This is a genomic window from Lancefieldella parvula DSM 20469 (assembly GCF_000024225.1).
GTDB lineage: Bacteria > Actinomycetota > Coriobacteriia > Coriobacteriales > Atopobiaceae > Lancefieldella > Lancefieldella parvula.
Window position 1 is genome coordinate 1 of sequence record NC_013203.1, and the last position, 57,671, is coordinate 57,671.

A 57,671-nucleotide genomic window follows, 5' to 3' on the forward strand; every position below is an offset into this window, starting at 1 on the left:
TTACTTAAAGACCTAGCAATAAACCTTTCACTTTGAAAATTTCACTTGTGATAAATGAAGAAATTTGTTGAAAGGAATATTTCTGTGAGGTGAAATATATCCGTTAAATGCTACTATCATTCAATACATCTTTCACAAAGATATAAAGTTATCTACAGATGTTTAACACTTGTTGAAAACTTTCATTCATCGTGAAAGAAAAAGAAAAGTTTTCTTCATTCGTTTAACAATTGTTGAAAAGGAGGTGTCATGGCAAGAGATTTTTTTCCTTTTGTTGAGGAAAATACCAACCAGGATGAAAAAAACACTGATTCTAACAACTCTCTAACAGTTCGTTATGCTGCACGTATTGCAGTGTATGATGATAAATCCGCAGCACCTCGCGTTGTTCTTGTTGAACCTAAAGATGTTCGCTCTTATCTTGATGAAATCGCAGCTACAGTTAATCAGCTTGCCCACGAGCAAGGTGGAAAAATTCCTTTTATGGTTATGCGTGAGATTGTGGAAAATTTCATTCATGCTCGCTTTGTAGCGCCCACAATCTCAATTATGGACAACGGAAATACCATTAGGTTTTCTGACCAAGGTCCTGGTATTAAAGAGAAAAACCGTGCTCTTGAATTTGGTACCTCTTCTGCAACAGAAGAAATGAAATCATTTATTAGAGGTGTTGGTTTTGGTCTTCCATACGCTCAACAATACATGGTTGAAAAGGGTGGAAGTCTTACTCTCGAAGACAATATCTCTGGCGGAACGATTGTTACCTTATCAACACGTCGTTCCAAAGATGCTCACATTCAGACACTTCCAACTCAAGAAGATGCTGAAGAAATGACTGTTAGCCAAGAGGAACAATCAATTTCAAGAGCCTTACATACTGTTCCTCAGCAGCCAGTTACACAGCTTCCTAATTTAGTTCTTACAGATCGAGCAAAACTTGTTCTCCAATATCTCTCTGAACATGAATGGGTTGGAGCAACAGAATTAACAAGTGCTTATGGTCTCTCAACACCAACGTGGTCAAGAGAGTTAAAGTCACTGGTAAATATAGGAATAATTGGAAAAATTGGTCAAAAATATAAGCTCACAACCATTGGAGAAACACTCCTTTCATAGAGTTTCTCAACATTATTCGCTAAAAGTTATCAACATTCCTCTATACTAGATGTCCCAATTTTCAACATTTTGATTGGACACGTATGGATGCATCAATTGATTCAGACGCAATAGCTCTATGGCAAGATGCAATAGACCTCTTGGTTGAAGAGAATCAACCAGAGGCTTTTATCGCTATGTTGAGAACATGCACGCCAATTAAAGTTGAAGATGATACTTTGTACGCTGAGACTTCAATGCGCTTGGCATATAACCGTATTCTTAAAAACTTACCTATTGTCGAAAGATGTCTCTCGGCAGCTGCTTTTGAAGATGTTATTTTGAGTCTTACTCTTACAAAGTCTTCTACTCCTGTTACAACTACTTCCACAATGACTCCTCAAGAGTTCAATGCCTGGAAGCAAAAAACTACTCCTATACAAGCAGTTGTTCCTGAACAGATTCAAGATTTTGAATCCCAAGAACAGAGCCTTGAAGAATTAAAACAACAGACGTTAAAACGCCGTAAGAGTAATCCTCTCTATGAAGAAACATCCTTCAATTCAAATCTTACGTTTGATCGCTTTGTTGTTGGTGATGAGAATGAGCTTGCCCATCAACATGCATTAAATGTTGCAAACGACGCAAAAGGTAAAGCAAATCCACTTTTTATTTATGGTGCAAGTGGTCTTGGAAAAACCCACCTTCTGCGTGCGGTTCAAAACTACATTAATTCTGAAGACATCGAGCGCGTTTGCGTTTATAAGGACGCTGATGCTTTTGTTGATGACTACGTAAATGCTGTTCGTAAAAATGCATCAGGTAATGCTGCAACTGAACTCAATAATAACTACCAAAATATCGATGTACTTATTATCGACGACGTTCAAAAACTTGCTGGTAAGGCAGGTACTATTAATTTCTTCTTCAATATTTTTAATTCTTTAATTGATAGAGGTAAACAGATTATCCTTGCAGCTGATAGAACTCCAGCGCAGCTTGGTATGGGTTCTGATGGCTTTGATGACCGCATTACTTCACGTATGAGTGGTGGCATTGTTATTGGTATTGAATCTCCAAGTTATGAGATGAAACTCAATCTTATTCATGTCTTCTGCGACCGAGCTTTTAAAGAAAGAAATTCTTCTCTTTCTGTAGATGATATGCCAGAAGAAATTAGTCGTTACATGGCTGATAAGGCAGGTCAAAGTATCAGAACGCTTGAGGGTTTCTGTAATCGTTGTGTCACCGGACAAATCAAAGCAAAAGAATCTGGTAAAAATATTAAACAGGAAGAAATAGATAAGATTGCAGATACGCTCTGGCGTCGTGTTTCAAAAACCGTAAATATCGAAAAGGTCCAAGAAGTTGTAGAGAATATCTACGGTATTAACCATCGTGATATTGTTGGTAATAAAAGAAATAAAGAAATTGCAGAACCACGCCATGTTGCAATTTATCTTGCACATGATCTTTGCCAATATACGCTGGTAAATATTGGTAAGCATTTTGGTGGAAGGAAACACGCAACAATTTTGCACAGTATTGAGGTAATCGAAGAAAAAATCAAAGAAGATAAAAGCTTCTATGATCAGATTTCTCAACTCAAGAAGACTATCCTTGAACAAAGTTAGCGTTTAAAACATGTTAGTAAGATGTCAATTAATGAAGAGAAGTAATGGTTTGTTGTTGAGAATTTAAGAGAGTGAGTTTTACTTTGTTTATGAATGTTAAAAATAAGAAAACAAATCCGACCTTTGGAAACATATTTCTACCTCTAGAAATGTAAAGCTTTCTTCTTTTCAACATGGCTTATTATTACTACGATATTTTTTATTCTTATTTAAGAAATAATAGAAAGGGTCGTCATGAAATTTACTGTAAGTCAATCCGCTCTCCAGACGGCACTTGATATTGTTTCTAAGGGTATTGGTTCTAATACAACACTTCCAATTCTTTCTGGTATTTATCTCAAAGCTTTTAATGGCATGCTTGAATTACAGTCAAGCGACTTAACTATTTCAATTAAGCATCAAATTGCAGCAAATGTTGAAGAAGAGGGTGAAACAGTTGTTTCTGGAAAGGTTATCCAAAACATTGTTAAAAATCTTCCTGATGCTGCAATCACCTTTGAAGGTGGAGAACGTACACTTTCTGTAATTTGTCAGCGCTCATCCTTTAGACTCAATACTCTTTCTGCTCATGATTGGGCACAATTCCCAGAATTTAATCTCGAGAAAACTTGTGAACTTCCAAGTCAGCTTCTATCAACTATGGTTGATAAAGTTTATCGAGTAACTTCAAAGGAAGTATCTCGTCCTATTCTTCAGGGAATTTCTCTAACTGTTGAAGACAACACTATTCGTCTTGTGGCTACTGACTCATTCCGTCTTGCTGTTTGTGATTCCAATACAGATACTCCAGCTGGCGAATCTTTTAGCATAATTATTTCTGGCGAGGTTTTCCACGACGTTCTCTCAATGCGTAGCATGACAGAGAAAGTTTTGATTGGCACTACAGATAATCAAGTAATCTTCCAGTTTGGAAATACCACTCATATTTCTCGTAAGATTGAAGGTCATTTCCCAGATTATAAACAACTGCTTCCAACGTCTTGCACTGCATCTGTTGATATTAATGTTGAAGATTTCTCCGCAGCTCTGAAGCGCGTTTCTGTTATTGCTCTAGCAAACCCATCAGTACGCTTTGATGTTGATGCTGACGGAAAAGAAGTTAAGCTTTCTGCTTCTTCACCAGACCAAGGTGAATCCTCTGAACACATTGAAGCTCAAATTGAGGGAGACTCTCTTTCGATTGCTTTGAATTATCACTACGTTTTTGATTGTGTGAATGCTGCTCCTTCTAAGGATCTTTTACGTCTTGAACTTCAAGGTCCTTCTCAACCAGCTATTTTCAAATCAAATGGTAAGGTCAACTATTTGTATCTTCTGATGCCTGTTCGCCTCTAATTTGATAGGGGTTGTGTGGGACTTAAAGTTGAACATGTTTCGCTGTATAACTTTCGTTGTTTTGCTTCGAAAGAGATAGATTTATCTGCTCAAACTACTATTTTTGTAGGAAAAAATGCTGCAGGTAAGACAAATACTGTTGAAGCATTACAACTTCTTACGGCTGGATATTCTTTTAGAAAACCAACACCTTCACAACTTTTACTGACAGATACCTCTGAAGCAAAGATAGAGATTTCTCTTACAGGAGACGGACGAAAGCTAGAAAATACCTGCATCATCACAGAGCGTCGTCGTCAATTTTCAAAAAATGGTAAGAAATGCCAGGCAGCAGACATTTCTGGCACACTGATGTCAATACTTTTTAATCCTGATGACCTTTCAATGATTAAAGGTGGTGCTTCATACCGCCGCGAAGAATTTGATGACTTTGGTCGCCAAGCAAATAAAAGTTACTTTAAGGTTTTCTCGACATATATCAAAACAGTTGAGCAAAGAAATAAGCTGCTGAAATCTGATTGGCCAGACGAAAATTTGCTTGATGCATGGGATCTCTCACTTGCAAGGGGAGGAGCCATTCTTCTTCATGCGCGCATTCATTTGTTTGAACGTCTGGCAAAGAAAACTTGTGAAATTTATCAGGAGCTTTCTGGTGGTGAACACTTGGAAATGAATTATATTTCTTCAATTGGAGAGATATCTCTTGAAGCCTCTAGAGAAGAAATATCTGATCAATTCTTACAGGCTTTGAACGAAATTCGTATAGATGATATTCGCCGTCAGCAAAGTACTAAAGGTCCTCATCGAGATGATGTAGAGTTTTTAATTGAGGGTAAAGAGGCTAGAAATTTTGGTTCTCAAGGTCAAATTAGAACTGTTGTCTTAGCGCTTAAAATGGCAGAAGTTTTACTTTCAGAAGAAATACTTGGTGAGAAACCCTTACTACTTCTAGATGATGTTATGAGTGAGCTCGATGAAGATCGCAGAAAAGCTATTATGGAATTTGCGTTTCATGATATCCAAACAGTAATTACAACCACCAACCTTGGCTATTTCTCTGAGGAGATTCTAGAGAAAGCGCAAATAGTTAGGTTTAGCGATGAATAATCAAAATGAAAAACCTGTACGTGGTGGAAACGAAACTGCAAAAGATTTAATGAGCTCTTTGCTTGGAACTTTTAAAGATTCTAAGAGTATGTCTAAAAACCGTCGCGCTTATCTTGCATGGGTTGAGGCAAATGGTGAAAGAGAAGTAAAACACACAACCGGTGTATTTGTCAGAGAAATTGCAGGTAGAGAATATCCTGTACTTACAGTCTATGTAGATAATCGTATGTGCATGATTGATTTTCTTGCACAAAGAGAAGTCTATAGAGCTAGGCTTTCAGAGCAAGGTCTAGAATTTTCAGACCTTGAATTTAAGCTGGATAAATACAATAGACATGCTGGTAAAGGAGCCAGTTCTTCAAAAATACAAAAGCAAGGCAAGAAAATAGAAAAAAAGGCTCTTCCAGAACTTACTACAGAAGAAAAATCACAAATTTCTGAGTTGGTTTCTAGTCTTTCTGAGCCACTTAAGTCAACGGCTTATAAAGCGATTGAAGCAAGTTTTAGACAAAAAAAGAGTCTTTAGTCTAATCTTTCACTAATCTGTCCTCAAATCTCTTTACAGAGCCTCTCAGATACTAAATATTACTGTTTAAACAATGAAATTTCTCTGTGCCGAGTTGATTTTGGTGTTTTCATAGTAAAATATTTATATCATTCCGCTCACAATTGAAGAGAGGACTTACGTGGCAAAAGAAAATAAGTATAACGGTACAGAGATTAAGATTCTTGAAGGCCTTGAGGCGGTTCGTAAGCGCCCAGGTATGTATATTGGTACAACTTCAGCTTCTGGCTTGCATCACCTTGTTTGGGAGATCGTAGATAACTCGGTCGATGAGGCAATGGCTGGTTATTGCTCAAAAATTAAAGTAACCATTCATCCAGATAACTCCATTTCTGTTGAAGATAATGGCCGTGGTATTCCTGTAGACCTTCATCCTCAGAAAAAAATTCCAACCCTTGAGGTTGTTCTTACCATCCTGCATGCAGGAGGTAAGTTTGATAACAACGCGTATAAAGTCTCCGGTGGTCTTCATGGCGTTGGCGTTTCTGTTGTAAATGCACTTTCAAAGAAACTTGTTGCGCAGGTTAAGCGTGACGGAAAAATTTATGAGATGGTCTTTGAGCGCGGTAAAACTGTTCAAAAGATGAAGGAAATTGGTACTTCAAAATCTAATGGAACTACCATTACCTTCTGGCCAGACGATATGATTTTTGAGACCACTACATATAACTTTGATACGCTCCGTGATCGTCTACAGGAGACTGCCTTCCTCAACAAGAACCTTAAGATTACCCTTGTCGATGAGCGCGAGCTTACCCCTCGTCAGGTTGACTTCCAGTATGCTGGCGGCATCATTGATTTTGTTAAGTATCTTAATGACGAGAAGACCGTTTTACCAGGACTTTCTCGCCCTATCTATATTGAAGGTAAGTCCGACCCTGACGCTCCAATGTCTCAGATGGGCGAGGTAGAGGTTGCTATTCAGTGGAATACCGACTTCAGCGATAGAACTCTTTCTTTTGCTAATGATATTTTTACTGAGGAAGGCGGAATGCACCTCGAGGGTTTCCGTACTGCTCTTACAAAGGTAGTAAATGATTACGGTACCAGACAGGGAATTCTTAAAGAGAAAGACCCTAAGCTTGAGGGTGGCGATATTCGCGAGGGTTTAACTGCAGTTATTTCAGTTAAATTGCCAGATCCTCAGTTTGAAGGTCAGACAAAGGCAAAACTTGGTAGTTCTTACATGAGAACTCTTACTAACAAGATTGTTACTCAGGGTCTCTCAGAGTACCTTGAAGAGCATCCAAACCAGGCAAAAGAGATTCTTAAAAAAGCATCTCAGGCTGCAAAAGGACGCCTTGCTGCTCGTAAAGCTCGTGAAGCAACACGTCGTAAAGGCCTTCTTGAGTCTGCAGCTCTTCCTGGAAAGCTTGCAGATTGCTCCGTCCGTGATGCAGAGATGACTGAGCTCTTCATCGTCGAGGGTGACTCCGCAGGTGGTTCTGCAAAGATGGCACGTGACCGCTCTATTCAGGCAGTTCTTCCACTTCGAGGAAAGATTTTAAATGTTGAGCGCGTGCAAGCTCACCGTGCACTTTCTTCTGACACTATTACTTCGCTGATTACCGCTATTGGTACTGGTGTTGGAGATGAATTTAGTCTTGAGAAGGCCCGCTATCACAAAATTGTCATCATGACCGATGCTGATGTTGACGGTTCTCACATTAGAATTCTTCTTCTTACCTTCTTCTATCGTTACATGAAGCCAATGATTGATGCAGGTTATATCTACGTTGCTCAGCCTCCTCTGTATCAGATCAAACCAAAGGGCAAGAAGAACGGCAAATACATCTATACCGATGAAGAGCTTGCTCTTGAGACAAAGAAGTTTGAGGACAACACCAAGTACACCATTCAGCGCTATAAGGGTCTTGGTGAAATGGATCCAGAGCAGCTGTGGGCAACTACTATGGAGCCAAAGAATCGTATTCTTCTCAAGGTAACCATCGATGATGCTCTTGCAGCTGACCGCGCAGTTTCTGACCTTATGGGTAATCAGGTTGAGAAGCGCAAAGACTTCATTCAAACACACGCAAAAGACGTCCGCTTCCTGGACATTTAATGGTTTCTCGATAAACCGTTATAAAGAAAATGAAAGGGTAACTTGTGGCAGACGATAAAGATTTGAACAACGACCTTTTTGGTGCAGATGAGGATAAAGACCTCGATGCACAAAATGATATGGATGAAGAATACGAAGACGACGAGGTAGAAGAAGACTCTGATGAGTTTGATCCAGAAACCGGAGTTAATTTGGTAACTGGAGAGAATTCACACATTATCTCTGATGAGGCTGGTACTCGTCTTGATCTTTCTGACATTCACGGAGGCACACTCAAGCCGACCGATTTGTCTTCAGAAATGAAAACTTCCTTCCTTGAGTATTCCATGTCCGTTATTGTTGCTCGTGCACTTCCTGATGTTCGAGACGGCCTTAAGCCTGTTCACCGCCGTATTCTGTACGCAATGAGTGAGGCTGGCATTACGCCAAACCGTCCACATAAGAAGTCTGCGTGGGCAGTCGGTGAAGTCATGGGTAAGTACCACCCACATGGTGACTCCGCTATTTACGACTCCATGGTCCGTATGTCTCAGGACTTCTCGATGAGACTTCCTCTGATTGACGGTCACGGAAATTTTGGTTCTATCGACGGCGATCCACCAGCAGCAATGCGTTATACCGAGGCACGTCTTACGAGAAGTGCAATGGAGATGCTGGCGGAGCTCAACAAGAACACTGTTGATCTTCAACCAAACTATGATGAATCGCTGACAGAGCCAGCAGTTCTTCCTGCTCGTTTCCCAAACCTCTTGGTAAACGGCTCTTCAGGTATTGCGGTTGGTATGGCTACCAACATTCCTCCTCACAACCTTGGTGAGGTAACTGACGCAGTCTGCATGATGATTGATAACCCTGAGGTTACCACTGAGGAACTCATGACCGTTCTACCTGGTCCTGATTTTCCAACAGGCGGCATCATCATGGGCACTCAGGGCATCAAAGATGCTTATGAGACAGGTCGTGGTTCTATTACCGTCCGCGCTAAGGTTCACGTTGAACAGGTAAAAAGCGGCCGTCAGCGCCTTGTTGTTACCGAAATTCCTTACCAGGTCAACAAAGGTCTTCTTCAGGAGAAGATTGCTCAGGCAGTTAATGAGAAGAAAATTGAAGGCATTTCTGACATGCGCGATGAGTCCAACCGTAAGGGTATGCGCATTGTCATTGACCTTAAACGCGATGCTGTTCCACAGGTTGTTCTGAATAATCTCTACAAGAAGACTCAGCTTCAATCTAACTTTGGCATCATTGATCTAGCACTGGTTGACGGTGTTCCTCGCACACTTTCTCTTCGTGAGATTTTGCGCCACTACATTGATCACCAGATTGATGTTGTACGTCGTCGTACTGAGTTTGATCTTGATAAAGCACAAAAGCGTGTCCACATTCTGGAAGGTCTTTTAACTGCAGTTGATAACATTGACGAGATCGTTCATATTATCCGCAGTTCTCAGGATGATGCTGAAGCAAAGAAGCGTATGAATGAGCGCTTTGGCCTGGATGAAATTCAGGGTGAAGCAATTCTTCAAATGCGCCTACGTCGTCTTACTGGTCTGGCACGCCAGGATCTTGTTGATGAAATTTCCCAGCTCAGACTTGATATTGCTTATTATGAGGATCTTCTCGCCCATGAGGAAAAGATTCTGGCAGTTATTGCTGATGAGCTCCGTGAGATTTCCAACCGCTATGCCGATAAGCGTCGTACTCAAATTTCTGAGCAGGATATTCAGAACTTGGATGTTGAGGATCTTATCGCTGAAGAGGATATGGTTGTCACCGTCACTCATGCTGGCTACGTAAAGCGTGTTCCTGTTGAGATTTATCGCTCTCAGAAGCGTGGAGGCAAGGGCGTTCAAGGTGTCTCTCTCAAAGAGAACGATTTTGTTGAGAACCTCTTTGTCGCGTCTACCCATGATTATGTGCTGTTCTTTACCAACCTTGGAAAGGTGTATCGTCTCAAGGTACATGAGCTCCCTGTTGGTAGTAGAACCACCAAGGGTAGCGCCATCATCAATGTTATCGAGACGCTTGCAGAGGGTGAGAAAGTCAAGGCAGTTATTACTACTCGTGACTTCCCAGAAGACAATTATCTGATGTTTGCTACTAAGCAAGGCATGGTTAAGAAGACCGCAATGTCTGAGTACGACCGTACCCGTAAAGATGGTCTCATTGCCATTAACCTCAAGGACGGAGACGAGCTTGTTAACGTCCGTCGTGTCCACCCAGGTGACAAGGTTGTTCTGTGCTCCTCTGACGGTAAAGCAATCCTATTTGACGAGGCAGAGGCAAGAAGCATGGGCCGTGGTACTTCGGGTGTCCGTGGTATTACGCTTAAGGGCAATGCAACTATGCTTGGCATGGAAATTACCAACGGAAACGGTGACCTTTTCGTTATCACCGAGAAGGGCTATGGAAAGCGCACAGCGATTTCTGAGTATCCAGTCCATAAGCGTGGTGGACAGGGTGTCTTCACCATCACAATGACAGAGAAAAAGGGTAACTTGGTTGCCTGCCGTGTTGTTGGTCCTCAGCACGAGATTATGATCATGTCCGAAGAAGGCGTCGTAATCCGTGTTAAAGCTGGTGATATTTCCAAGCTTGGCCGTTCCACTCAGGGTGTTAAGGTCATGAATCTCTCTGGTAGTGATGTTGTTTCTGCTGTTGCTCGTATGGTTGCCAACAAAAAGAAAGCTCCAAAGCACGCGGAGAATCAAGGTATGCTTGATTTAATGTCTGCGGGGGCCCGTGATGCGGACGAGGCTGAGTCTGTTGACCTCGGAGATGAAGAAGAAGCACTGGACGATTCATTATTAGATGATGACGAATAAGCATTTCAGCTATACGTAATTTGAAGAGCTCAAGGGTTAATTCCCTTGAGCTCTTTTCGATTACCGAGAAAATCAGCACGCTAACGGAAGTGATTTTTATATAAAAGATAAGTCAGTTATTCTTTTTTCTCAGGCTAATGTTGGGAACGATTAACGTCTATGTGCACATTAATTTGATTAAGAGAAATCCTCGGGGGAGACTCCCTCAATAAACTGACGAAATTCCTCAAACTCTTGGGCATGGACGTCCTTCTCGACATCAGTAAAGTCTGGAGCGGCAGCAATTTCCAAAACGCTCTCATCTGCAAAGATAGGGGCGTTTGTTCTTACGGCTAGTGCAATTGCGTCTGATGGACGAGCGTCCACGTAGATATGTTCCCCTTCTTTGGAGATAAGCTCAATTTGTGAGAAAAATGTGGTACCGCGGACGCCTACGATTCGTACGCTTTTAATATCGGCATCTAAAGAATCAAGAACGGATCGGAGAAGGTCATGTGTTAAAGGTCTTTCGGTAGACTCTTGATCAATACCAAGACTGATAGCCGATGCTTCAATAGTGCCAATCTTGATTGGAAGACTTAAAGAAGAGACACCGCGTGGATCATGAAGACGCAGGACAATAACGGAAGAGATAGGTCCTCCTCCAACAACAACCGTTTGTATATCCATACGTTTTAATGACACAAATACTCCAAATAGCACGTCATTTATCAACCTTTTGACAGATAGTCTATGACTACCTGCTTTGTTTTCATACCCAGTATCAAGAAAGTTTAAAACAAAATAAAAAAAGTGTTGACCTGTAAGAATTATGGAGGTATTATTTTTCCCTGCGTTGGGCCTGTAGCTCAGTTGGTCAGAGCGTCCGGCTGATAACCGGGAGGTCACAAGTTCAAACCTTGTCAGGCCCACCACTTTATGTGACAATAGTCACCCCAACGTTAGCCGAGTCGCCGTTGGGGTGATTATTAAACTCTTCTGGGCCCAACCAGAAGTCAGTACGGGGAATTAGCTCAGCTGGGAGAGCGCGGGCTTTGCAAGCCTGAGGTCAGGGGTTCGATCCCCCTATTCTCCACCAAATGTTCAAGGCCAGGGATTCGTCCCTGGCCTTTTTGCTTAGACGTCAAAAAATACCGATAGCCGCTAATATTAGCCACTTATCGAATAGTTGAAATAATTTCGAAAAAGATTGAGTACGATTTATACAGGAGTATGTTCTTTTCATTAGAGCTGTGGATAACCACAAGGAGAGAAAAGAGTTCTTATGTCAAACCTTACTCGTCGTAACTTTTTTGGTGTTAGCGCAGTTGTTGCAGGTTTGGGTATTTCTGCCTGTAAAAAGTCAGATTCTAACACTGGCGAGAAGAAAGAAACTGATACCAACTCTGCTGATGCCGTCGGTGCACCAGAAGAACTGGTAAAGGCAGCAAAAGAAGAGGGTAAGCTGATTGTTTATGGTTCTTGTGAGGAAGAGTATCTGAACGCGGTTTGCACCAATTTCAAGAGCTTGTATGGCATTGATGTTCAGGTTCAGCGCCTGTCAACTGGAGAGGTTGCTGCAAAGATTGAGGAAGAGAACGGCCATCCATCAGCAGACGTATGGTTTGGTGGCACAACTGATCCTTATAACGTTACTTCTTCAAAGGGCTTACTTGAACAGTACGAGCCAAAGAACGCATCGCACCTCATTTCCGATAAGTTTAAGAGCACAAATAAAGATTGGTACGGTATTTACAAGGGAATTCTTGGCATTCTGTACGATAAAGAAGAGCTCAAGCGCCTTAATCTTGATGTTCCTCAGGATTACAAGGACCTTATCGATCCTAAATACAAGGGTCTTATCTGGTCTTCCAATTACAACACCGCAGGTACTGCAAAGCTGATTATTAATACCGTCATCCAGAAGTATGGACATGATCAGGGCATTCAGTATTTAGTTGATCTTGATAAGAATATTGCTCAGTATACCAAGAGTGGTTCTGGTCCTTCTAAGGCTATCGGAACAGGTGAGTGCACCATTGGAATTGGTATGCTGCACGACGGCATTTATCAGATTGTTGACCAAGAGCATGAAAACGTTGGCCTTCAGATTCCAAGTTCTGGCGCATCATACGAGGTTGGTGCAACCGCAATCTTTAAGGGTGCCGCACATCCAAATGCAGCAAAACTCTGGATTGAGTATGCACTTTCGCCAGCATGCGTTGATCTTGCTCAGAAGAATGGTTCTTATCAGTTCCTGGTAATTGACAACGCAAAGCAGCCAGAGATTGCAACTGAGTACGGTCTTGATCCAAACAATGTCATGGACTACAACTTCGAGGATGCCAAGAAGCATACAGAGCAGTATGTCAAAGACGTTATGGAAGCTCTTGGTGGCGGAGACAGCCGTTTCAAGACGGAGTAAGACTCACTTTGGCAAGTAACAAGCAACGCTGTTGCTCAAGTTCTGAGTGGCAGATTATACTGGGTAGGCAGAGATCTGCCTACCCATTTCCACATAGAGCTTTGCGTATAGATTTAGTGTTTTAAAGATAGGACCAGTATGGCAAAATCCCAAAGCGCTCGACTTGAGCGAAAAAAACTTCTTGGCGATCCAATTTTGATAACGACCATTGTCGTTCTTATCGCCTTCTTAACCCTTTTTATTTTGTATCCACTTGCCATTCTTATGGTTGACTCTGTGGTCTCTGATAATGGGATTACGCTTGATGTATTTACGCGCATTCTATCCATGCCTTCGTTTGATCGCGCAATTACCAATACGCTCAGAGTTGGTTTTGCGGTAGGTATTTTGTCAGCGCTTATTGGTCTTCTTTTTGCTTATGTTGAAGTTTACGTAAAGCTTCGTACAAAGTTTATGACAGGACTTTTCCGCGTGGTTTCTATGCTTCCTGTTGTTTCTCCTCCATTTGTTCTCTCACTTTCCATGATTATGATGTTTGGTAAGAAGGGCCTTATTACTCGAGGTCTTTTAGGAATTTTTGACAACAACATCTATGGATTCTGGGGCATTTTTATTGTTCAGACCATGTCGTTTTTCCCTGTGTGTTACATGATGCTTAAGGGCTTGCTTAAAAACATTGATCCTTCTCTTGAAGAAGCAGCACGTGACATGGGTGCAAGCCGCTGGAAAGTATTTACTAGTGTTACGCTTCCTCTTATTTTGCCTGGTTTGGGTAATGCCTTTCTCGTTTCATTTATAGAATCAATCGCAGACTTTGCTAATCCAATGATTATTGGCGGTTCTTACGATACGTTGGCAACAACTATCTACCTGCAAATTACGGGTGCGTACGATAAGCAGGGTGCGGCTGCTATGGCTGTTGTTCTTCTTTCAATTACGTTGCTCATGTTTGTTGTTCAGAAGTTTGTATTGGAAGCAAAGAGTACGTCTACGCTTTCCGGTAAAGCAACGCGCGCTAGGATGCTTATTACAGACAACTCTGTTCGCATTCCACTTACCATCCTTTGCGCATTGGTAGCGCTCTTTGTTATTGGCATGTATCTCTGTGTTCCTTACGGTTCATTTGTTCGTTCCTGGGGCTCTAATTATGAGTTAACCACTAAATGGTTTGAGCAGGTATTTACCAAGTACCATGGATTACAGGCGTTTAGTGACTCATTTATGCTCTCGCTTATTGCAGCACCAATTACCGCTTTGCTTTCAATGATTATTTCTTATCTGGTAGTAAAACGTCGTTTCCGTTTCCGTGGTTTTATCGAGGCTGTATCTATGCTTGCTATGGCAGTTCCTGGTACGGTTTTAGGCGTTGGCTATATTCGCGGTTTCTCAAGTGGTGTCATGCATACAGGATTCTTGCAAGGCCTGTATGGTACAGGACTTATTCTGATTATTGTCTTTGTAGTGCGTTCGCTTCCCACAGGAACACGTTCGGGTATCTCAGCACTCCGACAAATTGATAAATCTATTGAAGAGTCTGCGTACGATATGGGTGCCGATAGTTTTACGGTGTTCATGACCGTTACACTGCCACTGATTAAAGATTCGTTTTTGTCGGGCTTGGTAACGGCGTTTGTTCGTTCCATAACAGCAATCTCTGCAGTTATTCTCTTGGTCACACCAGAGTTCCTGCTCATCACCGTTCAGATTAATGAGTTTGCAGGTAAGGGTTCATACGGTATGGCCTGCGCCTTTGCAACAATCTTGATTGTTATTACCTATGGCTCGGTATTGCTTATGAATTGGGCCATCAAACACTTTGGCACCAGCCGAGCACTCAAGGAGGAGTAACACATGGCTACAGAGAAAAAAGGCGTACGCCTTGAGCACATTTCTAAGATTTATCAGGATCAAAAAACTGGAAAAGACTTCTATGCAGTTCAAGATGCTAATATCACTATTGATCCTGGTGAGTTTGTAACATTACTTGGACCCTCTGGCTGCGGAAAAACCACTATTCTGCGCATGATTGCTGGTTTTGAAAGCCCTGATGAGGGAAAGATTTTCCTTGGTGATGAGCAGATTGATGAGCTTACTCCAAACAAGCGCGATACCGCCATGGTGTTCCAGAGCTATGCGCTTCTGCCTCACTACAATATCTTTGACAACGTTGCATACGGTCTTAAGCTCCGCAAAATGGACAAGGCAATAATTCGCGAGAAGGTCCTTCACATCCTAGATCTTGTTGGACTTGAAGGTATGGAAGAGCGCATGACCAATCAGCTTTCCGGTGGTCAACAGCAGCGTGTTGCTTTAGCACGCGCTCTGGTTATTGAGCCAAGCGTTCTTCTCTTTGATGAGCCTCTTTCAAACCTTGATGCAAAACTGCGCGTTGATATGCGCAACGAGATTCGTCGCATTCAGCAGGAGGCTGGCATTACTGCTATTTACGTTACACATGACCAGTCAGAGGCAATGGCGCTTTCCGACAACATTATCATCATGAAGAAGGGTGTTGTGGATCAAGTTGGTGATCCACAGACGGTTTATTACCATCCAGCAGATGAGTTTGTTGCAGACTTTATTGGTGAATCAAATTTTTTGCATGCAACCATTGCAGAAAAGCTTGACTCTGAGACTGCTCTTTGTCGCTTTGAGGGTCACGAGTTTGAGGTTAGCGGATGCTCTCATCTGGATAAAGGCAAAGAATGCTGTATTGTTCTTCGCCCGGAGTCCGCACGTCTCACCGATGAAGGAACCCTTTCCTGTGAGGTGGTACTTTCCCGATTCATGGGTCACTATCAGAACTATCATGTTATGGTCGGAGACACGCTCATTAAAATTACGGACTTCAACCCTCGCACACATAAGGTTTATAACGTTGGAGATCACGCTTTTGTTGATTTCACCAAAGACGAGGTCCACGTTCTATAAGCGTTTGAGTCAAAGCATTAAAATAGCGAGAAGATCAGCTGGTCTTCTCGCTTTTTTGTTAAATGGTTGATTTAAGCCAATTTAGTTTGCAGGTTAGCAGCTTATGCTCGGGTTCGAGCGAGGAATCTTTGATCTTTTCAAGGAGCATCTTGCAAGCGGTATAGCCTTCTTCATAAACAGGCTCAACGATAGTTGAGATGCTTTTAACAGGTAAGTCAGTCCAATCGGTGTTGTTAAATCCCAGCAATCCAACTTGTTCGGGAATCGCTTTTTCATAAGCATGCAAGGCGGTATATACACTTTTGAGAGCCCACTGATTTGGCACAAACACTAGAGTTTTCTTTGATGGAAAAATGTGATTATTTAGCCATTGCTTAATATCAGAGATAGACAGCGTGTTTTGTTCTATGGTCAGTCGCTCATGAGGTTTATTTGAAGCCTCTAAAGCATCGATAAAGCCGTATTCACGTTCAATTCTGGTGCGGCCTTTTGGCTCTCCTCCAATAATTAAAAAGTCTTCGTAGCCGTTTTCAACGCAGTAGGTTGCGGCCGAATAAACACCGTCGTAGAGGTTGCTTTTTATCCAGGAGGTATTAAAAGTGAGAAGGTCGCAATCAAAATAGACAACAGGTTTTCCAACTTTAGCAATTCGCCTATCTACCGCTCTAAATTGATTGGTAGGCTGGATAAGCAGTCCATCTGCTCCAATTGAAAGCATTTTTTCAACCCAATCGGCTTCAAGAGTGGGGTCAAAGCGAGAATTGCAAATTATCGTCTGATATCCAGCTTCAAGAGCAGCATCTTCAATGCCGTTAGTCATTTGAGCGGCCCAAGCATTAGTATTGTCCAAAATCAGAACAGCAATAATTCCGGAGCTCTTTTTTACCATTGCTTGAGCTTGAGCACTTGGGATATATCCTGTATTCTCGATTGCCTTTTTGATGCGTTGCTTAGTTGCTTCGGACATTTTTTCAAAGTGTCCATTGAGGTAGTTTGAAACGGTGGCAATGGAAACATTTGCTAATTTTGCAAGGTCAATAATGGTTGTCTTAGGCATTAGCACTCATTTCACCGAAATTTTTACAATTTACTTGCAAAATACCAACGTTAGTGAGTCTGCAGGATTTTACGTTGGTTAAACGTTTAACAAAATTCATCATAACACAAGGTAGATTAGACGTTTACCGAAATCTTCTTTCAAAAAAGATTGAAACAATGCAAAGTATGAGTTGGAAACGTACGTCGTAAAAGACGTGCTCGTGCGCCCCGTTTAGGGGCTCACAACTTACTTTGCGAGAGGACATAATCATGAACGTCGTTGCTGTATGCGCTTGCACAGTTGGAATTGCTCATACCTGGATGGCAAAAGAGGCTATCGAGAAAGAATGTGAGCGTCGTGGCTATGAATACAAAGTTGAAGCTCAAGGCGGTTATGGTATTGAGAATGAGCTTGAGCAGGATGAAATTGACGCCGCTGACGTTGTTCTTCTCGCCATTGCAATTGGTATTGAAGGCGACGAGCGTTTTGACGAGAAACGCGATGAAGGTCGTGTTCTTACGCTAGACCCATCGCTTGCCATTGCAGATCCAGCAAAGGTTATTGATCAGGTAGTTGCGCTGGCTGAGTAGCAAGCGCGCAAGTAATAATGCAAGGAAGAAGAGAGGAGAAACCCATGGCAGAGGAAAAGAGTCCCTCAGTTTTGGGCAAGGTTGGAAAAGACCTTCTTAAGGCGTTTAACACTGGTGTTTCGTACTTTATTCCTATTGTCGTAGTTGGCGGAGTCTTCTTGGCTTTCTCGCTTGCTACAGGTACAGCAGGAAAAGACGGTATTGAAGTCACCAATCCTTTGATGCAGAGCCTCAACCTTATTGGTATGGCTGGCATCAAGATGATGATTCCTGTCCTTGCTGCGTACATTGCCTATTCTTTGGGCGGAAAGCCTGCTCTGGCGCCTGGCTTTGTCCTTGGTTACCTTGCAAGTAATCCTGTTCCTGTAGGCGAAGTTCAGGTTTCTACTGGCTTCTTGGGTGCAATGGTCCTTGGTGTTGCTGCTGGTTACCTTGTCCAGTGGATGAAGAGCTGGAAGGTCAACAGCACTATCCGTACCATCATGCCAATTCTGATTATTCCAAGCTTGTCTTCGCTGGCTCTTGGCATGCTCTACATCTACGTTTTGGCAGCTCCACTTGGTGCATTCATGGACTGGCTGACAAGCCTGCTTTCAAGTCTTCAAGGTGGTTCCGCAGTTGTACTCGGTATCGTAATTGGTCTTATGACTGCATTTGACATGGGCGGCCCAGTTAATAAGACTGCTTCTACCTTTACCATGGCTCTTATGACCGCAGGTGTTTATGGTCCTAACGGTGCATTCCGTGTTGCAGTTGCTATTCCTCCACTGGTCTGCGGTGTTGCATCTCTTATTGCTCGCAGCAAGTTTGACGATACTGATAGGCAGATGGGTATCTCCGCAGTCTTCATGGGACTCATTGGTATTACTGAGGGCGCAATTCCATTTGCAGTTAAGGACCTTGCACACACCTTGCCTGCAATCATGATTGGTTCTGCAGTTGGTGCTGGTCTTGCTGCCTGGCATGGTATTGAGTGCTTTGTTCCTCACGGCGGCATGATTGTTGCTGCAGCTACAAATAATATTGCCCTCTATACCCTTGATATGGCAATTGGTGTTGCAGTAGGTGTTGCAATCCTTGTTCTTACCAAGCCAAAGCTTGAGGACAACAAGTAACACACGTTGAGAAACGTATGTACCTTTGGGTCTTAGACCTTAACAATTGAAGTTAAAAGGAGAGGGGCGTAGGGATTCAACCCCACGCCCTTCCTATTACCAAGAAATACTCTTGGGAAGGGGTAATTATGGAAAAGCTACCAATCAAAAAAGCTGTTGAAGGGTTGCTTAAACTTCAGGACACAGGAAGGTCCGCCACGCTTTTAGGAATTGGACCAATGTCGCCCAACTTGCTTCAGGCAGCTTTTGAACTTGGTAGAGATTGCGATTTTCCTCTAATGTTCATTGCATCTCGAAACCAGGTAGACCTTGACGAGCTTGGTGGAGGATACGTAAACGCTTGGGATCAGAAGCGCTTCTCGGAAGATATTGCTGAAGCAGCTCAGAAGGTTGGTTTTGACGGTCTGTATTATCTCTGCCGTGACCACGGTGGTCCTTGGCAGCGCGACGAGGAGCGCAATGCTCACCTTCCAGAAGATGAGGCCATGGAGCTTGCTAAGAAGTCTTATCTTGCCGACATGCTTAATGGCTTTGACCTGCTGATGATTGATCCAACCAAGGATCCCTTTGAGATTGGTAAGGTCATTCCGCTAGATGTGGTTCTTCGTCGTACGGTTGATTTGATTGAGTGGTGCGAGAAGGAACGTGTTTCTCGCGGTCTTCCCGAGATTGGCTATGAAGTTGGTACCGAGGAAACAAACGGTGGCTTGACCTCAACCGATAAATACCACACCTTTATTGAGCAGCTTAAGAGTGAGCTGACTGCCAAGGGTTTGCCTATGCCAACTTTTATTGTGGGACAGACGGGAACGCTCACCCGTCTTACTGAGCAGGTTGGCCATTACGATTTTGAGGCTGCATTTAGCTTGTCTAAGATGGCCAAGAGCTACGGCGTTGGTCTTAAGGAGCACAATGCAGACTATCTTGACGACGTAACACTACTTGAACACACTCCAGCAAACGTTACCGCTTCAAACGTAGCTCCACAATATGGAACGGAAGAGACTCGTGCATATCTGAAACTTTGCGATGTTGAAGATCTTTTGGTTAAAGAAGGTCTATTGAAGTCGGATGAAGTTTCTGGCTTGAGGAATACCCTGTTAGTAAAGGCAATTGAGACTGAACGCTGGCGTAAGTGGATGGTAGGTAATCAAGTTAATCTGACCGTTGAGCAGATTCTTGCTGATCACAAACTCTCACTAGATATTCTTGATATTTCCGGTCACTATGCGTTCAATGATGACGAGGTCAAAGCTGCAACTGAGCACCTGTATAAGAACCTTGCCCAGTTCAATATTGATGGTCAGCGCTTTGTGGTTGATCACATTAAGCGCCCTCTTCGCCAGTACGTTGAATGCTACAGGCTTGAAGGAGTTACTACGCGTATTCGCGAGGCGCTGGCAGAGTAGGTGTGTGTGCCACAGGCATAATGTTTAACCGCTCAATTTTGAACAGATGACAAACCTAAGAGGTCGGAAGTCTTTTGCTTTCGACCTCTTTTCCTATGCGTTGTATCATAGAGCCAGGGTTTATTGAGATAACACAAAGGAGCGGCATGTCTGAAAACGACGAACGCAAGGATGGAGTTTCTCCTGAGCTTGATATGCTCTCAACCGAGCTGCTTGGAGACGCGTTTGACCTGCTTGCAGATGGACAATCGCTTAACGTTTTGCTTGTAGTTGAGGATGCATTAGGGACTGTTGCAAGTTATGAGTTCTCTGATGACGGTCCAGAAGAGCTACTTGAAGGCGCCCACAAGCGCGTGCTTGACCTGGTCAGACAGAAGGGCAATAAAGAAGCAGGGCTTGAAGAACCTGTGCGCTATGCGCTTGTGTACGAGGGGGCCATTCAACTACTCAAAGATGGTGGTTATGAAGATGCTGTACTCCTTGAGTTTGGCGAGAAGGGCTACAAGAGTTTCTCGGCATATTCTTTAATTTACGGAAAAGGTCAAGGCGACCAGTTTGTATGGTCCGATCCTGCCCCGGCAGGGGAGCTTGAGCCACTTCTGTAATGAAAAAGCTGCGTTCATTGAATTTTCTGGGCACAATAGGAACGTAATTGCACTAAAGTTCTAAAGCTGATAAAAATTGGACTTGAAACATTCAAGTTTAAGTACGAACCTTCGAGAGATAGAGATTTATGCGTCAAGACAATATCAGAAATATTGCTATCATCGCCCACGTTGACCACGGCAAAACCACCATGGTTGACCAGATGCTCAAGGCAACCGATGCATTCCGCGAGAACCAGCAGGTTCAAGAAAGAATCCTGGACTCTAATGATCAGGAGCGTGAGCGCGGAATTACTATTCTGGCAAAAAACATCTCTATTGAGTATAAGGGCGTTAAGATTAACGTCATTGATACCCCCGGCCACGCTGACTTCGGCGGCGAGGTAGAGCGTGTTTTAAAGATGGCTGATGGTGCACTTCTTTTGGTTGACGCTGCCGAGGGTCCTATGCCACAGACTCGTTTTGTTCTGCGCCACGCTATCGACGCAGGCCTTTCTATCATGATGGTTGTCAATAAGATTGACCGCGATGGCGCTCGTCCAGAGGCTGTTGTCAACGATTCTCTTGATCTTATGATGGACCTTGGCGCAACCGATGAGCAGCTTGAGTTTACTATGGAGCACGTTGTCTTTGCTTCTGGTGTTAACGGTTATGCTCGCCTTGATCCAAATGATGGCAATGACAACATGTTCCCTCTTCTCGATATGATTATTGATGGCCTTCCAGCTCCAGATGTTGATATTGATGGTTCTCTTGCTATGCAATGCGTTACCATTGACCACTCCGACTACTTGGGCCGTATTGGTATTGGCCGTGTATATTCTGGAACTGTTCATACAGGCGATAAGATTCTTGTTGTTAAAAACGATGGTTCTCGCGCTATGAGTCAGGTCAAACAGCTCTTTACCTTTGACTACCTGGGCCGTAAGGAGTGCAGCGAGGTTGACGCGGGTGATATCGCGGCAATCGTTGGCGTTGATAACACTGACATTGGTGACGTTTACACTGATCCAGAGAACCCTGTTGAGCTTGATCCAATTGAGATTGATCCACCAACCCTTTCCATTATTTTTGAGCCTTCTACCTCGCCACTTGTTGGTCGTGAGGGAGACATTGTTGGTGGTCGTCAGCTCAAAGAGCGTCTTATGACAGAGCGCGAGAATAACGTTACCATGCGTATCGAGGAGCTTCCTGATAAGACAGGTATTGAGGTTTCTGGTCGCGGTATTTTGCACCTCTCTGTTCTTATGGAGAGCATGCGACGTGAAGGTTTTGAATTCCAGGTTGGTCGTCCTCGCGTTTTGTTTAAGAAGGACGCTCAGGGCCATACGCTTGAGCCTATTGAGCAGGCCGTTGTTGAGTGCAATCCAGAGTACGCTGGCAAGGTCATTGAGGTCTTTGGCAACGTTGGCGGTACCATGTCTATCATGGACACTGGCGAGACTCAGACACACCTTGAGTTCAAGATTCCAACTCGCGGCATCATGGGTCTTAAGACGCGTGTCATGAATGTTACCCACGGCGATGCTGTCTTCTACCATACCTTCCTTGAGTACGGTCCTTTTGCAGGTGATATTGGCAGTCGCCAGAATGGCGCTATGATTTCTATGTCAACCGAGAAGGCCGTAGCTTATGCGCTTGGCACCCTTCAAGAGCGCGGTCAGCTCTTTGTTTCTCCAGGCGTCGAGTGCTACGAGGGTATGTTGGTTGGCGAGCGTTCAAGGCCAGGTGACATGGTTGTTAACATTGCACGTACTAAGTCTTTGGGCAACCAGAGGTCTTCAACTGCGGATATTTCAGTCCAGTTGACCCCTCCACGTCTGTTTACGTTAGAAGAAGCTCTAGAGTACATCATGGATGACGAGCTTGTTGAGATTACACCACTTAACATTCGCATGCGTAAGCGTATTCTTTCCGAGACCGAGCGTCGTAAGTGGGCAGTTCGCAACGGTATGGTTAAGAAGTAACATCGTCGTTTACAGATTGCTAATCTGGCGAGAAAAACTTGCAGTTGCAAGGGCTTCTCGCCAGTTTTGTTTTAGATGAATTTTAAATAAAGACCAGGTAAATAGCGTTTTGAAAATTATGAAAAATCGCCTGTTATGTAGCTGGTTATTTTGATGAGATGTTGTTCTTAGGTTGCTTGCCTGGTTTGTGTGCTTTGCGACGTAGCTTATTGACACTGCGCATCACGTGTGGCGTGAGGTCAACGTCAGCAGGTGAAAGCACATTGAATTTGAGAGACCAGCGTCTTAAACCGACGGTAATCGCAACACAGATAATAGCTGCCCAAATTTTGGTGACTCCTACATAAGAGACAAGTGCCCAATATGAGGTAGTACCGGCAACTGCACAAAACGCATAAAGATTGCTTCGCTGGAAAATACGAGGGATATCGCCAAGAAAAACATCGCGGAGCATACCGCCACCAACACCTGTGATGCTTCCCATTAGAATGACCGAGAAGGGGAGTAGGTGATATACCAAGGCTTTGTCAGTGCCAACAACAGCAAAGAGGCCAACGGAGATAATGTCAGTCCATTCAAGCATACGCGGGAATCGATCAAGCGGCTCAGGGAACATAAACAACAAAACGGCGGTAAAAACTGCTGCTGGAATGGCGTACGGCGAGTTGAGCATGTAGACGCCACCTTGTTGCATCATGGTGTCCCTGATTAGCCCACCGCCCAAGCCGCCTAAAAGGCCAAGACCTACAAATCCCACAAGGTCTAAGTGGCGATCTCGTGCGACTAAAATTCCGGAAATAGCACCAATAATTACCGTCAGAAGGTCTAGCCAGTAGGGGATACTCACAGAAATTGCATCTATACCATAAGGCGAGAAAAACGGTGGCATCCATACCTCCTACTGGTGTTTTTACTTTTTATTAGTATGACAATACTACACATGTATTAAAAATACACAGAACTTCTCGCCCTATATTGGTGAGAAATCCGTTATACTGACCGATGCGGTTTTATATGGAGAGTTGTCCGAGTGGCCGAAGGAGCACGATTGGAAATCGTGTAGGCGTCTAAAGCGTCTCCAGGGTTCAAATCCCTGACTCTCCGCCAGAATTTTCACGGCGCCTACGGGCGCCGTTTCACCCTTCGGAGGGGTGGCAGAGTGGTTGAATGCGGCGGTCTCGAAAACCGTTTACCCCTTTTAGGGGTACGAGGGTTCGAATCCCTCCTCCTCCGCCATTTAATATTTTGATTTGATTAATTGCTGCTAATACAGATATATTTATTTGTTGTTTTTATATAGAATGCTTTAGGATAGTAATTCGATGTCATTTTTTGACACGAGGGGAGAATTAAATGGCTGTTTCAGCAGATGAATTGAACGGCTACAGGCGCGATCGCTATTTTGCGCGCTCCTGGGCACTTTTGACCATGGAAAAGGGTTGGTGGAAGCCTGTTCTTATCATGGCTCTATTTGGCCTTATTCCAATTGTTGGAATCCTTGCACTTGTTGGATATGCACTTGAGACTGCACGCGTGACTGCATGGGGTATTAATGCTGGTCCAAAGCAGAAGGATCTTAAGTTTGGCACTTACATTGCAACTGGTTTCAAGGCGGCTGTAATTGCACTTGCATTTGGTTTGGCATACAGCATTGCGTTCACAATCCTTGCTTTTATCCCAGTCGTTAATCTGATTCTTATTCCTATCTTTATCGTTGTAGCATTTGTTTATCCATTGCTTATCAACGTTATTCAGGTTCGTGCAGCAGTTTATGGACGTATCTCTGCTGGTTTTGCTTTTAAAAATATCTTTGAGATGATTAAGCATGACGTAGGCGGCTTGTTCCGTATCTTTGGTATGGGCATTGTGCTTGCCATTGTTACTTCTATTATTATGGGTATCATTGGCGGCAGCGCTGCAATTAGCATGATTGTAAACGTTGTCACTCAGGCTATAGCTATTGCAAAAACTCAGAATATTACTAGTGAGAGCCAGCTAATTGTTATCATGGTTGCTCTTCTTGCACGTGGCGTCCTTCAGATGGGACCAATCTTCCTTGCTATTGGCTATATTGGTCACGTGTTAGGCCTTATCGTTATGCTTCTTATGCAGAACGCAATTGCCCTTTGGATGCGTCAGTATAATGTTTCTGCATGGGGACAGAGCAACGATCCACTGCCACCATTTATTAACGATCCTCGCGATGGCGCAGCTGCTGCTTATTCAGCTCCATCGCCAGTTGCTCCAACTGCACCAGTTGCAACCGCCGCTCCTGCAGTAGCACCTGTCGCTGTTCCTGTTACAGCATCAGCAACAACAGTTGCTCCTGAGGTTCCAGGTGCGGCTCCAGTTCCAGCGGCACCTGCAGCTCCAGTTGAGCCCGTAGCAGCTCCAGCTCCAACGGCTCCCGTAGCCCCCGCTGCCCCAGTAGCTCCAGCAGCACCCGCCGCTCCTGCTGCTCCAGTAGCACCAGCTGAACCCACCGCACCAGTAGCCCCGACATCACCAGCAGCTCCAGTTGCACCAGCAGCACCAGCTGCTCCTGCTACACCAGCAGCTCCAGCATCGCCTGCCGCCCCAGTTGCACCTGTTGCACCAGCAACACCTGTGGTTCCAGAGGCACCTGTTGCACCCGCAGCTCTAGAGCCTGCGCCAGCTTCAACCATTGTTGTTGAGCCGGTTATTCCAGTAACTCCAGAGACCCCTGAAGCACCAGCTGCTCCAGAAGACGCATCAACTCAGAATCCTGAGGAACCTGCAGCTCAATAATATAGAGCACATATAAAAGAAACGACCATCATGCAGATTGTGTGATGGTCGTTTTTTTTAATCCTATATTTCTTAAATTGCGTCTTTAACCATTCTTTAGAAAGATTCGCGTCAGACATCTGCAAGATCAGAGACAAAATGCCGACAAATTGTCAAATTAAGCTTTATATGTGGACTGCATGTGAGAAAAATTGTGGGCTAGTTTCGTAATTGAGCATTTATGTGGTATGATGCTTGGTCGAACTTTCCTGCTTCGGGTGCACCTTCACTTCCCGAAGCCATTAGCCCAGAGGAGGTGACAATATGAAGGCCTATGAACTGCTGTTTTTTGTTGATCCAGCTTCCACAGAGGAAGTCCGCGCTGGCGTAATGAAGCGTATTGACGTTGCTATCACCGCTGACGGCGGAGTAGTCGACAGCGTCGAGGACTGGGGTAAGCGAAAGCTTGCTTTTGAGATCGACGATCTTACCGAGGGTGACTATACCCTCATCAATTTCCATGCAGATCCAACGCAGATTGCAGAGCTTGATCGAGTTCTGCGAATCAACGATGCTGTTAAGCGTCATATGATTGTGCGTCGAGTCGATAAGGACTAAGTCCTTGTATTGGAAAAGTGGAATTATTCCACGATGAGAGGTAGTGAGATTAATGAGTATTAACAGGGTTAACATTTCGGGCAACCTGACCCGTGACCCGGAGCTTCGCTCCACAGCAGGCGGTACCCAAATCCTATCCTTCGGCGTTGCGGTTAATGATCGTCGCAGGAATCAGCAGACTGGTGAGTGGGAAGATGTTCCTAACTTTATTGACTGCGTAGTGTTTGGTCAGCGTGCTGAAGCACTTTCCCGCTTCCTCTCCAAGGGTTCGAAGGTTGCTATTGAAGGCAAACTTCGTTTTAGCTCCTGGGAGACGAAGGAAGGACAACGTCGCAGCAAGCTTGAGGTTGTTGTCGATGAGGTTGAGTTCCTTTCTAGGAATCAGCAGGGTGGAGCCCCTACATCACAAGGCGCACCATCTTATGCAGCTCCAACTCCACAGGCACCCGCTCCCGTTCCGGCTCCGCCAGACGAGGAGTTCTACGATGCTGATATTCCGTTTTAAACATTAGACAGCAGCACAGTTGTTACTGTCATCTGAAAGGTAAAAGACATGGCTCAGCAGAAACAAGATTTTCAGCGCCAGCCGCGTCGCAAGTATTGCCAGTTCTGCAAGGAAGAGACTGAGTTCATCGACTACAAAGATACTCAGCTTCTTCGCAAGTATATGACCGATCGTGGCAAGATTAAGCCTCGTCGTGTCACTGGCACCTGCACGCAGCACCAGCACGACATTGCACTTGCTATCAAGCGCGCACGCGAGATGGCACTTCTGCCCTACACCGTCCCTGTGGTTTCTAGCCGCGGTGGCCGTAGTCGCGGATAACCTATCTGTTCTTTAGGTAAAGTTGGTTAGCAATGGATAGACCGGATTCAAACATTCCTCAGGCACCTGAAGGGTATTCTCGCCCAGAGAGTAGCTCGCAGAATTTTGCCGGTCCAAGTAACCAAAACGGAGGCAAGCCGCGTCTGTTTGAGGCTCCAACTTATAAGCAAGGCTTTATGCTTTGCGTTATTGGTGGAGTTATTACTGGGTTCCTTTCTTTTATTGGAGCTGCTCTGGTTGCTTATGGCATGGTAATTGCTGTCTATTGCAAAAAGGGGCACGGATGGTTTGGTCCCGCTATCACTTCGGTGTTTATTACGGGTGTGGTAGCTTATTTGCTTTCGGGACCAACAGAGGCGGCAACTTCGGTTACTGCTTGTGCACTTGCTCTTGGAGTTGGCTGCGCTTTTGCAACAGAGAAGCTCACCGTTGGTGTTGGATCTCTTCTTGTGGGAGCAACAGCTTTGGCACTTCTGGGGTACGATGCGTTCTTCGCTACAATTGCAGGAACAACTCTGCCCGAGCTTGCTCAGAACGTATTTAATCAATACGCTTCACAGGTCTCAAGTGCTTCTCCAGAGATCCAAGAGGGTCTTTCAACTGCAAGGTCACTCTTTATGCTCTTTTGGCCAACCAGCTATACCGGTATGGCGCTTTTATATTTTGTAATTGCGCGTTTTGGAGCTCGAACAGTGTATAAAGCGCTGACAAGAGACCCACAGAAGTTGCCACAGTTCCAGCTAATGGATGTTCCCTTTTGGATGTGCGCTCTTACGGTGGCCAACTTGTTTGTGTATGCACTTTCAAGCACCATTTTGCCTGCACAAGACGTGCTTCAGCTTATTACGCTGAATGTATTTATGGCCCTTAGAGTTGTTTTTGCTCTTCAAGGTCTCGCAGTGCTCACGTGGTTTGTGTGCGAGAAACACTGCTCACCAGCACTTTCTCTGTCACTGTTTGTATTGGCAGGCATGTTAGAAGTTCAGTTAGGCGTTATGGCTCTTGTAGGACTTATTGACGCCTGGGCAAACTTTCGAAAACTTGATCGCTCAGGAAGCCAGGATTCAGAGCCTACGATAAACAACAACTAGTCGATACTATCGACTCATCAAAGGAGTTTCCCATGAAAGTTATTCTCTTGGGCGAGCTTCGCGGTAAGGGCGGCGAAGGCGACATTGTAGATGTCGCACAGGGTTATGCGGAGAACTTCCTGTTCCCCAACAAGATTGCCCAGCCTGCTACACCGGGTAACATCAAGCAGCTTGAGGAGCGTCGTCACAATATCGCTAAGCGCGAAGAGCAGCGTATTGCTGACGCAAATGCTACTAAGGCAGCTCTTGATGGCAAGCTCGTAACCGTTGACGCTCGTATTGGTGAGGAAGGCCAGCTCTTTGGTTCCGTCACCACCGCTCAGATTGCTGATGCAATCGAAGCACAGCTCAACGTCACTGTTGACCGTAAGCGCATTGCTCGCAGCGCTGCTATCAAGACCGCTGGTCGCCACAATGTCACCATTGAGCTTTATCGTGACATTACCGCTACCGTTGCTGTTCTTGTTGGCAAGGACGATACTGCTCCTGCAGAGGAGGAGGCCGAGGAGACCGTTGCTGAGGCAGCTGTTGAGGTTGAGGTTGAGTCCGCTGAGTAGTTTTATGCATGCATAAAACACTGCGCTCCTGCATTTTTTGATGGTTTATACAATTTCTATAGTTTTCTACAGATTTGTAAGCTTTTATAGAGAGCTCAGCCATCTGAAAAGAATGGAATGTTTGTTCGAACCACCCCTTTGTGAAACATAACAAAGGGGTGGTCTTTTTATGTGTAGACGGAACAGTATATTTTTTTCTGTTCTACCTGCGGTTATTCATAATGTTATGTAAAACATATTCACTTAACCTGCGGAATTGTAATTTGATTTGTATAATCGCAGATAAGCAATTGTGTAGAAAATACTACGTGTCGAAAAAAGTCAAAAAAATGTTGAAAACGTTGAAAACTCAAGGAAATCCCGCTCAGGGTATGCGAGTTTTGGGAAATCGTGTTGAAGACTTATTTTTTAAAATTTTGCAAGTCAAAATGACTCTTTATTTTTTTGAAAAGTACACTACTATTCAGATTCATTCCCAAAAAACATGATTGGAAAAGACGATGGCACAAGACTCGTTTGAGATGAATCCTACGCAATTGACAGCCCTAGAGAACGCTTCTATGCCACAAGATTCTGATGCTGAGTTTTCCATTCTTTCTGCAATGATTCTCTCGGAAGAGATCCGAGGAGAATGCCTTATTAGGCTTTCTTCCGAGGATTTCTATATTCCGTCTAATCAAATTATTTTTGAAGCAATTAAGTCGCTGTTTGATAACAATAAGCCGGTAGATGTAATTTCACTTGCTGATCACCTTAAAAGTAATGGTAAGTTTGAGCGTGCTGGTGGAGCTGTTCGTTTAGCGGAGCTTGGCAATAACCCACTAGCTATGGTTGGCTGGGAAAACCACGCTGTTATGTTGCATCGTGATACTACGCTCAGAAAGATGATTAGCGCTTCTGCAAAGATTTCTGCTTTGGCCTACAATGCCCCGGAGGATACAAAGCAAGTTGTTGATCAGGCAGAAAAGCTCATTTTTGACGTAACTAACAGAGATGTTCAGCAGTCCGAGCAGAACATCGAAGATATCATGACTAATCTTTTTGATGAGCTTCAGCAAAATGCTGGAAAAGATGCTGCTGAGCTGGGTGTTCAAACTGGATTTGCAACTCTTGATAATCTTTTCCAAGGCCTTCGTCCTGGTCAGATGGTTGTTATTGGCGCTCGCCCTGGTGTTGGTAAGACTTCTTTTGCTCTTAGTATGGCTTATAACGCTGCGGTTTCCGGTGCAACTGTTGCGCTCTTCTCGCTAGAGATGAGCAAAATTGAGATTGCACAGAGGCTCTTGGCTTCTGAATCAAAAGTAGATTTACAAACCATTCGTTCTTCTAACATCAGAAATGAGCAGTGGCCTACCCTTCTAGAGGCAGCAGAGCGTATTTCTCGCCTTAAAATCATTGTTGACGATACTCCAGGCACAACAGTCACAGAAATCCGTGCAAAAGCCCGTAGAATGCTTAATAAGGCCGAGAAGGGCGTCATTATCATTGACTACCTCCAGCTACTTTCTCCACCAGCAGAAAGGGGGCGTGCAGATAGTCGTGCAACTGAGGTTTCTGAGATGTCTCGTGGCATTAAGATCATGGCAAAAGACCTTAAGGCGCCCGTTATTGCGCTTTCTCAGCTCAACCGTACGCTTGAGAACAGAAACGGCAAGCGCCCACAGCTCTCTGACCTGCGTGAGTCTGGTGCGATCGAGCAGGATGCAGATATTGTTTTGCTGCTCGACCGTTCGCTCAGTGATGAAGAAGCTGCACGTGACGATCGACCTGATAAAGATGTTACCAACATCATTGTTGCAAAGAACCGTGCTGGTGCTTTAAGAGATGTTCCTATTATGTTTATGCCAACGTCTACTAAATTTGTTGAGCTTTATCAGGGAAACAATTACTCAGAAAGCGAAGCAGCGCAGTATGCTGCAATGACAAATCCTGCACACTAATCGTTTCTTGTATGTGACAAAACCTCTGCGCTTCTGTGTTTTTGCCAGTGGCATTAGATATACTTATGAAGCAACCCCTAAAGAGGTTGCAATCGTCAGGTAATAGTCGTATTTGTAGATGGCTGCGATAGGGGAGAACTTATGCCAGCTTCCGTACTTGTTGGTGCTCAGTGGGGAGACGAGGGTAAGGGTAAAGTTACCGACCTCATTTCCGGAGATTTTGATGTTGTTTGCCGTTATGCGGGCGGTGCAAATGCAGGCCACACGGTAATTGCTGGAGACACAAAGCTTGCACTTCACCAGGTGCCATCGGGCGTTATGTATGAGAACACCTATCCAGTTATTGGTAATGGTTGCATTGTTGATCCTGAGGTTCTTCTCGGCGAGATTGACATGCTGGAGAGCAAGGGTATTTCTTGCGACTTGCTTAAGATATCTGGTAATGCTCATATTGTTATGCCTTACCACAAAGATCTTGATGGCGTGCACGAGAAGAAGCTAGGCAAGAACCTTATTGGTACCACTAAACGCGGTGTCGGTCCAACTTACATGGACAAGATGAACCGTACTGGCCTGCGTATTCAGGACATGCTTGACGAGAAAATCTTCCGCAAGAAGCTTGAGGCTGCACTTGAGTACACCAATCCAATCTTGAGTCTTGTGTATGGCTTGCCAACCTATACCGTTGACCAGATTTGTGAGACGTATCTGCCTTATGCAGATCGTATTCGTCCTTATATTGTTGAGTCTTCTCTTTTTCTTAATGAAGAGCTTGAGGCTGGAAAGAACATCCTCTTTGAGGGTGCTCAGGCAACTATGCTTGATATCGACCACGGAACCTATCCATTTGTTACTTCTTCTAATTGCACCGCTGGAGGTGCGGTAACTGGTTCTGGTGTTGGTCCAACCAATATTGACCGCGTCTTGGGCATTGCAAAGGCATACCTCACACGCGTCGGCTCTGGTCCATTTCCAACAGAGCTTTTTGACGAGACGGGCAATCTTCTTGGTGAAGTTGGTCACGAATACGGTGTAACTACTGGTCGTAAGCGCCGCTGCGGTTGGTATGACGCAGTAGTTGTTAACTACGCAGCACGTATTAATGGTCTCACTGACCTAGCAATTACAAAGCTTGACGTTCTCGGCTGCCTTGATGAGATTAAGGTTTGCGTTGCTTATGAGTGCGACGGTAAGATCTATAAAACCGTTCCTGAACACCAGAGCGTTTTCTATCATGCAAAACCTGTGTATGAGACTCTTTCTGGTTGGAAGTGCGACATTTCTAACGTTCGCAATTTCTATCAGCTGCCTCGTGAAGCTAAGGACTACATTGATTTCCTGGAACAGCTTGCTGGTGTACGCGTTTCTATCATCACTGTTGGTCCAGATCGCGAGCAGACAATCGATCGCTACTGGAGGTAACCCGTGGCGTCTTCGGACTGCTCAACTTTTGCAATAGTTTGCGATAACCCCTGTGGGCTTGAAGTCTCCCAGCTTGAAGCCCTGGGGGTTTCTGTAATACCTGGAGCCCTAAGTTTTGATGTCGATCAGGTAGGCAAGTTCTATCGAGGTGTTTATGAGTCTGGAATTCATGAGATTCTCTCGCTCCATGTGAACGCAGGTTTTTCTGAATCGCTTCTTACAGCAAAAAAGGCGTGTCAGGAAAATCCTGATATTTCGGAGTCAATCTGTTTGGTAGACAGTGGAAATATGCCTACCGCCATGGGAATTATGCTTGAACGTTTAAGTGTGGCAAGAAAGTCCGGAGCATCATTTGAGGCGGTCTGCGCGTATGCGCAAGAACTTGCTGAAGTAGTTGCCACAATGTATATCACAATGAATAGGATTGCTCTGCATAAAAGCAAAGGTAAGCATCCTGGGCTTTCGTTAAGGCGTCGACTTGAGCGTTTGCATAGGCGCATTTCAAATGATATGTATCTGTATCGTTTGGTTGGTGGAAGATGTACAGAAGTTGCTCGCTCATCAGATTTTACTGACCTAGCAGCAAGAATTTCTCGACTTATGAGCGCTTGTTTTGTAAAGCGCGGCGAGCTTAAATATGTAGTGATTTCAAGTGGTGTGAAGCGCATAGAAAAGCATCTCAAAAAGCCGCTTAAAACCAATGAATATGATGCAGAATGTATTGCAGAAAGACTTGCTTCTCCCGAGTTTAAAAAATATTTGGGAGAAGGCTCTGTTGGCGTTGCTTGTATCCCAAAGGCGTTGTATCAGAAGGCTGGAGTACTTATGAATGACACCGTTGATATTTTATTGCTTGGTGCGGGTGGCCGTGAGCATGCTCTTTTGACTAAGCTACAAGAGTCATCTCGCGCAGGAAAAATTTATGTTGCTCCAGGTAATGGTGGTATGGCTGCCCAGGCAGAGATTGCTCCTGTTGATCAGAATAATCCTGATGAGGTTGTTGCTTTTGCTAAGGAAAAAGGCATTGGCTTGGTAGTTATTGGTCCTGAGGCACCTCTTGTTGTTGGCGTTGCAGACGCTGTTCGTCAGGCTGGCATTGCATGCTTTGGTCCTAATAAAAACGCGGCTCAGATGGAGGGTTCAAAGGCGTTTGCCAAGGGTGTTATGGAGCGAGCAAACGTTCCGACTGCCGCTTGGAAGTCTTTCACAGACCAGAAATCTTGTGAGTCGTATGTTCGTCAGATTGGCGCTCCTGTAGTTGTTAAGGCAGATGGTCTTGCCGCAGGTAAAGGTGTTATTGTTGCAACTGAGCTTGAGCAAGCTCTTGAAGGTGTTCGTGAGTGTTTCTCAGGTCATTTTGGTGATGCGGGTGCAACCGTTGTTGTTGAGGAGTTCCTTGAGGGACCAGAGTGTTCGCTGCTTGCACTAACTGATGGAACTCACGTTATTCCACTAGCAACTGCCCAGGACCATAAACGTGCTTATGATGGCGACAAAGGTCCAAACACTGGTGGCATGGGCGTATATTCTCCTGTTCCATTTGTGACCAATGAAGAACTTTCTCAGATGAGTGCAATTGAGCAGCGTGTTGTTGACCAGCTCAGAAAAGAGGGCATCAACTATTCTGGTTGTCTTTATGGTGGATTTATGCTGACCAAGGATGGCCCCAAAGTTCTTGAGTTTAACGCTCGCTTTGGCGATCCGGAGACTCAGGTAGTCCTGCCTCGTCTTGAGGGTGACTTGGTTTCAATTTTAATGGCATGTGATAACAGCACACTTCGTCATCAACAGGTTGCTTGGTCTGATTCGGTTGCTGTTTCTGTAGTTTTGGCAAGCGCTGGATATCCTGGTTCTTACGAGAAGGGCAAGGAGATCACTGGCATTGAGGCTGCTCAACAGCTTGAAGGTGTCTCAGTTTATCATGCCGGAACTGCCCAAACTGAAGATGGAAAGATTGTTACTGCTGGCGGACGCGTGCTTAACGTTACTGCTCTTGCTCCAACTTTTGAAGAAGCTCGCGCTCGCGCATATGAGGCTTGTAATCTTATCAACTTTGAAGGTAAGCAGTTTAGGCACGATATTGGACTCAAGGCTCTTCAAAGCCGCTCAGAAAAATAATTGAGGTTAGTGTTTATGAAAAATCAAAGTGACGAGAAAAACAATGTCCAGGATAGTGCCCGGACTAGCAGTCAGAGCAGCGCTCAATTTAATGACGTGTTTGATGATATGCAGCCTACTGATCCGGAGATTATTGATGCTGACACGCAGGTAACTCCAGAGGTATTTGATTCTGCTCGCAATGATTTACAATCGGCAGTTGATTCGCTTACTTATGATGGAGAGCGTGTTGCTGTGGATGATGCTGCCTACCATCATTCTGGTGAGCCACAAAAACGCAGTTTTGTAGCAGGAACCGAGGATGCGCGTGATGCCTTTCTGGAAGAAAAATCTCTCACTGAAAATACCGTTTGGGTTGGCCGTATTTTTGACGTAAACAGACTTCGTGTTTCGTTACCTGATGGACGTACCGCTCTTCGTGATGTTGTGCGCCATCCTGGGGCTGTTGCAATTGTAGCGCTGACTGATGATGGAAGAATTTGCTTGGTTCGTCAGTACCGAACTGCACTTGGTCGCGTGACAGTTGAGTTGCCTGCAGGAAAGCTGGACCCAGGCGAGGATCCTCTTGATTGTGCTCACCGCGAGTTGTTGGAAGAGACAGGAATGAAGGCGGGAAAGATGGCGTTTCTCACCACTACCGCCACTTCTGATGGATTTACTGATGAGCTTATTCATCTCTACATGGCAACTGAGCTGATCTTTGAGGGTTCAAATCCAGATGCCGATGAATTCATTAACGTAGATCTTGTTCCACTATCTGAGCTTATAGATGCTGTTCTTGATGGCAAAATTGAGGATGCAAAAACTATCATTGGAGCTCTTATCTGCGATTCAATTTCACGCCGATTGCCTATGGAGTAATTACGCATGTCTAATCGTTCTTCTCGTCCTGTATTTGGTCGCTCTTTGGCCTCAGCTTCTAACAGAAACGGATTTGGTAACAACGCTTCTGGCAAACATCGCAAATCGCTGTTTGCCAGTTTTCTTTCTTATTACGCTCCGCAAAAACATCTGTTCATTCTGGACACTATTTGCGCCATTATTTTGGCTTGTATTGAACTCGCGTTTCCTCAGATTCTGCGATCGCTCACAAAAGGTCTGTTTACACAGGGTAAAGATGTCATTTTAGCCAGCCTTGGATTTATTACCGTTGGCCTTGTTGTTATGTACTTTGTTCACTTTCTGTGCCGCTATTTTGTCATTAGCTGGGGACACATCATGGGTGCGCGCATGGAAAGCAAAATGCGAGAAGACCTATTTGACGCATACGAGCGCATGAGTTTCTCGTATTATGACCGACATAAGACGGGCGACTTGATGAGTCGTCTGGTATCCGATTTGTTTGATATTTCTGAGACAGCACACCACGGTCCTGAGTACCTGATTATCGGCTTGCTTGAGATTGCTGGTTCTTTTGTTATCCTGGCTTTTATTAACGTGCCTCTTACGCTGGTACTTGCTGGAATTGCCGCTGTTCTTGTGGTGTTTAATTTCTTTGCCAATATGCATATGCGGGGAATCTTTAAAGAGAACCGCATGCGTATTTCTGATGTGAATACTCAGTTAGAGGACTCGCTTTCTGGCATTCGCGTGGTTAAGGGCTTTGCGGCAGAAGATCACGAGCGTAAGAAATTTAGAGCAAGCAATTCGGCGTATTTAGACTCCAAGGCCAACATGTACCGAGCTATGGGTAGGTATCAAGCTGCTATTTCGGGCATGATGGGTGTTTTGAATACCGTTGTGTTGGTTTTGGGCGGTTGGATGATTGCTCAGGGTCAGATGCAAGCAATTGATTTGGCCACCTACGCGCTTTACATTTCGTTGTTTACTACGCCAATCATGAATATTTTGAACTTTACCGAGACGTTCCAGAAAGGACTTGCTGGCTTCAAGCGTTTCATGGAAATTCTTAAAACCCAGCCGGATATTCAAGACGCACCTGCTGCCAAGGATATTCAGATTTCAGCTGGAGAAATCATCTACCAAGACGTTCATTTCTCTTACGACAATGCTGAAGATGTTATTGACGGTTTAAATCTTCATATTGAGAGCGGAAAAACCGTTGCTCTGGTTGGCCCTTCAGGCGGAGGTAAGTCAACTACCTGTGCTTTATTGCCACGATTCTACGACGTAACAAGCGGAAGTATCACTATTGACGGTCAGGATATTCGTTCCGTTACACAGCACAGTTTACGTTCGGCAATTGGTATGGTTCAACAAGACGTGTATCTTTTCGACGGCACCATCGCTGAGAATATTGCGTATGGTTGTCCTGAAGCTTCTGCAGAAGCTATTGCGCTAGCAGCCAAACGAGCAAACATCGCAGAGTTTATTGAGTCGTTGCCAGACGGATATAACACGCAGGTAGGGCAGCGTGGAACAAGGCTTTCTGGTGGACAGAAGCAGCGCATTTCTATTGCGCGTGTATTCCTGAAAAACCCTCCGCTGCTCATTTTGGACGAAGCAACTTCTGCTTTGGATAACGAATCCGAGCGCGCAGTTCAGGAATCTCTTTCCGAATTGGCAAAGAACAGGACTACGCTGGTCATTGCTCACCGTCTCTCAACAATTATGGGTGCTGATGAAATTATCACTATTGATCATGGTCGTGCAGTTGAGCGTGGAACCCACAATGAGCTGCTAGAAAAAGGTGGAATTTACGCTCATTACTATCAAATGCAGTTTGGTGGTGCGCCAAATCCTACAAGGCGGTAAAATAAAATATTAAGTGCTTTGCGAAATTCTTTTGCTACAGCAATCGTTTTTCTCGCGATGTACTTGATTGAAGTTTATGATTTATAGTTTGCAATTTGCGAGTTGCAACTAGCAGCTTGTAATCAAAGTCGAGAGTCAACGCTTCAAAAGCCCTGAAAGCGTGTCTATGCAGGTTGAATGAGAGAGCTACATGGCTAAAGATGATGCAGAACGTTCAAGCTTCGCGCGTCGCCAGAAGGGTGCGCTTGATGCTGACGCAGCTGAAGAGTTGTTTACCAAGGTAGACGAGACAGGTCACCCTAATGAGGAACGTGCAGCTTTAGAACGTACTCGCAGGCAGGGTGGAGCTGCAGCGGTAGACGTTGACCCTCTTTCGGGATCCGATCCTTCAGGCTCAAATATCGAGAAGGTCATTACAAAAACGGCAGTTCTTTTTGTTTTGATTTTCTTGGTAATTGTTGTTCTGATGCAGGTTTCTTGTGGTGTTATTCGCCGAGCTAACACAGCAAATCTAACTGAGTCAGTTACGGTGCGAACTGTTGCGTCTGCATTGCGTGGCGGTGTTGAGTGGGGCAATGGATTTACACAATTTCCTGAGGATTTCTCGGTTCAGGAAGCTGATGAGAACACTGGGCGCGTTGAGGTAACGGTTACCGATACTACTTCAAAAGACGTGCTTGAATGTTACGCGGGATCTAGTGTCCAGGCTCAGGCGTTTGCCATTAATGCACTGCTCAACCCGCGAATTAATACGGTTGTCTATCATGTCAGTGTTCACCGAAATGATCAAGGTGAGCTGCAGAAGTCTCAGCTCTTTGGATTCCTTAAACCGGGCGGAGATGCAACACCTATCTTTACCTTTACATTCTCAAAGACGCAGTCTTCTGATGGTGTAAACATTACCATGGTTATTACCGGTGCAAACAACACGATTCAAGAAGAGTTACGCGATCAGATTGCTACATCATTTACGCCAGTTCGTGTTCTGGGCGGAATTGTTGGTGGCGATTCTTCGTCGAAGAACAACTCAACAACTGGTACCACAAGTACTAACGGTTCAAGTGGTACTAACGGAAACGTAACAAATACAAATGGCACTTCAAACACTACGTCAAGTGGCAAATAACCTATAGCAACAGCAAATCAGAATGGGTGTCCACTTAAAAAAGAGGACACCCATGTTTTAAAAGACAGTAGTTGCGGCTAAATCCGTATTAGAACGCAAAATAATGCAGCGATTTAGCGTCGATACGCTACTCTTGCAGAAGCTGAGTAATCAGGCCAAGCTTTGTTTCAAACGAAACACCGCGAAGCTCAAAGTTTGGCTGCTCACGAGTAATCTCCATGGACTCGCAAACAAACTCACCAGCAAACTCGACAGCGTCAGCAATTTCCTGGCCACACATAACTGCAGCTAAAAGTGCAGAAGCAAACAGATCGCCGGTTCCGTGCAGCATGTATGGCAGAAGCTCGGAAACAATTTCACCGCGCTCAGACTCGGTAGCAACAAAGTTGCGGATAAGATTATCATTGCGAACAATACCCTTAAGAACAACGCACTTTGCACCCATTTCAAGTAACGCGTCGAGTAGTTCATTTACTTGCTCGTCAGTTAAATTTTGACCAGCGTAAGGAATACCAGTTAGAATCGAAGCTTCTGTAAGGTTTGGTGTCAGAATATCGGCACCGTTTACCAGGGATTTCATTGCGTCACAAAGCTCTTGCGTATATGTTGGATACATCTTGCCGCCATCGCCCATAACTGGATCAACAATGCGAAGTGCTTTTGGATGCTCCTGATATAAACGTTGAATGCTTGCAACCTGCTCTGCAGCGCCAAGGAAGCCAGAATAAATAGCGTCCAGGTCAATGCCTTCTTCCTGCCATGCATCAAGATAATCCTCGAGCATGTTGGTGGTGTCATGCATGTAGAACGTAGGGAACTTGGTGTGTGCCGAGAAAAGAGATGTAGGCACTGGACAAACGTCACATCCCGCTGCAGAAAGCACCGGAATGGCTATACCAAGCGAGCATTTTCCGTATCCACAGAGGTCATGCACTGCGGCAATACGGGGGATGTACGAGCTTTCTCGCTGGTACAGAACGGAGTTGGTTTCATTCATTACAGTTTCCTTTCACGTGGACTGATGGACCAACGTTCTAGAAAATCATACTCTATACTGTGAGGTGAATGATTGGCGTATTCGTCTATTTTAAGAGAAGTAACAAAGGAGCAGAAATGGCAGATCAGCCTGTTGTCGGTATCATCATGGGATCAAAGAGTGACCTTGCAACTATGGAAGGATGTACTAATGAGCTTGAGCGTCTTGGTGTTCCATACGAGCTGGTCATTGCATCTGCTCACCGCACCCCAGATAAGGTTCACCGGTGGGCTGAGAGTGCTGCTGAACGTGGCATCAAGGTAATTATTGCAGCTGCAGGAAAGGCCGCTCACCTGGGTGGAGTCGTTGCAGCATTCACTCCGCTGCCTGTTGTTGGCGTTCCAATGAAGACCTCTGATCTCGGTGGCATGGACTCCCTGCTCTCCATGGTTCAGATGCCATCTGGCGTGCCTGTTGCTTGTGTTGCTATTAACGGTGCTAAAAACGCAGCTATTTACGCTACACAAATCTTAGGCGCTTCACTTCCAGAGTATCGGGAGAAGATCGTTCAGCTTAAGGCTGAGATGGCTGACGCATAAATCGGGGACAATCAGCAAAAACTTCTTTGTTGCTTCTTTATAGTTTGCTAGTGGCTTTGGTTTAAATGGAAGCAATAACTAAACCTGCGCTATAGATAACCTAAAGCGCAGGCTTTTTACAACTATAAGATGTGATAAAGCGATGACTTCGTAAGATGTATAAAGATTTTTGTTCCGTGCATAGCTAAACTTTTAAAGGGTATGACAAGAGAGTTCCTTCAGAAGGGAAGTGCATGGAATCAAGAAACGGCAAACATTTTTCATCATTTGCCGCTGCTGATCAGCCGGCTGAAGATAATGAAGTTTTAAAAACCTCTGTTGAAATGATACCTATGAAAAGCATGGTTTCGTCTAAAAAAGATAGCAATAAGAAAAAACCTGGTAGCAAGCCTGCCAAGAAAGGTTTTTCCAATATCCTTTCAACCATTTTATTGATAGTTGGAATTGCTCTCTTAATTGCTGCAGCTATTATGTTTGGAAAAACGCAGGTAGATTATTATGCTCAGGATGTTATTAATCAGGAGCTTGCAGCTTATACTACAGTTCCCGAGAAAAAAGACGAGGCTCCTGTTGTTGATTGGGCTGGTCTGAAGGCAGTGAACAGCCAAGTTGTTGGTTGGATTCAGATTCCTGGATCACAGATTAACTATCCTGTTTACCAGACTACGGATAATGAGTACTACCTCCACACCAACGCAAAGGGAGAGTGGTCTATCGGTGGCCAGATTTTTATGGACTACGAGAATAATCCAAATGGTTTAATTGATCAGCAGACTATTCTTTATGGTCACCATATGCGTAACGGTTCCATGTTTCAATTCATTGGTGCCTTGAACGACCAGAATACCTTTAATAAAGTTGAGACTATCTGGTATGTTACGCCTACTCAGACGTATGAGTTAGAGCCTATATTCACTTATCATACTGATGAGGATGACGATGAAGTCAGGCAGTTTAACTTTACTTCAGTGGATGAGTTTAGGTCTTATTTAAAGGATAGGCTTTCTAGAGCAGTAAGCTCTCGCTCAGATGCGGCTGAGGTTATTTCTCGCACCGAGCATGTTCTTACACTCTTTACCTGTAATTATACTGATCAATATGGTCGTACCATGCTCATCTGTGTTCCAAAGAGTGAGGCTCAGCCAAAGACTCAGTAGTCGGTATTATAGGCAGGCAGAAGACGTCAGCTAGAGCAGTAAAATACTGCTTTCTTAAAAAATTGTTACACGCTCCAAACATATTTGTTCGGAGCGTTTTTTCTTACAAATTTCTAGGTACACTGTAAGTACTGTTGCCAAACGTGAGAGACGTTTGATCAAGGGTGGCTCAAGCTGAGGCATCCGGAGGGGATCCAATGGAACTTCACGAGGAATGTGGCGTCTTTGGTGTATGGGCGCCTGACCGTGACGTTGCTCGACTCACTTATTTTGCGCTGCATGCGCTGCAGCATCGCGGGCAAGATTCCGCAGGTATAGCCGTTGGTGATGGGCAGACCGTGCTTATCAGAAAAGACACGGGCCTTGTAACTGAAGTTTTCAACAACGATGATCTCAACGCAATGCCAGGTAAAGTGGCTATCGGTCACTGTCGCTATGGTACCGCGGGCGCCAAAGGCTGGGAATCGGCTCAGCCGCACATGTCGTCCATCGATGAGACCCTCATTGCTCTGGCGCACAACGGCACTCTTGTTAACTTTGACTCCTTGCGGGAGGAACTATCTTCTCGCCAGATTTCCTTTAGATCAAACACGGATTCCGAGGTAGCGGCCCAGCTTATTGGCTACTTCACACATCAAACGCATCGACTGCGTACCGGCATTGCCGCAACTATGAACCTTATCGAGGGCGGCTATGCTATGGTGCTTATTCGTGAGAACGCTCTCTACGCGTTTAGGGATCCTAACGGTATTCGTCCGCTGGTACTTGGCTATATTGGCGAGAAGAACCAGAATAACTGGGTGGTTGCATCTGAGACATGTGCGCTGGATATTGTGGGTGCAACGTATGTACGTGAGGTTGCCCCTGGCGAAATTATTCGCATATCAGACAACGGTCTGTCTTCTGAGATGGGACTTTCTCCTCGTCAGCAGGCAGATTGTATTTTTGAACAGGTGTATTTCTCGCGCCCTGATTCTATTATTAGCGGTCGCTCAGTGTATTCTGTTCGTCATCAGATGGGTCGACAACTGGCAAAAGAAACACCAGCAAATGTTGATCTGGTAATTGGTGTACCGGATTCTGGCGTTCCTGCAGCCGAAGGTTTTGCACAAGAGTTGGACGTGTCATTTGCTACCGGCTTAATTAAAAACCGCTACGTTGCAAGGACGTTTATTCAACCTACACAGCAGCTTCGTGAGCTGGGTGTTCGACTCAAGCTCAATGCACTGTCCGACGTTGTTGCAGATAAGCGCATTGTGATGGTGGATGATTCGGTTGTTCGCGGCACTACCTCAAAGCAGATTGTTCAGCTGCTCAGAGATGCAGGAGCTACAGAAGTGCACGTCAGAAGCGCTTCTCCTAAGGTTGCGTGGCCATGCTTCTACGGTATTGATACTGCTGACCAAGATCAGCTTGTTGCAGCAAAAATGAGCACAGAGGAAATTTGCGAGTATATCGGTGCAGACTCTTTGGGCTTCTTAAGCATTGAAGGTCTGCTTGCATGCGTGCCATCAAGGGGTTATTGCGAGTCATGTTTTAATGGCAGGTATCCTGTAGCAATTCCAAAAGACTTCCATGGAAGGTTTTTGCCAGAAAACACACCAGACAATCTGAATCCGTCTTTTGCACTAAAATTTGACCAGGTAGAACAGCAGTTAATTGACGAGGGTCTTATGCCCTCAGAGCAGTAAGAGGAGAACAATGACTACTTCCGCTGATCCAACCAAGCAGATTACTTACGCTGACGCAGGCGTTGACGTTGATGAGGGCGCCCGTGCGGTTGACGCCATTAAAGCTGCTGTTGCTACAACTACTCGCCCTGAGGTCATTGGTAGCCTGGGTGGTTTTGGCTCTTGTTTCTCGGCCGCTGCACTTAAGGACATGGAAGAGCCTGTGCTGGTTAGTGGTACTGATGGCGTTGGTACTAAGCTTGCTATTGCCCAGCTGCTTAACCGTCACAACACGGTAGGCGAGGACCTGGTTGCAATGTGCGTTGACGACATTGTTCCTATGGGTGCCGAGCCTCTGTTCTTCTTGGACTATGTAGCTGTGGGTAAGCTTAAGGCTGGAGCGGTCGCTGAGATTGTTGGCGGTATTGCAGAGGGTTGCCGTAAGAGTGGCTGCGCTCTGGTAGGTGGTGAGATGGCTGAGCATCCAGGCGTTATGAATCCCGACGATTATGATTTAGCTGGCTTTGTTGTAGGCGTTGTTGACAAACCAAAAATTTTAGGTCCCGAGAAGGTCAGCGAAGGTGACATTATTCTGGGACTTCCTTCTTCTGGTATCCATTCAAATGGATATTCCTTGGTGCGTAAAGTTGTTATCGAAGGCAAGACTGTTGAAGAGCTTAATCAGCCACTCGAGGAACTTAACGGTGAATCTCTTGCAGACGCTGTTTTGCGTCCAACCACTATTTATGCAGGTGGATTGCTTGCAGCTCTTCGTGCAGGAGCGCCTATCAAGGCTATGGCACATATTACTGGTGGCGGAATCACCGAGAACCTCAATCGCGCGCTACCAGCTCACCTTGATGCTGAGGTTGATCGTGGTGGGGAAGCTGGCCCTGCGTGGTCTATTCCGCCTGTTATCTCATATGTTTCTAACGCTGCAAACCTATCTCTTGATGAGCAGTATCGTACATTCAATATGGGTGTTGGCATGGCTCTTATTGTGGATATGGATGATGTTGACGATGTGGCGGAAGCTCTTTCTGATCAGGGATTTGAACCATTTATCATAGGCCAGATTATCCCAGGCACCGGAAAGGTGGTCTACAACGATGCCGATTAAGCTTGGCGTTCTTCTTTCCGGCTCAGGTACCAACCTCCAGGCTATTATTGATGCCATCCAGGCTGGTAAGTTAGATGCAACTATTGAGCTGGTTGTTTCTTCTCGCCCCAGTGCATACGGCTTGAAGAGGGCAGAGGCAGCTGGCCTGCAAACCCTGACGCTTTCAAAAGAGACGTATGAGGATCCGTTTGTTGCAGACATGGTCATTGCGACCGAGCTCAAACGTTATGACGTTGATTACGTTGTTATGGCCGGTTATATGCGCAAAGTTGGCGCCCCTATTCTGGAGAGCTTCCCTAATCGCGTGCTCAATTTGCACCCGGCGCTGTTACCAAGTTTTCGCGGTGCACATGCTATTCAGGATGCATATGAGTACGGCGTCAAAGTGACGGGCGTTACCGTTCACCTAGCAAATGCTGATTATGACCGCGGACCTATCATCGCTCAGCGACCTGTTGTGGTTGAAGAGGGTTGGACCGTCAATCAGCTTGAAGAGGCAATTCACCAGGTAGAGCATCAGCTTTATCCAGAGGTTTTGCGGTTTTTTGCCCAGGACAGGGTTCACGTTGAGGGCAAAAAGGTTCGTATAGAGTTAGGCGAGTAAATGGCGAGAAGTGCCCAGATTAAACTGAACGACGTAGCAACATCGCGCGTTAATAACCTGAACTTTATAAGGTTTATTGCTGCGTTGATGGTCATTGTTTCTCACTGCTACTCAGTGGTCTTAGGCGGCGACGCTGGTAGTTATCTACTGCAGTTAACTGGGGATCGTTTGAGTCCAGGCGGCGTTTCTGTTGGTATCTTCTTCTTGTTTGGTGGATTTTTGATTGCTCGAAGTTGCGAGCATTACCCTGAACCAAAAAAGTTCTTCTCGGCACGTGTTGGTAGACTTTTCCCAGAACTCATATTTGTTGTGATTCTTACAACTTTTGTGTTGGGTCCAATATTCTCAACGCTTTCACCTGTGGAGTATTTTACTAATCCACAGACATATAAGTACCTGCTTAATGGTGCCTTAATAATGGTTCATCAGTTGCCAGGAGTGTTTACGAACAATCCTTCGGGTGATGTGGTTAATGCTGCACTGTGGACGCTTCCCGTTGAGTTTATTTGCTATATACTGTGTTTTATAAGCTATAAGCTCACCAAATTTGATAAGAAAAAGTTTTTGCTGCTCTCAGTACCTGTTTTTATACTGGCAGCAGTGTATTACGTGAAGTTTTCTCCGTTTCAACTAAGCGTTGTTCGTGCAGTACTTTTGTTTTATTTGGGCGTTTTAATTTGGGTACTTAGGGACCGAGTTATTATTTCACCTATTTTAGGCCTAGCATCGATTGCTCTGTGGTTTGTCATGGTTTTCCGTGGCATTGACAATCTTGCAATGCTTACAGTTTTCCCTGTTGCATGCTTTTATCTTGCGTACGGTATGGGCAATCACTTTAGTAAGTTTGGCACAAAGTTTGAGCTTTCCTATGGCATTTACCTTTGGGCTTTTCCAATTCAGCAAGCGCTAGTTCTGTATTTTCCATCATGGCACCCTTATACAAATGCGCTGGTTGCAGCTTTATTAGCAACTTTTGGGGCATTTGTTAATCATTATGTTGTAACCGAGCCGCTTAGAAAATATCTAAAAGAACGTCGTCAGAAGGCCCATAAAGAGCAGAAATCTTCCAAAGAATAATAGAGTGCCGAGAAGGTAACCTACGCGCTATTCCGCTTATATCACTGCAGTAATTGCGGCAACAAGACCAAAGAGAATACCTTTTTGCATACGATCTCAAACACGAACGTCTGTCCTGGTCTAAAGGACTGGAAGAACCCCTGTCCGTTACTTCTTCTTACGACGGAACAGCGACTTCAGGTCGATGGTGACCTCCTTCTCGGTACCGACTGTCTTGCCCTTCACGACCTCCTTGTCGAAGAGGTTGACGCCGACTTTGCCGTCGGTAGTCATCTCCACCTTTGTTGGATCATGCATCTCGACGGTCGTGGTCCCATCATCGTTCTGGGTTACCTTGTCGACAACTTTCCGCCTTCCAAACAGCATGTTTTCTCCTCACGCATGTCCTTGCCTACTGCAGTTCACATCCCCGCTGGCAAGATGCCGGGGACAGTTTGATTACCAGTCAGAATAACACTGCTCCAAAACATAGGTCAAGGGCTCCGGCGGCATCCGTACCCGGGAGCATTTCTTAGAGCTTATTGACATGGGCGTCGATCGTATGGGTGTTGGTTATAGATCCACCCCAGTTGTGTTGGGAATGTCTGCAGAAGAGGCAAAGAAGCTCGCTGAATAGTGAGAAAGATGTACCGGTGGCCGGCTCCCATGTGTCCGCTGGCATATGGGACCGGTGTCACTAATCGGCGACGTAGACCTTGAGAATCTCGCCAATATAGCGGGTATGGAAGTCCCGAAGCGGGTAGTTCTTCTCGACAATACCGACATCTATGAAGTTTTCCTCGGCAAGATCATCCACATAGATCTTGCGACACACGAAGACGAGGCTGGCCTCCTCGAAGGTAGTCGTTCCCTCGAGGAACTTGGGCGTAAGGCCTACGTGGGCAACCTTGTCCTCATCGCGCCCTGATCTTGCGCCAAGGTGGGCCAGCTTCTTCTTGTATTCCGCCGTGTCGGGGAAAAACGAGAGCGTATAGGTATCATGGCTGTCCATGAAGACCTTTGTGTAGCGCTGGGGACGGATGTAGCAGATAGTGGTATTGAGGGAGCCTCCCCGCAAGCTGAAGAGCGTTCCGAAATGACCCCACGCCGCAGTCATGGTGTTGAAGCCATCGCACTCGTTGCCGGCGGTGATGAGCGCCCATCGGTCGCCGAAAAGCGACCAAGGGTTGAGCTGCAGGCTCTTGATATCTACCTCATGCATGACGTCTCCCCTCCAGCATATATGATATGACATGCGTCTCAAACTCGATGTCAGGCATATATTCTGCCATATCGTCCCGGATCCGCCCAAGCGCCTCGAGGCGCATATCGACGGAGGTATCGGCATTCTCTTGGATGATGAGTCGTGAATTCCACTGCTGCTTATACCGTATCTGACTTCTGTGCGGCTGATACCGAGACTTATAGGCTGATACCGAGACTTGTACTATATCGCCAAAGGCCGTCTATCCAAAGGTTCTATATCTATCCGTTTACGTATTTTGCGAACTTTCTTGCCACGATGCGGGGAACAAGACGGGAGCCGATATTCATGAGCTTCGTGGGGGCCCCGTAGTATCTTAAGGTGACCCCACGCATCATCGCGCGATATCCGGAGAGGACCACATCCCTTGCTGAAGCAGGCCTGAAGAAGGTGAACATTTTGGAGGCCTCCAGCCCCGCTGCCTTTTCGAATCCCGTGGCGGCAGGACCGAGGCAGAGGGCGGTTACGGTAACGCCGCTTCCCCTCACCTCCTCGGAGACCGCTTCGGAAAAGCTGCGGACGAACGCTTTGGACGCGTAATACACAGACATTTTCGGCCCTGCCGAAAAAGCCGCCACGGACGAGATGTTCAATATCTTGCCGCCACCCCGCTCAAGCATCGGCTTAATGAAGCATTTGGTCATCTGCATCAGAGCCACCATGTTGACCTGGGCCATGTCGTGTTGCCTTTGCCAGTCTGCATTTGAAAAGTCGCCTTGGTCCCCAAAACCCGCATTGTTGACAAGGCAGTCTATGGCGATGCCTTCTTCCATACAAAAATCAAAGACATCGAGGGCTGCACCTTCCCGAGAGAGATCCGAGGCACAGACCCAGACCGTGATGCCATATGTCTCTTCAAGGTCGCCTTTGAGCTGATAGAGCCTACCCTCATTTCTTGCGACAACTACAAGGTCGTAGCCGTTCTCCGCAAAGATCTTTGAGAACTCAAGGCCAAGACCGCTTGACGCTCCCGTAACCAAAGCCGTTTTACCCACAAATGACCGCCTTTGAACAAGCCCCTCGGTCGCACTCAAAGTACACTCGAGGTTACCTAGAAGGATACTCTTCCTCACACAAGGGTCCTATACAGGCAACCTATACCCTTAAATATAGGTTGCCAAGGAGACCATGTTGATCCCCGTTGCCAAAATAGAGAAGCCCACAACCACACCGGTTGTGACAGCCAAGACAACTGGGTGGGCGAAGCAGAACACGCCCATTATGACCAGCAATATCCCCAGTATGAGCATGGTTGCCCAGCGGCTGTCGAGAAGGGATAGTCAGGGTCTATATCGTATTGATTTGCGACGTATTCAAACAGTTTTTCTCGCATAATTTTCCCTTCCTAGTTTGTATCTTATTATGGACGATACGCTCTTTATAGAGAGCCTGAAATTATCATTATCTCCAGCATACGCACCCTAAAGGACTATACTAATTATGTCTGTGTATGTAATAAATTGTCCGAGTGAAGGGCGTCATATGAGTCGTGTTTCTCGTAGAGAAGATGCATTTTTTAGCATGTTTTCTGAGTTTAGCGTTTTAACCGTTTCAGCTGCAAAATTATTTGTTTCATTTATTGAGAATTTTCCTGACGATGAAGATCTTGCAGCACAGATTACCAATTACGAGTCACTCTGTGATGATCAAGTAGGAAAGATTATTTCTACTCTTAATACTTCTTTTATTACGCCTTTTGATCGTGAAGACATTTCTGAGTTGGCTCTTCTTATGGATGAGATTGTTGATGGCATAGAAGGCGTTACCGCACATATTGATATGTATGATATTTCTGAGATGCGTCCAGAAGCAGGTCAGATGGCGCATCTTATTTTATTTGCTTCAGAAGAACTTCAAAAAGCTTTTGATCGTCTTCCTGATTATCATAAGGACGATTCTGTTATTGAGCACACGCGCGCAACTAATGGATATGAGGATCAGGGTGATGTAGTGTATCGCAATGCTCTAAGTACAATTTTTAGAAATGTCACTGATCCTATTGAGGTTATTAAGTGGAAGAGTTTGATGGATAGACTTGAGTCCACGCTTGATGCTACTAAGCATGTTGCAAATGCCGTACAGAATGTCATTGTGAAAAATGGTTAGTATTTTGCTTATTGCGGTTCTTATCGCCGCAGTTGTTTTTGAGTTTATTAATGGCTTTCATGATACCGCTAACGCAATTGCTACCACGGTGTATACCAAAGCTCTGCCGTTGCGCGTTGCTATTTTGATGTCGGCAACCATGAATTTTATTGGTGCTTTGATGAGCGAGAAAGTGGCTATGACTATTGCGTCTGGTCTTGTCGATATTCAATTGCAACTGTATGTTGTTTTTGCTGCATTGGTGGGAGCTATTGTTTGGGACTTGTTTACCTGGTGGTTTTCAATTCCTAGTTCTTCCTCACATGCTTTAATTGGTAGTTTAATTGGTGCAACCATTATATTTACAAGAACTACAAACCATATTATGTGGGAGGGCGTTTTAGAGAAAGTTGTTATTCCTCTATTTACTTCACCCCTTATTGGTATGGCTCTTGGTTACTTTATTATGAAGCTTGTCTTTGAGCTCTTTGCCGATTGGCCGCCCAAGAAAGCACACGGTCTGTTCCACCGTCTTCAGGTTCTCTCGGCTGCATTTATGGCTTACAGTCATGGTAACAACGATGCTCAGAAAACCATGGGTATTATTACCCTTGCGCTGGTAACCGCTGGTCTTCATGATCCATCTATGGGCATCCCTTTGTGGGTTAAGTTGCTTTGCGCAACAACTATGGCTCTGGGTACTTCTATCGGTGGTGGCCGCATTATGCGTACCGTTGGCGATGGCGTAACTAAGCTCACTCCAGTTATTGGGTTTGTTGCGGAGGCAAGTTCTACGGTTGCTATTGAGCTTATGACTGCTATGGGTGCGCCTGTTTCTACTACGCAGGTCATTACAACTTCTATTATGGGTGCTGGATCTGCTCGTCGACGTAGTTCTGTCCGTTGGGGAGTGGCACGAAAGATTATTGCTGCATGGTTTATTACCTTGCCAGCTACTATGGCTCTCGGTGGACTTATTGCTTTTTTGACCAGCTTTGTTTTGGCATAACGGCAAGGTCAGCAATGTTTAATCTTGTATTAGTAGAGCCAGAGATTCCTGCCAATACTGGCAATATTGGTCGCACCTGTGTCGTAAGTGGTACACATCTTCATCTAGTGGGTCCGTTGGGTTTCTCGCTTGATGATAAAAGCCTCAAACGTGCAGGTATGGCATATTGGAAAAGTCTTAACGTTTCTGTTTACGACAATTGGAATCAATTTATAGAGAAGAACGGTTTAGCTGATACGTCTACCACACCAGAAGGCGTTTTTGCACACGACGTTGGTATCGATGCAGTAGATAAACCTCACCTACACTTTCTTACCAAAAAAGCTAAGAAGACGTATACGCAGGCAACATATCGTGATGGCGATTATCTCATCTTTGGCAAAGAAAGCCTGGGGCTATCCGAGGAACTTCTCGCTAAGCATGCAGACGAGTGCGAGAGAATTCCGATGTTGCAAGACTCTGTCAGTCTAGTTAACCGTGAAGACTGGAGCCAGAAGCACGACGCACTTGACGGTGGGGGTCAGTACTCTCATCCTGTGCTTTTACAGCAGGATATTTGCGGAAACTTTATTGACCCCAATGAGTTCTCGGTCAGCGCACTCAACGTCTCAAATGCGGCCGCCATTGTGCTGTATGAAGCCCTAAGGCAAATTGGTTTTCCTGGAATGGATGTCTAAGAACCAGCTTATTGAGTTTGTTTACGAAGCGTAATGAGAAAAGCGTCAAGAATGGTTACAGAGGTAAGACGCGTGTTAATTAAAATCCGACAGCACTATTAGATGCTGTCGGATTTCTAAATTAAAAGTTGTTGTTTAATTACTATAAAGCAGTAAGGAACGTCAAACCGCCCAAAATTACACCAGCAGTATTTGGAATAATAAGAATCCAGTCCTTTTTGGGCTCTTTAGTCCAACCATAGATGACCCAAATTAGACAAGAAACTGCTGCAAATAGTGGTTGAAAAGGTTGAGCCTTTACGCCCTGTAGATTTGCAATAATTTGTGGAATATAAGCGATAAAAACAAATACTCCGATAAAAGCTCCGATAGAGCCTACAAATAGATTGATCTGTTTCTTTGTCATAAACACCTCCTCCTTCGTTATTTTAATAGGGAGGAGGAGATGATGAAAAAGTTACACTATCCGTGAAATTAGAATTTAATGTTATTGCTTTAGTTGTGAAGATTGGTTTACAGATTTATGGCTAGAGCAAAGAAGTTCATTAGACCTCTCTGATTGGATGTCTGATGACAGTCTTTAGTTTCTCTGGAGCTATTTTACGTACATCGCTCAGATAAACTTCATGATGCATGCGCTCAGCAGTGATGTCTAAAACGTATCCCTGGCTCTCCATATATTCATGCATAAGAGAAACAGTTTCGGGTTCACTATTATAGGGTCCAATATGCATGCACTGTACACAGAGACCTTCATCATAGGTAAAGAACTCTACCTTAGAAAAATCTAGCTTCTTTTTCTTAGTTGCTTCAGCAACGGACCAATCAAAATCCTCTTTGGTAACAAAGTCAGGTAGGCGAATAACTGAAATCCACTTGAAGTTTTCTTTATGTGCGTAATCAACGCCCTGAGTATCCTCTTGCCACCAGAAGCCCTCTAATGGAGGAACAACAAAATCAAAATATCCTTCAATATGATGTGTACTCTTTTTGCTCATTTTGATGGCATAAGCAACGCCGTAAAGCAGACCTATTGACTGTTTATATTCACCATCTTCTACGTTGGGATCTCCAAATCCTCTTACCGCAAGATAGTTGATACGTGGAACTTTTACTATGCTTGGTTTATTTTTTGGGGCATACAGCTCTTTAAATTCCTTTTTGAAATCAAATGCCATCAGTCTCAGCTTCCTTTGCGATAGTTTAGCGAAATCCTATTGTATCTGGTTACCTTGATTCTCTTCTGTAGATGAAAGTACCTTAGTAAGTTCAATTGAAAGTTTTGACTTCAGTGTTTCTAATTCCTCTGGAGAAGGACAGGTGGAGTTGTCATACATCTTTTCCATGGGATACCACCAGACAGGACCTTTGCCATTATGACCGTATTCCTCTAGGTCTCCGGCAACCCTAGGGAACAAATGCCAGTGAAGATGGGAATCTCCGTTGCCAAGTAGCTCGTAGTTCATTTTCTCGCAAGGGAATGCGTGCGATACCGCTTCCCCAACAAGAGACATCTCTTCAAGAAACTTTAGTTTAAAGTCTGTGTTCAGCTCATGAAGTTCTGATGCATGTTGCTTACATAAAAAAATTGTGTATCCCTTAAAGTGCTGGTTATCTCCTAAAACAACGTAACCTGTTTCTAATTCTTTGACAAAATAAGGATTATTTCCTTCTTTAATCATCTGAATTCGGTCGCAAATCAAACACATTTTTTAGTTCTTCCTTTGGAAAATAGATATTGAAATTCAACGAAGTATAAAAGTTACAAGTCAACACTTGTGGGCTCAGCGAGTTTCTCGGCAGATTTCTTTACAAATAGTTTGTCAGATTTTTTAAGCTGATAGGCAAGAATCAGGATAGTTATCAGCATTACAAGCGTACAAGCAGCGGAACCCTCTGCGCCAAAATTGCCGCCGGTAAGCCATTCCTGCCCATTGTCAGGAATAAACCGCAGCAAAGAACTACCTGCCGCACTTCCGCTTACCAGGACGCCAAAAAGATTGCCTTGGGCAAAGTTCCAAGCTCCATGAATGCCAGCAGTTCCCCAAAGATTGTCGGTTTTGATGATATAGAACGTTTCTAAGACGCCAAAGAGAATCAAATTGAATAGAGAAAACATGGTAAAGCCACTGTTAAAGATATGAAGAAGGCCAAATAGACTGCTTGAGACTACGATTGCAATAATTTTGTTGGATTTTTCTGCCATGACAGGAAGAAGCCAGCCTCTGGTAATAAGTTCTTCTGTTCCACCTTGAATCAACCAAAAAGGAATGGTGATAAGAACAAAACCGAAGGCATAAGGCGTAAAAGTAGCGCCAACAAATTGATAGGATCCGGACAAAATTAGAATCAACATTAAAATAGAAAAGAGAAGAAGTCCCAAGCCAAAGCCCTTGAGAAGCTCTTTCTTCCAGTTATCTTTATAAAATCCCAGAGTAACAATCGGACGCTGTTCAAAGAACTTAACCCATAGTAAAAAGAGACCCGCAATAAAAATAAAGGAAAAGAGTGAGAGCAGAAGATAGTAATCTCCTAGAAGCTCTTGCAGGATAGTAGGACTTGAAAGTTTGTTTGCGATTTGAGGATTGTTCAAGAAGTAGGGGACAGCGAGAAGGGCTGCTGATACAGCTAGCACAATAGCGCCAACAATTTGTCCAGCAACTATCAACAGAGCAGCAAAAAATGGACTGAGCCAAGCCGGAGTTAGTCTCTTTGCTAGTTTGACGTCGGAAAACATACGATTTTCTTGCATAAAAAAACTCCCAGCAAATATACCTCAAAGTACGTCATGAAAATGACGAAAGTCTAGCGATAGTAACGATAAATAACATTTACCTGCGATTATTTCTCTTTATACTCTAAGAGAAAATCACAACAATCGCCACCATGGCCTATGGTTTTTGTGCGACCCCAGATAAGCTTCGGATGCAAGTTGCCATATCCTGCGTCGTCGCTATCGCAGTATGCAGTGGTTATTTCTGGACAGCCGTATTTCTTAGTTATTTCAAAATAAGGGCACTTGACCATATTAATACGCACTTCGTTGCCATGACTTTCTGGAAATTCATAGGCAAAACCTGCACTTGGCGGACAACTTTTCTCGACGCCTAATTTAAAGAGGCGAGGAAATTTGCGTGCAAGACCAAACGTTTTGATGACCCATTGGAACAGAGGAACTCGTTTAGCGGCAAAGCGTTGGAAATACTCTCGAATATACCAGACAGCTTTTTCTTGAGAGATGCCCTCTGCTCGTAGAGTTTCATATACAGCGATACCAGGATAAATGCGCTTATAAGAGTGAGCACGGAGCTCTTTGGAATCTGATGAGTTTTCTGCACAAAGGGCTTTGTATCGTTTCTGAGCTATCTGCGCAATTTGATTTGCTTTGACTTTACCGATATCTCCAGCTGCTATCTTGCATGTTTCTTTGATGAGCTGATGTACTTTCATGTGAGCCTCACTATTTTGTAGAAATGCCCTGATGAAAAGCCAAGTAGAATACGCTAATAATTGTATGCTTAAATTTTACGTTAAGGACGCTGTTGAGCATTAATCATGTCTAGAAGTTCTTTTGTGTACTCTTCTGGGTAATTGATGGAATACTCGCCATGATATAGACCTTTCTTTATTTCAAGAATGCTGCCAGGCAGTGCCTTATGCAATTGCTCTGCTGAACAGAACATCTTTTTCTGTTCGTTTTCTCCGACAAGTATATGGACTTTGGCTCGGTTATCATGAAAGTCGGGTTTCAGCTCATAGGATGTATTTGCTTCCAAGAATGCAATCATGTTCGCTTTTGAGATCTGTGGCGTATCCCGATAATAGTCTTCAAATAAATCTTTACGAATATGAAGATAGTCAAATTGCATTTGAGCAAAGCACTTCTTTTTCACTAAGCCATAACTTAGAGAAAACATTGGTTTGATCAAGGCATTTGTCAATTTTGATGGAATGATAGATGCACTTTCAATGACAGCGTTTTGGCAAATTGAGTTTCGTTGCGTCAGCATTTCTACTAAAATCTGCGCGCCAAGGGACAGTCCTCCAATAAGGAGAACTGAGCCTCCAAATTCTTTATCAATAAAAGAAATGAGCCGACTTGCGTTTTTCTCGATGCTTATAAAATTATTGTCACTACCTGCATGTCCGTCAAGAATTGGCAACACAACGTGATATCGATTCTTCAGTAGTTCAGCCTCGGCTTTATAATTCCACCAAGATAAACCGCCGCCATGGAGCAACATGATTACGTCGTTATTTTGTTTTCCAAACTCTATTATTTTCATGGCTGCTCAATTTAATTTGTTACTTTGATCTAAACCCGTGAAAGTACCACGGCGCACTCAACGTGTGTTGTCACTATGATGGGAACACAATTTTTATATGATATATAAACACAAAGGTATCTCATTATTTGCTAGTTATAGTTCTATAAATCTAGTATTTCTACCTAATCTAAATATCCAAAAACTCATAAGGCTTTTCCGAAAGAGAAGATTCGCAGCATTCGGCAAGATACGCATCCTTCTCCTTTAGGCTCTCTATGTCCGGATATACGTTTAACACTCTGTCTCCCAGATTCCAAAAATCATATGACCAAGACTGCGGGTTTTCCCATACGTGTGGATTTCCTTGCGCCCAATTCGGAAGTTCCTTACGAACCTTGGTTGCCACCGCAAACTGCCCTTTTGCAGTTTTATAAATCGTGTCAATCCTTATTCCACCGTCTGCCGGACGTTCTACACGAGTAATCTTCATACCATAGAACATTACCTTTCTTCTTACCCCTTTTTCATAGAGGTTTAACTCAATCTTGTCATATCCTTCGCTTTTGTTGCGTTGAATACTTAGAAAGTCCTGAAGTGCCTGTATCACAGCGGCAGAAACACTTCCGGCGTACTTGGCAGCATCATCAAATAAGTGTAGGTCTGCTTCTGCAACATAAATATTTTTTGTGGCCATAACCATACCTCCTTGTTTTTTACAACTTGTATCTGAAGTTTAGTATCTATATAACTATGAACATAGTTATAATCATATAGAGATACTTTGTCAAGATAGACTTTCTTTCCATCATTATGATGTTGAAAACTGTGATTCTTCACTGATACTGGGGGCCTAATATCAAAATGCAATATACAAAGTTCTTCGTTTTTGCACAAAAAAAGAGGATGATTCTGCGACCATCCCCTATTACTGCAATCTTATTTTGCTTGGTTTGTTTTATAGTTCCATTTTACCTGTTATCGGTTTTTGTTCCTGTTTTTTCAGCAGATTCTTCTTTGAGTTTCTTGATTGCACCAAGGATAGAATCCTTTGGTTTAGTTTCTTTTTCAAGTGTCTCTTTTTCCTTCTCACTATTTTGCATTTGTTCTCTTTCTTTCAGCATCTTTGTAGATAGCACCCTGATATTGGCATGCTCCTTGCCAATAAGTTTCCTTGGCAGCTTTTTCTGCAAATTTATCCTTCATTAGTAGTTTTGCAGCTACTAATGAAGGATTTTCAGGTATTGGCTTTTTGTAGCAACGATGGAAGCCTAAAACGCACTCACCTAATTAGCTCTTGACAGCACCACAACGCACTCAACGTGCTTGGTGTGAGGGAACATGTCCACAGGTGTCACGCGCTCAATAGCAAATCCGCTGTCGAGAAGAACCTTGAGGTCTCTGGCCTGCGTTACAACGTTGCAGCTTACGTACACGATTTTCTTCTGGGCCAGCTGAGCAGTTGCCTTGAGGAAGGCAGGTGTTGATCCCGCTCGAGGTGGGTCAAGAATAATGACATCAAAGTTCTGACCGTCTTTTGCCAGAGCTTGCATGTAGCGAGTGGCGTCGTCGCAGATAAACTCAGCTTCAAGTTTATTGTTTCGAGCGTTTCTGCGAGCCATCTGAATGTTGTTTTCAACCTGGTCAACGCCAGTGAGCAGAAGGTTGACGCCTTGAGCTTCGGCGACGTGCGCCAAGCAAAGTCCAATGGTTCCTGTGCCGCAGTAAGCGTCAAGAATTCGCAGGTTGTTGGCCGGTGCGGAAGCGTCTGTTTGAGTGGAAGCTTCGGTCAGCGTAGCGCCAGTCTGCTTGGAGCCAGCAAGCGCGCCATCGATGGCCAGTTGATAGAGCGCCTCGGTTTGCTGGGGGTTGGTCTGGTAGAAACTGGTTGGGCCAATCTCAAACGTGCAGTTCAGAAGTTTGTCACTCATAGAAGTTGAGCCCCAAAGCAGACGGGTTTCTCGCCCCAAGATTGCGTTGGTGCGCTTCTGGTTGACGTTCAAGAAGATGCTGGTCAGCTCGGGATGTGCCTTGCGAAGTGCGGCAATAAACTCCTGCTCATGGGGCAATCGCTGGCCGTTGACCACTAGTACTAACATGACATCATCGGTGGCATATCCGCAGCGCACTACGGCATGACGAAGCGCTCCCTTACCGCGATCTTCTTGGTAAGCATGGATGTTGAACTGGCCGGCAAGATATGCCACGTCGTTGAGGATGGCGCGTGCTCGACCGTCTTCTACCAGGCATTCCTTTGAAGCAATGATCTGGTGCGTTCCACTTGCATAAAAACCGGAGCGAACCGTGCGACCTTTGCCCGGCGCAAATGGTGTTGCTGCCTTGTGGCGATACGCCAGAGGCTCGTCCATTCCACGAATAGGTTCAATGGTTACATTATTGATGCTTGCCAGCGGGGCGAGAAGTTCCTCTACTTGCGCCTGCTTACGCTTAAGTTGGATAGGATAGGGGACCGAAAGCCATTCACAGCCTCCGCAGCGACGCGCAATAGAGCATGTTGGTGTCTTGTATCCCATAGTTCCTCTCCAAATCTTGAGTTACTACTATACCGTTTACGGACTTACATGGCATGTTGAGGGGATTGTTGTATCTAATCTGTTTCGTTTTTCTGTATCGCTGCCGGTTTATGTAAAAAACCGTTAGGCTATCAAGCACAGTAATTTTGGGCGAGATAAAGGGGTGGATTATGGCTCTCATCAGCAAGATTGGTATTATCGGCGCTAATCATGTTGGCGCACACGTTGCAAACGCCCTGCTTTACCAGGGACTTGTTACTGAGCTATACATTAGCGATACAAATGAGGTTCTGTGTAAAGCTCAGGTAAACGATTTGTTGGACGCAATGCCATTTTATCCACACCCCGCTCGCGTCTTTGAGCTTGATGACCGGTATGAGGAGCTTGCTGGCTGCGACATTATTGTTAATGCCGCTGGTCATGTAGCTGCTGCTGCAGGCAACCGCGATGGCGAGCTCTTTGTCACCACTGACGAGGCCAAGAAGTTTGCAAAGCGTATTGCAGATGCTGGCTTCAATGGCGTTTGGGTCAACATCGCAAATCCCTGCGACGTTGTTACCACTGAGCTCCAGTATCTGACCGGCGCCGATCCTTACAAGGTTATTGGCTCCGGTACCACGCTGGACTCCGCTCGACTCCGCCACGCTCTTTCCGGCGCTACCGGCTATCCAGCATCTTGCATCAACGCTTGGATGCTTGGCGAGCATGGAAATGGTATGTTCGCCTGCTGGTCGCATGTTTCCATTGGCTGCCTCACCCTCGACGAAGTTGCAGCTCAGACAGGCAAGACCTTTGACCTTTCAGAGCT

Annotated in this window: 53 protein-coding genes and 4 tRNA genes (1 of these 57 running past the window's edge); 41 read left to right on the forward strand and 16 right to left on the reverse strand. The window is 44.8% G+C overall.

Translation table 11 applies throughout. From position 1 onward, the window contains the following. Positions 1–249 precede the first annotated feature (249 nt). From APAR_RS00010 to gyrA, 7 genes are all read left to right on the forward strand, one after another. The gene (locus APAR_RS00010; protein WP_012808101.1) at positions 250–1,116 is read left to right on the forward strand and encodes an ATP-binding protein; all 867 of its coding nucleotides are present in this window, start codon (positions 250–252) and stop codon (positions 1,114–1,116) included. Between the two features lie 83 nt (positions 1,117–1,199). Next, positions 1,200–2,729 carry a chromosomal replication initiator protein DnaA gene (gene dnaA, locus APAR_RS00015; protein ID WP_012808102.1) on the forward strand — a complete coding sequence of 510 codons (1,530 nt, stop codon included), beginning with the start codon at positions 1,200–1,202 and terminating at the stop codon, positions 2,727–2,729. A gap of 234 nt (positions 2,730–2,963) precedes the next feature. Next, the gene (dnaN, locus tag APAR_RS00020) at positions 2,964–4,064 is read left to right on the forward strand and encodes a DNA polymerase III subunit beta (protein WP_012808103.1); all 1,101 of its coding nucleotides are present in this window, start codon (positions 2,964–2,966) and stop codon (positions 4,062–4,064) included. Positions 4,065–4,079: 15 nt separating this feature from the next. Then, positions 4,080–5,171, forward strand: coding sequence for a DNA replication/repair protein RecF (gene recF / locus APAR_RS00025; protein ID WP_012808104.1), 1,092 nt, complete (start codon positions 4,080–4,082; stop codon positions 5,169–5,171). After that, a complete protein-coding gene (locus tag APAR_RS00030) occupies positions 5,164–5,697 on the forward strand; it encodes a hypothetical protein (protein ID WP_012808105.1) in 534 nt (177 codons plus the stop codon). Before recF ends, APAR_RS00030 begins: the two co-directional genes overlap by 8 nt. Before the next feature lie 160 nt (positions 5,698–5,857). After that, entirely contained in the window at positions 5,858–7,801 is a 1,944-nt protein-coding gene (gene gyrB / locus APAR_RS00035; RefSeq protein ID WP_012808106.1) for a DNA topoisomerase (ATP-hydrolyzing) subunit B, read from the forward strand. Between the two features lie 119 nt (positions 7,802–7,920). After that, positions 7,921–10,626, forward strand: coding sequence for a DNA gyrase subunit A (gyrA, locus tag APAR_RS00040; protein ID WP_012808107.1), 2,706 nt, complete (start codon positions 7,921–7,923; stop codon positions 10,624–10,626). 177 nt (positions 10,627–10,803) lie between these two features. On the opposite strand, the gene APAR_RS00045 is transcribed toward gyrA, so the two are convergent. Next, positions 10,804–11,310 carry a bifunctional nuclease family protein gene (locus APAR_RS00045; RefSeq protein ID WP_012808108.1) on the reverse strand — a complete coding sequence of 169 codons (507 nt, stop codon included), beginning with the start codon at positions 11,308–11,310 and terminating at the stop codon, positions 10,804–10,806. Between the two features lie 153 nt (positions 11,311–11,463). On the opposite strand from APAR_RS00045, the gene APAR_RS00050 reads away from it, so the two are divergent. From APAR_RS00050 to APAR_RS00070, 5 genes are all read left to right on the forward strand, one after another. Then, positions 11,464–11,540 (forward strand) — tRNA-Ile (locus tag APAR_RS00050). A gap of 88 nt (positions 11,541–11,628) precedes the next feature. Continuing rightward, a tRNA-Ala gene (locus tag APAR_RS00055) sits at positions 11,629–11,704 on the forward strand. Positions 11,705–11,890: 186 nt separating this feature from the next. Then, entirely contained in the window at positions 11,891–13,030 is a 1,140-nt protein-coding gene (locus APAR_RS00060) for an ABC transporter substrate-binding protein (RefSeq protein ID WP_012808109.1), read from the forward strand. A 138-nt stretch (positions 13,031–13,168) separates the two neighbouring features. Beyond that, positions 13,169–14,878, forward strand: coding sequence for an ABC transporter permease (locus tag APAR_RS00065; protein ID WP_012808110.1), 1,710 nt, complete (start codon positions 13,169–13,171; stop codon positions 14,876–14,878). A gap of 3 nt (positions 14,879–14,881) precedes the next feature. Beyond that, complete coding sequence (locus APAR_RS00070; RefSeq protein ID WP_012808111.1) at positions 14,882–15,961, forward strand: ABC transporter ATP-binding protein; 1,080 nt, start codon at positions 14,882–14,884, stop codon at positions 15,959–15,961. 58 nt (positions 15,962–16,019) lie between these two features. Here APAR_RS00070 and APAR_RS00075 read toward each other — a convergent pair whose 3' ends face one another. After that, positions 16,020–17,018 (reverse strand): LacI family DNA-binding transcriptional regulator, encoded by a 999-nt coding sequence (locus APAR_RS00075; protein WP_012808112.1) that lies wholly within the window; start codon positions 17,016–17,018, stop codon positions 16,020–16,022. A gap of 251 nt (positions 17,019–17,269) precedes the next feature. On the opposite strand from APAR_RS00075, the gene APAR_RS00080 reads away from it, so the two are divergent. The 5 genes from APAR_RS00080 (at position 17,270) to typA (ending at position 22,686) form a co-directional block, all read left to right on the forward strand. Continuing rightward, positions 17,270–17,590, forward strand: coding sequence for a PTS fructose transporter subunit IIB (locus APAR_RS00080; protein ID WP_041654033.1), 321 nt, complete (start codon positions 17,270–17,272; stop codon positions 17,588–17,590). 44 nt (positions 17,591–17,634) lie between these two features. Continuing rightward, on the forward strand, positions 17,635–18,705 hold the full coding sequence (locus APAR_RS00085) for a PTS fructose transporter subunit IIC (protein WP_049754767.1): 1,071 nt from the start codon (positions 17,635–17,637) through the stop codon (positions 18,703–18,705). A 128-nt stretch (positions 18,706–18,833) separates the two neighbouring features. Further along, on the forward strand, positions 18,834–20,114 hold the full coding sequence (locus APAR_RS00090; RefSeq protein WP_012808113.1) for a class II D-tagatose-bisphosphate aldolase non-catalytic subunit: 1,281 nt from the start codon (positions 18,834–18,836) through the stop codon (positions 20,112–20,114). Between the two features lie 146 nt (positions 20,115–20,260). Then, on the forward strand, positions 20,261–20,719 hold the full coding sequence (locus APAR_RS00095) for a hypothetical protein (protein ID WP_012808114.1): 459 nt from the start codon (positions 20,261–20,263) through the stop codon (positions 20,717–20,719). A gap of 128 nt (positions 20,720–20,847) precedes the next feature. Beyond that, positions 20,848–22,686, forward strand: coding sequence for a translational GTPase TypA (gene typA / locus APAR_RS00100; RefSeq protein WP_012808115.1), 1,839 nt, complete (start codon positions 20,848–20,850; stop codon positions 22,684–22,686). Positions 22,687–22,831: 145 nt separating this feature from the next. Here the strand turns inward: typA and APAR_RS00105 are convergent, their stop codons facing one another. Next, positions 22,832–23,575 (reverse strand): trimeric intracellular cation channel family protein, encoded by a 744-nt coding sequence (locus tag APAR_RS00105; RefSeq protein WP_012808116.1) that lies wholly within the window; start codon positions 23,573–23,575, stop codon positions 22,832–22,834. Positions 23,576–23,702: 127 nt separating this feature from the next. Here APAR_RS00105 and APAR_RS00110 point away from each other — a divergent pair. The 14 genes from APAR_RS00110 to APAR_RS00180 all read left to right on the forward strand — a co-directional run bounded on the left by APAR_RS00110 (position 23,703) and on the right by APAR_RS00180 (position 37,847). Beyond that, positions 23,703–23,793, forward strand: a tRNA-Ser gene (locus APAR_RS00110). A gap of 38 nt (positions 23,794–23,831) precedes the next feature. Beyond that, positions 23,832–23,922: transfer RNA gene (locus tag APAR_RS00115), tRNA-Ser, on the forward strand. Between the two features lie 117 nt (positions 23,923–24,039). Continuing rightward, positions 24,040–25,455, forward strand: coding sequence for a DUF4013 domain-containing protein (locus tag APAR_RS07390; RefSeq protein WP_012808117.1), 1,416 nt, complete (start codon positions 24,040–24,042; stop codon positions 25,453–25,455). 303 nt (positions 25,456–25,758) lie between these two features. Continuing rightward, positions 25,759–26,052 (forward strand): 30S ribosomal protein S6, encoded by a 294-nt coding sequence (rpsF, locus tag APAR_RS00125; RefSeq protein WP_012808118.1) that lies wholly within the window; start codon positions 25,759–25,761, stop codon positions 26,050–26,052. A gap of 52 nt (positions 26,053–26,104) precedes the next feature. Continuing rightward, the gene (locus APAR_RS00130) at positions 26,105–26,557 is read left to right on the forward strand and encodes a single-stranded DNA-binding protein (RefSeq protein ID WP_012808119.1); all 453 of its coding nucleotides are present in this window, start codon (positions 26,105–26,107) and stop codon (positions 26,555–26,557) included. Positions 26,558–26,605: 48 nt separating this feature from the next. Beyond that, entirely contained in the window at positions 26,606–26,878 is a 273-nt protein-coding gene (gene rpsR, locus APAR_RS00135; RefSeq protein WP_012808120.1) for a 30S ribosomal protein S18, read from the forward strand. Positions 26,879–26,910: 32 nt separating this feature from the next. After that, on the forward strand, positions 26,911–27,969 hold the full coding sequence (locus APAR_RS00140; RefSeq protein ID WP_012808121.1) for a DUF2232 domain-containing protein: 1,059 nt from the start codon (positions 26,911–26,913) through the stop codon (positions 27,967–27,969). A gap of 32 nt (positions 27,970–28,001) precedes the next feature. Next, on the forward strand, positions 28,002–28,526 hold the full coding sequence (gene rplI, locus APAR_RS00145; RefSeq protein ID WP_012808122.1) for a 50S ribosomal protein L9: 525 nt from the start codon (positions 28,002–28,004) through the stop codon (positions 28,524–28,526). A 500-nt stretch (positions 28,527–29,026) separates the two neighbouring features. Then, on the forward strand, positions 29,027–30,466 hold the full coding sequence (gene dnaB, locus APAR_RS00155) for a replicative DNA helicase (RefSeq protein WP_012808123.1): 1,440 nt from the start codon (positions 29,027–29,029) through the stop codon (positions 30,464–30,466). A 141-nt stretch (positions 30,467–30,607) separates the two neighbouring features. Beyond that, entirely contained in the window at positions 30,608–31,888 is a 1,281-nt protein-coding gene (locus APAR_RS00160) for an adenylosuccinate synthase (protein ID WP_012808124.1), read from the forward strand. A 3-nt stretch (positions 31,889–31,891) separates the two neighbouring features. Continuing rightward, positions 31,892–34,006: a phosphoribosylamine--glycine ligase gene (gene purD / locus APAR_RS07485; RefSeq protein WP_012808125.1), complete on the forward strand. Its 2,115-nt coding sequence runs from the start codon at positions 31,892–31,894 to the stop codon at positions 34,004–34,006. Positions 34,007–34,021: 15 nt separating this feature from the next. Then, on the forward strand, positions 34,022–34,867 hold the full coding sequence (locus APAR_RS00170; protein ID WP_012808126.1) for an NUDIX domain-containing protein: 846 nt from the start codon (positions 34,022–34,024) through the stop codon (positions 34,865–34,867). Between the two features lie 6 nt (positions 34,868–34,873). After that, positions 34,874–36,721: an ABC transporter ATP-binding protein gene (locus APAR_RS00175; RefSeq protein ID WP_012808127.1), complete on the forward strand. Its 1,848-nt coding sequence runs from the start codon at positions 34,874–34,876 to the stop codon at positions 36,719–36,721. A gap of 190 nt (positions 36,722–36,911) precedes the next feature. Then, positions 36,912–37,847 carry a hypothetical protein gene (locus APAR_RS00180; protein ID WP_012808128.1) on the forward strand — a complete coding sequence of 312 codons (936 nt, stop codon included), beginning with the start codon at positions 36,912–36,914 and terminating at the stop codon, positions 37,845–37,847. A 127-nt stretch (positions 37,848–37,974) separates the two neighbouring features. Here APAR_RS00180 and APAR_RS00185 read toward each other — a convergent pair whose 3' ends face one another. After that, positions 37,975–38,844, reverse strand: coding sequence for a pyridoxamine kinase (locus tag APAR_RS00185; RefSeq protein WP_012808129.1), 870 nt, complete (start codon positions 38,842–38,844; stop codon positions 37,975–37,977). A gap of 116 nt (positions 38,845–38,960) precedes the next feature. Between APAR_RS00185 and purE the strand changes: the two genes are divergently transcribed. From purE to APAR_RS00215, 6 genes are all read left to right on the forward strand, one after another. Continuing rightward, on the forward strand, positions 38,961–39,422 hold the full coding sequence (gene purE / locus APAR_RS00190; RefSeq protein WP_012808130.1) for a 5-(carboxyamino)imidazole ribonucleotide mutase: 462 nt from the start codon (positions 38,961–38,963) through the stop codon (positions 39,420–39,422). 233 nt (positions 39,423–39,655) lie between these two features. Then, positions 39,656–40,579, forward strand: coding sequence for a class B sortase (srtB, locus tag APAR_RS00195; RefSeq protein WP_012808131.1), 924 nt, complete (start codon positions 39,656–39,658; stop codon positions 40,577–40,579). Between the two features lie 197 nt (positions 40,580–40,776). Continuing rightward, on the forward strand, positions 40,777–42,270 hold the full coding sequence (gene purF, locus APAR_RS00200) for an amidophosphoribosyltransferase (RefSeq protein WP_012808132.1): 1,494 nt from the start codon (positions 40,777–40,779) through the stop codon (positions 42,268–42,270). A gap of 10 nt (positions 42,271–42,280) precedes the next feature. Beyond that, positions 42,281–43,369: a phosphoribosylformylglycinamidine cyclo-ligase gene (gene purM / locus APAR_RS00205; RefSeq protein ID WP_012808133.1), complete on the forward strand. Its 1,089-nt coding sequence runs from the start codon at positions 42,281–42,283 to the stop codon at positions 43,367–43,369. Further along, the gene (purN, locus tag APAR_RS00210; protein WP_012808134.1) at positions 43,359–43,973 is read left to right on the forward strand and encodes a phosphoribosylglycinamide formyltransferase; all 615 of its coding nucleotides are present in this window, start codon (positions 43,359–43,361) and stop codon (positions 43,971–43,973) included. Before purM ends, purN begins: the two co-directional genes overlap by 11 nt. Continuing rightward, positions 43,974–45,050 carry an acyltransferase family protein gene (locus tag APAR_RS00215; protein WP_012808135.1) on the forward strand — a complete coding sequence of 359 codons (1,077 nt, stop codon included), beginning with the start codon at positions 43,974–43,976 and terminating at the stop codon, positions 45,048–45,050. 147 nt (positions 45,051–45,197) lie between these two features. Here APAR_RS00215 and APAR_RS00220 read toward each other — a convergent pair whose 3' ends face one another. The 3 genes from APAR_RS00220 to APAR_RS00230 form a co-directional block, all read right to left on the reverse strand. After that, complete coding sequence (locus APAR_RS00220; RefSeq protein WP_012808136.1) at positions 45,198–45,416, reverse strand: hypothetical protein; 219 nt, start codon at positions 45,414–45,416, stop codon at positions 45,198–45,200. A gap of 310 nt (positions 45,417–45,726) precedes the next feature. Further along, positions 45,727–46,251, reverse strand: coding sequence for a flavin reductase (locus APAR_RS00225; RefSeq protein WP_012808137.1), 525 nt, complete (start codon positions 46,249–46,251; stop codon positions 45,727–45,729). 263 nt (positions 46,252–46,514) lie between these two features. Further along, complete coding sequence (locus APAR_RS00230; RefSeq protein ID WP_220093146.1) at positions 46,515–47,366, reverse strand: SDR family NAD(P)-dependent oxidoreductase; 852 nt, start codon at positions 47,364–47,366, stop codon at positions 46,515–46,517. Between the two features lie 409 nt (positions 47,367–47,775). On the opposite strand from APAR_RS00230, the gene APAR_RS00240 reads away from it, so the two are divergent. From APAR_RS00240 to APAR_RS00250, 3 genes are read left to right on the forward strand one after another with little or no spacing between them, the layout of a single operon-like run. Then, complete coding sequence (locus APAR_RS00240) at positions 47,776–48,399, forward strand: DUF47 domain-containing protein (protein ID WP_012808139.1); 624 nt, start codon at positions 47,776–47,778, stop codon at positions 48,397–48,399. Then, entirely contained in the window at positions 48,392–49,387 is a 996-nt protein-coding gene (locus APAR_RS00245) for an inorganic phosphate transporter (RefSeq protein WP_012808140.1), read from the forward strand. The genes APAR_RS00240 and APAR_RS00245 overlap by 8 nt, the downstream gene beginning before the upstream one ends. Positions 49,388–49,401: 14 nt before the next feature. Then, positions 49,402–50,064: a tRNA (cytidine(34)-2'-O)-methyltransferase gene (locus APAR_RS00250; RefSeq protein WP_012808141.1), complete on the forward strand. Its 663-nt coding sequence runs from the start codon at positions 49,402–49,404 to the stop codon at positions 50,062–50,064. A gap of 142 nt (positions 50,065–50,206) precedes the next feature. Here APAR_RS00250 and APAR_RS00255 read toward each other — a convergent pair whose 3' ends face one another. The 9 genes from APAR_RS00255 to rlmD all read right to left on the reverse strand — a co-directional run bounded on the left by APAR_RS00255 (position 50,207) and on the right by rlmD (position 56,863). Beyond that, positions 50,207–50,470: a SemiSWEET family transporter gene (locus APAR_RS00255; protein WP_012808142.1), complete on the reverse strand. Its 264-nt coding sequence runs from the start codon at positions 50,468–50,470 to the stop codon at positions 50,207–50,209. A 139-nt stretch (positions 50,471–50,609) separates the two neighbouring features. Next, complete coding sequence (locus tag APAR_RS00260) at positions 50,610–51,242, reverse strand: GyrI-like domain-containing protein (RefSeq protein ID WP_012808143.1); 633 nt, start codon at positions 51,240–51,242, stop codon at positions 50,610–50,612. Between the two features lie 36 nt (positions 51,243–51,278). Continuing rightward, positions 51,279–51,746, reverse strand: a complete 468-nt coding sequence (locus tag APAR_RS00265) for an HIT family protein (protein ID WP_245526050.1) — start codon at positions 51,744–51,746, stop codon at positions 51,279–51,281. A gap of 80 nt (positions 51,747–51,826) precedes the next feature. After that, positions 51,827–52,816: a CPBP family intramembrane glutamic endopeptidase gene (locus APAR_RS00270; protein WP_012808145.1), complete on the reverse strand. Its 990-nt coding sequence runs from the start codon at positions 52,814–52,816 to the stop codon at positions 51,827–51,829. An 89-nt stretch (positions 52,817–52,905) separates the two neighbouring features. Then, a complete protein-coding gene (locus APAR_RS00275) occupies positions 52,906–53,514 on the reverse strand; it encodes an L-2-amino-thiazoline-4-carboxylic acid hydrolase (RefSeq protein WP_012808146.1) in 609 nt (202 codons plus the stop codon). 80 nt (positions 53,515–53,594) lie between these two features. Further along, the gene (locus APAR_RS00280) at positions 53,595–54,350 is read right to left on the reverse strand and encodes an alpha/beta fold hydrolase (RefSeq protein ID WP_012808147.1); all 756 of its coding nucleotides are present in this window, start codon (positions 54,348–54,350) and stop codon (positions 53,595–53,597) included. Between the two features lie 169 nt (positions 54,351–54,519). Continuing rightward, on the reverse strand, positions 54,520–55,026 hold the full coding sequence (locus tag APAR_RS00285) for an EXLDI protein (RefSeq protein WP_012808148.1): 507 nt from the start codon (positions 55,024–55,026) through the stop codon (positions 54,520–54,522). A 274-nt stretch (positions 55,027–55,300) separates the two neighbouring features. Next, entirely contained in the window at positions 55,301–55,522 is a 222-nt protein-coding gene (locus APAR_RS00290) for a hypothetical protein (RefSeq protein WP_041654036.1), read from the reverse strand. Positions 55,523–55,615: 93 nt separating this feature from the next. Then, complete coding sequence (rlmD, locus tag APAR_RS00295; RefSeq protein ID WP_012808149.1) at positions 55,616–56,863, reverse strand: 23S rRNA (uracil(1939)-C(5))-methyltransferase RlmD; 1,248 nt, start codon at positions 56,861–56,863, stop codon at positions 55,616–55,618. A 170-nt stretch (positions 56,864–57,033) separates the two neighbouring features. On the opposite strand from rlmD, the gene APAR_RS00300 reads away from it, so the two are divergent. Next, on the forward strand, positions 57,034–57,671 hold the 5' portion of the coding sequence (locus APAR_RS00300) for a lactate/malate family dehydrogenase (protein WP_012808150.1). Its footprint extends 331 nt past the window's final position; the window shows 638 of its 969 coding nt (coding positions 1–638); its start codon is at positions 57,034–57,036; its stop codon lies off the right edge, out of view.

Bases quoted from the DNA above. Each gene is read 5' to 3' on its own strand.
- APAR_RS00090 (WP_012808113.1), top strand. From the start codon at position 18,834: ATGGAAAAGCTACCAATCAAAAAAGCTGTTGAAGGGTTGCTTAAACTT.
- APAR_RS00180 (WP_012808128.1), top strand. From the start codon at position 36,912: ATGGCTAAAGATGATGCAGAACGTTCAAGCTTCGCGCGTCGCCAGAAG.
- APAR_RS00280 (WP_012808147.1), bottom strand. From the start codon at position 54,350: ATGAAAATAATAGAGTTTGGAAAACAAAATAACGACGTAATCATGTTG.
- rplI (WP_012808122.1), top strand. From the start codon at position 28,002: ATGAAAGTTATTCTCTTGGGCGAGCTTCGCGGTAAGGGCGGCGAAGGC.
- purN (WP_012808134.1), top strand. From the start codon at position 43,359: ATGCCGATTAAGCTTGGCGTTCTTCTTTCCGGCTCAGGTACCAACCTC.
- APAR_RS00220 (WP_012808136.1), bottom strand. From the start codon at position 45,416: ATGCTGTTTGGAAGGCGGAAAGTTGTCGACAAGGTAACCCAGAACGAT.
- srtB (WP_012808131.1), top strand. From the start codon at position 39,656: ATGGAATCAAGAAACGGCAAACATTTTTCATCATTTGCCGCTGCTGAT.
- APAR_RS00085 (WP_049754767.1), top strand. From the start codon at position 17,635: ATGGCAGAGGAAAAGAGTCCCTCAGTTTTGGGCAAGGTTGGAAAAGAC.
- dnaA (WP_012808102.1), top strand. From the start codon at position 1,200: ATGGATGCATCAATTGATTCAGACGCAATAGCTCTATGGCAAGATGCA.
- APAR_RS00065 (WP_012808110.1), top strand. From the start codon at position 13,169: ATGGCAAAATCCCAAAGCGCTCGACTTGAGCGAAAAAAACTTCTTGGC.
- APAR_RS00030 (WP_012808105.1), top strand. From the start codon at position 5,164: ATGAATAATCAAAATGAAAAACCTGTACGTGGTGGAAACGAAACTGCA.
- APAR_RS00215 (WP_012808135.1), top strand. From the start codon at position 43,974: ATGGCGAGAAGTGCCCAGATTAAACTGAACGACGTAGCAACATCGCGC.
- APAR_RS00275 (WP_012808146.1), bottom strand. From the start codon at position 53,514: ATGAAAGTACATCAGCTCATCAAAGAAACATGCAAGATAGCAGCTGGA.
- rlmD (WP_012808149.1), bottom strand. From the start codon at position 56,863: ATGGGATACAAGACACCAACATGCTCTATTGCGCGTCGCTGCGGAGGC.
- APAR_RS00080 (WP_041654033.1), top strand. From the start codon at position 17,270: ATGAACGTCGTTGCTGTATGCGCTTGCACAGTTGGAATTGCTCATACC.
- APAR_RS00075 (WP_012808112.1), bottom strand. From the start codon at position 17,018: ATGCCTAAGACAACCATTATTGACCTTGCAAAATTAGCAAATGTTTCC.
- APAR_RS00260 (WP_012808143.1), bottom strand. From the start codon at position 51,242: ATGGCATTTGATTTCAAAAAGGAATTTAAAGAGCTGTATGCCCCAAAA.
- APAR_RS00070 (WP_012808111.1), top strand. From the start codon at position 14,882: ATGGCTACAGAGAAAAAAGGCGTACGCCTTGAGCACATTTCTAAGATT.
- APAR_RS00105 (WP_012808116.1), bottom strand. From the start codon at position 23,575: ATGCCACCGTTTTTCTCGCCTTATGGTATAGATGCAATTTCTGTGAGT.
- purE (WP_012808130.1), top strand. From the start codon at position 38,961: ATGGCAGATCAGCCTGTTGTCGGTATCATCATGGGATCAAAGAGTGAC.
- APAR_RS00270 (WP_012808145.1), bottom strand. From the start codon at position 52,816: ATGCAAGAAAATCGTATGTTTTCCGACGTCAAACTAGCAAAGAGACTA.
- rpsF (WP_012808118.1), top strand. From the start codon at position 25,759: ATGAAGGCCTATGAACTGCTGTTTTTTGTTGATCCAGCTTCCACAGAG.
- rpsR (WP_012808120.1), top strand. From the start codon at position 26,606: ATGGCTCAGCAGAAACAAGATTTTCAGCGCCAGCCGCGTCGCAAGTAT.
- APAR_RS00010 (WP_012808101.1), top strand. From the start codon at position 250: ATGGCAAGAGATTTTTTTCCTTTTGTTGAGGAAAATACCAACCAGGAT.
- APAR_RS00170 (WP_012808126.1), top strand. From the start codon at position 34,022: ATGAAAAATCAAAGTGACGAGAAAAACAATGTCCAGGATAGTGCCCGG.
- APAR_RS00095 (WP_012808114.1), top strand. From the start codon at position 20,261: ATGTCTGAAAACGACGAACGCAAGGATGGAGTTTCTCCTGAGCTTGAT.
- APAR_RS00225 (WP_012808137.1), bottom strand. From the start codon at position 46,251: ATGCATGAGGTAGATATCAAGAGCCTGCAGCTCAACCCTTGGTCGCTT.
- gyrA (WP_012808107.1), top strand. From the start codon at position 7,921: ATGGATGAAGAATACGAAGACGACGAGGTAGAAGAAGACTCTGATGAG.
- APAR_RS00175 (WP_012808127.1), top strand. From the start codon at position 34,874: ATGTCTAATCGTTCTTCTCGTCCTGTATTTGGTCGCTCTTTGGCCTCA.
- APAR_RS00245 (WP_012808140.1), top strand. From the start codon at position 48,392: ATGGTTAGTATTTTGCTTATTGCGGTTCTTATCGCCGCAGTTGTTTTT.
- APAR_RS00240 (WP_012808139.1), top strand. From the start codon at position 47,776: ATGAGTCGTGTTTCTCGTAGAGAAGATGCATTTTTTAGCATGTTTTCT.
- APAR_RS00255 (WP_012808142.1), bottom strand. From the start codon at position 50,470: ATGACAAAGAAACAGATCAATCTATTTGTAGGCTCTATCGGAGCTTTT.
- purF (WP_012808132.1), top strand. From the start codon at position 40,777: ATGGAACTTCACGAGGAATGTGGCGTCTTTGGTGTATGGGCGCCTGAC.
- dnaB (WP_012808123.1), top strand. From the start codon at position 29,027: ATGGCACAAGACTCGTTTGAGATGAATCCTACGCAATTGACAGCCCTA.
- dnaN (WP_012808103.1), top strand. From the start codon at position 2,964: ATGAAATTTACTGTAAGTCAATCCGCTCTCCAGACGGCACTTGATATT.
- APAR_RS07390 (WP_012808117.1), top strand. From the start codon at position 24,040: ATGGCTGTTTCAGCAGATGAATTGAACGGCTACAGGCGCGATCGCTAT.
- APAR_RS00285 (WP_012808148.1), bottom strand. From the start codon at position 55,026: ATGGCCACAAAAAATATTTATGTTGCAGAAGCAGACCTACACTTATTT.
- APAR_RS00140 (WP_012808121.1), top strand. From the start codon at position 26,911: ATGGATAGACCGGATTCAAACATTCCTCAGGCACCTGAAGGGTATTCT.
- purM (WP_012808133.1), top strand. From the start codon at position 42,281: ATGACTACTTCCGCTGATCCAACCAAGCAGATTACTTACGCTGACGCA.
- typA (WP_012808115.1), top strand. From the start codon at position 20,848: ATGCGTCAAGACAATATCAGAAATATTGCTATCATCGCCCACGTTGAC.
- APAR_RS00265 (WP_245526050.1), bottom strand. From the start codon at position 51,746: ATGATTAAAGAAGGAAATAATCCTTATTTTGTCAAAGAATTAGAAACA.
- APAR_RS00130 (WP_012808119.1), top strand. From the start codon at position 26,105: ATGAGTATTAACAGGGTTAACATTTCGGGCAACCTGACCCGTGACCCG.
- APAR_RS00060 (WP_012808109.1), top strand. From the start codon at position 11,891: ATGTCAAACCTTACTCGTCGTAACTTTTTTGGTGTTAGCGCAGTTGTT.
- APAR_RS00160 (WP_012808124.1), top strand. From the start codon at position 30,608: ATGCCAGCTTCCGTACTTGTTGGTGCTCAGTGGGGAGACGAGGGTAAG.
- APAR_RS00185 (WP_012808129.1), bottom strand. From the start codon at position 38,844: ATGAATGAAACCAACTCCGTTCTGTACCAGCGAGAAAGCTCGTACATC.
- APAR_RS00250 (WP_012808141.1), top strand. From the start codon at position 49,402: ATGTTTAATCTTGTATTAGTAGAGCCAGAGATTCCTGCCAATACTGGC.